Here is a 57,671-nt window from a genome sequence, read left to right as displayed (position 1 = left end):
AGCTTTATGGCACCATGCACCACACTTTGGGGATGTATAACTATCTCTATAAGGTCTGGATCTATGTTGAAAAGGACCTTTGCTTCCAAAAGTTCTATGCCTTTATTCATAAGCGTTGCAGAATCTACGGTGATCTTTTTTCCCATGTTCCACCTTGGATGGCGAAGGGCTTGCTCTGGCTTTACCTTTGATAGCTCTTCAACAGGTGTGTCCTTGAATGGTCCTCCAGAAGCGGTTAGATAGATCTTGGTTATATCTTCCCTTTTTACCATAGAAAGAAGTTGAAAGATTGCGTTATGTTCGCTATCTACCGGTATAACCTTTTCGGACTTTTCTTTTACCAAACTTTCTAAACAGACTATGGATTCTTTGTTACTTGCAAGAAGGATTTTGTCCTTAGAAAGTGTATAAAAAGTGGGTAAAAGTCCATCTATGCCAGCTACCGCATTTAAAACTCTCTCCGACTCCTCTATTACAGCCAAAAGACCCTCTTCTTGCTTTAGATACTTACATTCTTTGGGCAAACTTAAGAGCCAATCCTTTGAAGGTTCTTCATAGGAAACAACAAACTTTGGCTTAAATTCTTTTGCTTGTTCTAAAAGCTTTTCAGATGCCCTCTTTGCTACAATACCTACCAATTCAAACTCGTTCCTGTAAGCCCTAATTACATCAAGGGTTTGACTTCCCACTGACCCAGTAGAACCAATTATGCCCAGCTTTATCATTGGTCGTTGTAAATTATAACAAAGGCGCATGATTATAATAAAAACGGTATGAAAATAGGTGTTTTGGTTTCAGGTAGAGGTAGTAATCTTCAGGCGCTTATAGATGCATACCAGTTGGGAAAGATAAAAGGGAACATAGCCCTTGTCATTTCAGACAATCCCAACGCTTATGCCATAGAGAGGTGCAAAAAACACCAAATACCCTATGAGGTGGTTTTGAGAAAGAACTTCCCAACTAAAAGGGACTTTGAAAGGGAAATGGTAAGGCTTTTAAAGGAGAGGGAAGTGGAGCTGGTAGTCCTGGCGGGGTTTATGAGAATTCTTTCTGAGGAGTTTTTAAGCGCTTTTCCCATGAAGGTTATAAACATCCATCCTTCACTGATCCCAGCCTTTCAGGGGTTAAACGCCCAAAGGCAAGCCATAGAATATGGAGCAAAAATTACTGGCTGTACTGTTCATTTTGTTTCAGAGGAGCTTGACAATGGGCCAGTTATAATCCAAGCCTGTGTTCCAATATTGCCAGAGGACACAGAGGAAAGCCTTTCAGAGAAGATCCTCAAGTTTGAACACAGGATCCTCCCTCAGGCAGTAAAGTGGATCTCGGAAGGGCGAGTAAAGGTAGAAGGCAGGAAGGTAATAGTGGAAGGAGCGGTATATGGCACTCTTCCAGTAAATCCTATGTTGGAAGATTTTTTTTGGTAAATTAAATAGAGATTTTGAAAAGCGCTCTCACCCCAGAATCTTATAATATTTTCAATTATGGGAACATGGTTTAAGAACGCTACAGAAAAAGACCTGTTGATTATAAACACGGTAAGGTTTTTGAGTCTTGATCAAGTGGAAAGGGCAAAGTCTGGGCATCCGGGGATGCCACTGGGTGCGAGCCATATTCCATATTTGATCTACGATAGGTTTCTCAGGTTTAATCCCAAAAATCCAAGCTGGATAAACAGGGATAGGTTTGTGCTTTCTGCGGGTCATGCCAGCGCAATGCTATACTCCATTCTTTTTGTTATGGGATACGATTTGGAGCTTGAGGACCTAAAACAGTTCAGGCAACTAAACAGCAAAACACCCGGACACCCAGAAAGCTTTTTAACTCCCGGCGTGGAGGCAACTACTGGACCTTTGGGACAGGGCATAGGCAATGCGGTGGGAATGGCTCTTGCAGAGAAGTTTCTTTCGGACAAGTTTAACAGAGAGGGTTTCCCCATAATAGACCACTATACCTTTGCCTTAGTGAGCGATGGAGACCTTATGGAAGGAGTATCCTGTGAAGTTGCCCAGCTGGCAGGACATTGGAAACTAAACAAGCTCGTAGTCATCTGGGACAACAACGGGGTTTCCATAGACGGGCCCACCTCCTTAGCTTGGTCAGAGGACGTTCTAAAAAGATTTGATGCCTTTGGTTGGTTTGTGCAGGAGGTGGAAGATGGCTATGACTTGGAAAAACTGGAAAAAGCAATAAAGAATGCTTTGGAGCAAAAAGAAAAACCGTCCTTTATATCGGTAAAAACCCACTTGGCTTACGGTAGTCCCAAGCAAGATGATGCCAGCGCCCACGGTGCCCCCTTAGGCAAAGATCTTGCCTTACAAACAAAAAAGAACTTTGGATGGGCGCAAGAGGAGTTCTTTGTGCCGGAGGATGTTTGGGCTTACAGGTCTGAAAAAATAAAGAAGGGAGAGCTTTTAGAAAGACAATGGCAGGAGATGTTCCAAGAGTATGCCAAAAGGTATCCAGAAGAGGCAGAGCTTTTGCAAAGGATTTTCAGAAGGGACTGGGGACAGGATTACAAAAAGGTCCTTCCAGAATTTAAAGAGCCTATGGCTACAAGGCAAGCAAGTGGAAAGGTTTTAGCTCAAATCTGTAAAACCATTCCTACCCTCTTTGGAGGTTCTGCAGACCTTTCTGAGTCCAACAACACTTACATCCACGGAGAAGGAGATTTTCCCAACGGTAGAAATATACACTTTGGTGTTAGAGAACACGCTATGGGAACTATTCTGAACGGTATGGCTTATCATGGAGGCATTCTACCTTACGGCGGAACCTTTTTGGTATTTTCTGACTACATGAGACCTGCCATAAGGATGGCGTCCCTTTCTAAGCTACAGGTAATATACATTTTCACTCACGACTCCATAGGCTTAGGAGAGGATGGACCAACCCATCAGCCAATAGAACAGCTTTCCTCCCTTAGACTCATTCCCAACCTTTTTGTTCTCAGACCGGCAGATGCCAATGAAGTTTCCATAGCTTGGCATATAGCAATAGAGAGGAAAGAAGGACCTACAGCCATTGTTTTAACAAGACAAAAAGTCCCTCTCATAGATAGGCAAAAGTATGCTTCCCATTGGGAATGTCTAAAAGGTGCCTATCTGCTGGCGGACGAAGGAGAAGAAACTCAGGTGATAATTTTTGCCTCTGGTTCTGAGGTGCATCCCGCTCTAAGGGCTAAGGAGATCTTGGAAGAGGAAGGTATAAAGGTTAGCGTGGTGAATGTGTTTTCCTTTGAGCTCTTTGAAAACCAACCGCAGGAGTATAAAAGGAAAGTCCTTATGCGGGAGGTAAAAAAGAGGGTAGCAGTGGAAGCGGGAAGAGGACTACTTTGGCATAAATTTGTGGGAATGGATGGATTAATAATAAGTATGGAAGAGTTTGGCAAGTCTGCGCCAGGAGAAAAACTTATGGAGCACTTTGGCTTTACCGCAGAGCACATAGCAAGGAGGATAAAGGAATGGCTATAGATAAAGAAAAGATAGAAAGAGCCATAAGGCTGTTTTTGGAGGGCATAGGAGAAGATCCGGACAGAGAAGGCTTAAGGGAAACGCCCAGCAGAGTAGCACGCATGTGGGAAGAGTTTGACAGACAAAGAAACTTTGACTTTAAGCTTTTTGAGGAGTTTGGAGATTACAACGAGATGGTTTTGGTAAAAGACATAAACATATACAGCCTTTGTGAGCATCATCTTTTGCCTTTTTTCGGAAAAGCCCACATAGCCTATATACCTGATGGCATAGTTTGTGGATTGTCTAAGTTAGTAAGGAGCGTCAGAGCCTTTGCCCTCAGGCCACAGGTTCAAGAAAGGCTTACAAATCAAATTGCAGACTTTCTTATGGAACAGCTAAAACCTAAGGGTGTGGCGGTTGTCTTGGAGATGGAGCATCTTTGTATGTCCATGAGAGGGGTAATGTCTCCTGGTCATATAACAACGACTTCAGCCTTGAGGGGTGTTTTCCTATCGGATATACGGACAAGGGAGGAATTCTTAAAATTGATAGCAAAGGCTAGATCATGAAAGTAAAGCTTTTTTTGGAAAAGATGTATAGGCAAGGGCGCATACCTCAGGCCATTCTCTTTTATGGCAAAGAAGGTGTGGGCAAAAGGGAAATGGCCTTTGAACTTGCCAAAGCTATGCTGTGCTTAAAAAAACAATATCCAGCCTGCGATAACTGCCATTCCTGCAAACTGATCAAGGACTTTTTTTTAATACCTGAGGAAAAGCTGAAAGTTTTTGGAGAATCTTCCTCCGGTAAGGAGGTCTTTGTTTATCTTCAAGGAGACCATCCGGACTTTATATGCGTCAAACCCGAAAAAACCGAAATAAAGGTAGATCAAATAAGAGCAGTAAAGGATTTTGTCTATATTAGACCAGCCCTTTCTGATAGAAAGGTAATACTAATTCAGGATGCACAAACTATGAATCCTTACGCACAGAACGCCTTGCTTAAAGTGTTAGAAGAGCCACCGGAAGATACTTTCTTTATGTTAGTTAGCAATAACCTATACAAGATCCTACCAACTATAAAATCAAGGTGTTTTCTGCTGGAGGTTCCTCCTTTGACAACAGAAGAGTTAGCCAAAAAAACAGGAATAAATGATCCCACACTTTTAGAGCTTGCAGACGGAAGCCTAAAGCTCTTAAATCAGATAAAAGAAAAGAAAGATCTTATAGAAAATGCGTTAAGTTTTTTAAAGGGAGACGTGCTAACTGTGTACAATATAGCGAACAAACTGGAAGATCTAGACGAAGAAGATCAAAGGTTATTTCTCAGAATTTTGGCTCACTTTGTGCACAAAAAGTATTTAGCAGAAAAAAACGAAAGTTATAAACTAATATTGGATAGACTTTACTCTACTATGGAGTATTTGGGAAGAGGATTGAACCTTGCACTGCTGATGTTTTACATTTACTTAGAAGGAGGTGAAAACCTTGCTTTACATAAAGGCTCGCTTCAAGGATACGAGGAAGATTACGCAAGTTAATGGCGTTAGTGAAAGATTGAATAAGTCGGACCTTATAGTGGTTAATTCAGAAAAGGGTGAGGAAATTGTAGAAGTTTTGGGTTATTCAAAGGAAAGTTCGCCCTCAAGCGTGTATTTTATAAGGAAAGCCAACCAAGAGGACATAGCTAAATTAGAGGAAAACGAAAAAAAAGCGCAAGAATTGCATGAATTGTGCAAAAATAAAATCAAGCAATACAACCTCGGTATGAAGCTTTTGAAAACATACATACCACTTGATAGTTCTAAGGTTTTCTTTTATTACACCGCAGAACAGAGGGTTGATTTTAGGGCTTTGGTAAGGGATCTTGCAAGGGTAATAAAGAAGCGCATAGAGATGCGCCAAGTGGGAGTAAGGGATGCGGTTCAGATGATGGGTTGGATTGGGAACTGTGGTAATGAAGTTTGCTGTGCAAAATTTATAGAACAGTTTGAATCCGTCTATGTCTATGACATACATACCCAAAACCTCCCCCTCTCCCCTTCCAAGTTTACAGGTCCATGTGGAAGGCTTTTGTGCTGTTTGGTATACGAAAGGGAGAACTATTTAATAAAGGAGATCCTGCCGGAGATTGGAACACCTCTTTGTTATCAAGGTAAAGAGTTTAACCTTGTTTTTGTGGAACCTCTTCAAGGGTATGCAGTATTAGAGGCTGAGGGCAAAAAAGTTCATGTACCATTAGAGGAACTTTTGCCCTTTGGTTATAAAAAGGCTTTGGAACACTGCAAAAATTGTCCCACTTGTTGCAGAAAAATAAACGTAGAGCATGAGGCTTTTACAGGAAATCAGGAGTGAGTTAAACCGCCTTTACCTTTTTGAGTTGGAAGACCGCTTAAGAGTGGAGGCAGTCTTTTATAGAGGAGACACCCTTTGTGTTTCTTCTCAGGTAGGTTGTGCCATAGGTTGTCCCTTTTGTCTTTCTGGCTCAAAGGGACTTTTTAGAAACCTCAGCGATGAGGAGATTTATTCCCAATACAGACTGCTAAAGGATAAGCTTCCCATAAAAAGAATAGCGGTTGCAGGAATAGGTGAGCCTCTTATGAACTATCAAAACGTAGAAAGGGCCTTTTGGATGTTCAAAAGGGAAGGCCTGAAGGTTTCCTTTTACACTACAGGCTTTCCAACAGACAAGCTTTTAAGCCTTTTAGACCTTCCGCACAACGGCATAACTGTATCCATCCATACGTTGGACGAGAAAAAAAGAAAGCACTTACTGCCACACGCAGGAAGCCTCAAAGATCTTTTAGAAACCTTGGAAACCCATCTGAAAACTTTAAGCAAGCGTAAAAGAAAAAAGATTAGCCTGGCTTACTTGCTTTTAAAGGGTGTAAATGACTCCCAGGAAGAGCTTTTAGAATTTGCAAAACTCGTAAAGACCTTAGGAGTAAATGCGGTTTTGCTTTATTACAACTCTACCAATCCCCAATATGCCCAAATGTCATCGGAAGAATACGAAAGATGTTTTCTGATTTTAAAATCTCAGAACATAAGAGTTACGCTATCTACGAGGTACAGGAAGGATAAGCTGGGAGGGTGTGGAACTCTGATGGTCAATCGGTCTTCATGAGGTCTGCGATTATCTCCTCTGTGTCTTCCTTTGCAGCACAAGCAAGGGGTAAAACTTGGACCTTAACCACGCCCTTTGTGAGCATCCCAAGTTTTTCCGCCGCAGATTTTGAAAGGTCTATTATTCTCCCTTTTTTGTAAGGCCCTTTGTCGTTTATCCTGACCACCACTTCCTTGCCGTTTTCAAGATTTCTGACCAGCACGTAGGAATGCATTTTAAAGTGTTTTGATGCAGCGGTATACTTATATTTGTCAAATGCCTCACCGCTGGATGTTTTTCTTCCATGAAACTTACCTCCATACCAAGAAGCATACCCTCCCAGCACCTTACATTCATCAGCCATAACAAAGCCTATTGCCAGCAAAAAGCTCAATGCCCACATACACTTAATCAGTCTTCCAGCGTGGACACATCACCTACTGGCAAACCAAGCTCTTGCGCTTTTAGAACCCTTCTCATTATCTTCCCGCTTCTTGTTTTAGGGAGTTTTTCCACGAACTCTATTTCATCGGGCACCGCAATGGCACCAAGCACCTGTCTTACGTGTTGTTTTATGTCTTCCTTTAGTCTATCGGAGGGTTCTACACCTTTCTTTAGGATCACAAAAGCTTTTATAGATTCTCCCTTTATTTCGTGGGGTTTTCCTATGACTGCTGCCTCCGCAACCGCAGGGTGATCCACCAAAGCAGATTCAACCTCCATGGTCCCTATCCTGTGTCCTGCTACGTTTAGCACATCATCTGCCCTTCCGAGGATCATTATGTAACCTTCTTCGTCGTAAGTTGCCAAGTCTCCAGTGAAGTATACATTTCCGGGAATAGCAGTCCAGTATTTTTCATACCTTTCTGGCTCTCCCCAACAAGTTCTAAGCATAGAGGGCCAAGGGCTTTTTATCACCAAGTTTCCTACTGTGTTAGGTGGAAGAGGGTTTCCTTGATTATCTACCACCGCTGGTTCTATGGTAAAGAAGGGCTTTCCTGCCTTTCCAGGCTTTGCAGGATAGGATGGGATGGTGGTTATCATATGTGCGCCTGTTTCCGTTTGCCACCAAGTATCCACTATTACGCATTTCTCCCTTCCTATGTTTTTGTAATACCACTCCCAAGCTTCCGGATTTATGGGTTCTCCTACACTGCCCAAGATTCTTAAAGAAGAAAGGTCGTATTTGGCAGGCCACTCCTCTCCGTATCTCATAAACATCCTTATAGCGGTTGGTGCAGTGTAAAAGGTATTAACCCTATACCTTTCCACATAGCTCCACCATCTGCCTGGGTCTGGATAATCTGGTGCCCCTTCCACTACTAAGGAAGTTAGCCCGTTGGTAAGGGGTCCATAAACTATGTAGGAGTGTCCTGTGATCCATCCAATATCCGCGGTGCACCAGTAGATATCATCTTCATGAGCGTCAAAGTTTATCTTTGTGGTATAGTAAGTTCCCACCATATAACCACCGGTGGTATGAAGAACACCCTTTGGCTTTCCAGTAGTTCCGGAAGTGTAGAGGATGAAAAGAGGGTCCTCTGCGTCCATAACCTCGGGCTCGCAAACAGGAGAAGATTCCTTTATAAGCTTATCTAAGCTCACCAAAAGTGGATTCTCTCCGTTCAACACATCCCCATCTCTGTCCCAAACTACCACCTTATCCACAAAAGAAAGTCCATCTATGGCTCTTAAGGTGGTTGAAAGTAGGTCTATCTTTTTGCCCCTCCTTTTGGTATATGTAGCGGTTATAACTACCTTTGCCTTTGCATCTTCTATCCTTGTTCTTAGTGCCCCCTCACTAAAACCTGCAAACACTACACTGTGAATTGCACCGATCCTTGCACAAGCCAACATACACGCAATAGCTTCTATGGTATTTGGCATGTATATAGAAACTCTGTCTCCTTTCTTTACACCCAAAGATTTTAGACCGTTAGCTATTCTGCTAACCAGTTCTAAGAGTTCCCCATAGGTTATTTTCTTTTCGTTGTTTTCCTCGTCAAGCCATATGTAGGCTACTTTGTTCCTTCTGCCATTGTTTATGTGCCTGTCCAAACAGTTGTAGGTAATATTTGTCTGAGCTCCTACGAACCACTGGGCGTAAGGAAACTGCCAATCCAAAACCTTGTCCCATTTTTTAAACCAATGAAGCTCTTCTGCCACCTTGGCCCAAAAACCCTCTCTGTCCCTTATTGACTCTTGGTATAGGCTTTCATAGTCCTTGATCCAAGCCCTATCTACAATTTGCTTGGGTGGGTAGTATTTACCCTCCACCTTTAGGAGAACTTCATCTTTTGCCTCCATGTTAAACCTCCTGTTTTTTGTTTAAAAATTATAAAAGATTTTTTAGAAAAACTACCCCTTTGCTTGCAAAATTCAAAAGTGTATGATTAAAATCGTATATTTTTGAAATTAAAATTATGCAAATAACCTTATAAACTTGACTATATTCCAAAAATTGATAAACTAAATAAATCAAAAACTTATAAAAAGGAGGTGGTAGCATGCTATCAAAAGAGCAATTGCAAAGCTATTGGCGGGAAAACCGCAATCTTATGTATTTAGTTCTTGTTATTTGGGCTTTGGTCTCCTATGGAGCCGCTCTTATATCTGGTTGGCTTAACAAGATAGTTATTTTTGGTTTTCCCTTGGGTTATTATATGGGCGCTCAGGGTTCACTGATAGTATTTCTACTACTTATCATTTTTTACTCCAAGAAGATGAATGAAATTGATAAAAAATACGGTGTAGAGGAGGAGTGACATGACGCAGGAGGCTTTTGTAAGCAGATTAAAAAAGGTCTATTCTATTTACACAGGTGGCCTTATACTTCTTCTTATCCTATTGGGAATAGGAGAAAAGCTCTTTGGATTGTCTCCAGCCTTTATAGGTTATGTCTTTCTCTTTGGAACCATTGCGGTTTATGCAGCTATAGGAATTATTTCAAGGACTGGAAAAGTTGCTGAGTATTATGTAGCAGGAAGAAGAGTTCCAGCGGTCTTTAATGGAATGGCTACTGCGGCGGACTGGATGTCTGCAGCGTCCTTCATCGGAATGGCTGGTGCTTTGGCTTTGCAAGGTTACAATGGGCTTGCCTTTATCATGGGATGGACTGGTGGATATGTTCTGTTGGGTGTTTTAATAGCTCCCTATCTTAGAAAGTTTGGGGCATATACAGTTCCTGACTTTTTGGATGCAAGGTATGGAGGGAAATTTCCCCGTTTTATAGGTATAATAGCTACCATCATCGTTTCTTTTACTTACTTAGTCGGTCAGATAACAGGCGTAGGTATCATAGCCAGCAGGCTTTTGGGACTGCCCTTTGAAGTGGGAGTTTTCTTGGGTTTGATAGGCATACTCGTTTGCTCTTTCTTGGGAGGAATGAGGGCGGTCACTTGGACGCAGGTCGCACAGTATATAGTATTGATAATTGCTTACCTGATTCCGGTTACAGTTCTTTCTTTCAAATACACCGGTAATCCCATATCCCAGATCTCTTATGGCTTTGCCCTGCAGGGAATTGAGCAAAAGTTTGCTCAGCTGAGGGAAGACCCAAAGGAGAAGGAAGTTAGAGAAATTCACAAAAAGAAGGCAGAGGAACTAAAAGCCAAGATTGCCGCACTGCCCCAAAGCTGGGAAGAAGGAAAGAAAGAGCTTGAAGCAAAGCTTGCATCTTTGCCTCCGGATGATCCAAGTAGGGCAGAACTTGAGAAAAAGCTGAAAGAATATCCTAAGTCTCCACAGGAGGCAAAGGAAAAATGGACTAAGGCTATGAAGGAAGCAGAAGCTGCCTCAAAGCCTCCCAAGTCCTACGTTGCACCACCATCCGACGCAAAAGGCATGATAAACTTCCTTGCGTTAACCCTTATGTTGATGTTGGGAACCGCAGGATTGCCTCACGTCATAATGAGGTTCTACACCACACCCACCGTTAGAGAAGCCAGAAGCTCTGCGGCATGGGCTTTGTTCTTTATATTACTTCTTTACCTTACCGCCCCTGCTTATGCAGCCTTTGGAAGGTATGAGATGCTAAACTTGGTAGGAAAAGCCTTCTCTGAGATGCCCTCTTGGGTAGAAAAGTGGGCACAGGTGGGTCTTATCACCATAAATGACCTCAACGGCGATGGCATTATCCAATTTGCAGAGATAAAGATCCATCCCGACATGGTAGTCCTTGCTACACCTGAAATTGCAGGTCTTCCTTACGTTATAGCTGGCTTTGTAGCAGCTGGAGGTCTTGCTGCAGCGCTCTCTACCGCAGACGGGCTTTTGATTACCATATCCAACGCCATATCCCACGACCTGTATTACAAGATCATTAACCCAAATCTTTCTCCTTCCACAAGGGTTAAGATCGGAAAGGCTTTGCTTTTGGTGGTCGCCTTGATCGGTGCTTACGTAGCTTCCTTTAGGCTCGCTATAATCGTTGAGTTGGTCGCTTGGGCGTTTTCTTTAGCTGCTTCTTCTCTCTTCCCAGCCTTAGTGTTGGGAATATGGGACAAAAGAACTAACAAATACGGTGCCATGGCTGGTATGATTGTGGGACTTGGTGTCACCATAGCCTACCTAATAGCCAGCAGATTCTATGGATTTGAGCTCTTTGGTATAAAGACCATCGCCGCTGGTATTTTTGGTATGCCGCTTAACTTTATAGTTACCTTCGTAGTTTCTCGTTTAACACCTCCACCTCCCAAGGAAATTCAGGAATTTGTGGATAATATCAGGTATCCCAAAGGCGCTGTCAAAGCTGGTGCCGAAGAATGACCTTAGAGCAGTTTTTGAACTACACCCTTGCCTTCTTTATGTGGCTCGTCCTCGGGCGGGCCACTCTTGAATTCTTCACCCAAGACTTGAACAACTTCTTTTACAGGTTTTTTTATAAATTTACCGAGCCTCTATACAAACCATACAGAGTAGTCTTTCCTTGCTGTCATACCATTTTGTTGCTAACCACTTTACTTTTGCTTAGATTTTTAGTGATAAAGCTTCTTTGATGCGTTATGCTTGACGCACAGAGGTTCTTAAAAGAGCACGAACCTTTTAACTATCTTCCCTCGGAAGTGCTTAAAAGTGTAGTTTATAACCTGCAGGTTCTACATTACAAGAAGGATGAGGTTATATTTCAAGAAGAAAGTGCACCTTTAAGTAACCTTTACATAGTCAGGAAAGGGGTAGTCCTTCTCAAAAAAGGATCAGAGATTTTGGATTATCTCCAAGAGGGAGAAAGCTTTGGTTTTGTTTCCCTTCTAACAGGGAAAGGTCCCTACTCTACCGCTGTAGCTTACGACGACTGCATTTTGTTTTTGCTTCCTGAAAAAGTTTTTAAGAAACTCTGCAAAGAGCACGAAGCCTTTAACCAATACTTTCTGAGAAAGTTGGCAGGCAGATTTGAAAGAAAAAAAGAGGAAGGGAACACCATTTTAGAAAGGTTAGCCAGGGTCCAAGTAAGGGACCTAAGTCCTAAAAAGATACCTGAGGTGGAAGCCAATACCAGCTTAGATATGGTTATCAGTTTAATGGCAAAGGAGGATCACAGGGCGGTTTTAGTTAAACTCCCGAAAGGATACGGCATAATCACAGAGAGGGATATCATAAAACGGCTTTTGGCAGAAGGAAAAGACCCAAAGCAAACCTTAGCCTCCGAAATAGCATCCTTTCCTGTATATGGTGTGAAAGAGGATGATTACTTAATAGATGTTCTAACTCTTATGTCCAAACATGCTATAAGGAGAGTTGTGGTTTTTTCCGATCAAAAACCTGTGGGAGTTTTAGAGGATAGGGACATAATTTTATACGAAAATAGAAACTTTGTTTTTCTTTTTAAAGAAATAGAAAAAGCAAAAGAAGAGGAGGATTTAGCCTTTTTATTCAAGCAGACAACAAAGGCGGTTGTGGAGTTGATTTTGGAAGGGGCAGACCCAGAGAGGGTGGGTAAATATGTATCCGAGCTGAACGACCGTTTTATGAAAAGGGCAGTATTTTTGGCGATGAAAAACCTCGGAGAAGAGCCGTTGGTTCCCTTCTCTTTACTTGTCCTTGGAAGTGAAGGAAGACAAGAGCAAAGCCTAAAAACAGATCAAGATAATGCCCTGATTTACAAAGAAGTTCCCATTATAGACTTTGATTCTAAGGACTATTTTAGAAGGTTTTCCGAAGAATACATAAAGGTTTTGCTAAAGGTAGGCTTTCCTCCATGTCCTGGTAATGTGATGATATCAAACCCAGAATGGAGAGGTTCAGAAAGGGAGTGGCAGAAAAAAATAAGCTCGTGGATAGATACACCAAAACCGGAGAATGTTCTAAATTCTGCCATATTCTTTGATTTCAGAAATGTTTTTGGAGACAAAACCTTGGCAGATAACCTTCAAGAATTTGTGGAGAGAAAAATAAAGGGGCAAAGTCTTTTCATGAGTTATCTTGTGGGGGAGGGCCTAAAGTTCAGACCACCCATAACTTTCCTCAGAGGTTTTGTGGTTGAGAGGACTGGAGAGCACAAAGGGGAGCTTGATATAAAAAAAGGTGGAATATTTCCCATAACCCACGGTATCAGGTGCATTAGTATTGCTAACGGGGTGCAAGAGAGAAACACCTACGACCGAATAAGAAAGCTGATAGAGAAGGGCATTATAGAAAAGAACTTTGGGAAGGACCTTTTGGAAACTTATAAATTCCTAAATATGCTACGATTTAGATCCCAGGCAGAAAGTATAATGAACGGAAAAGAGCCGGATAATTACATAAACCCAGAAAAACTCTCAAGACAGGAAAGGGGACTGTTAAAGGATGCCTTCAGGGTCGTTGAAAACTTTCAAGAACTGCTAAGGGACCTCTTCCACACGAGATTTTTGGAGTAACTTTAAGCTTTAGGAGCGGAAAAGATGGAGAAAACCCCTGAACAAAGGCTTTGGATAAAAGCAAATATCCCAGAGAAACTCTGGAGAGATTATCACTGGCAAATTCAGAACAGGATAAGGACCAAAGAACAGCTTGAAAAATACATAAAACTTTTGCCCGAAGAGATAGAAGGAATAGAGAGAACAAAAGGCTTATACCCTATGGCTATAACGCCCTACTACCTTTCGTTGATGGATCCAGAAGATCCCATGGATCCTATAAGACTGCAGGCAATTCCAAGGGTGGTAGAAGTGGATGAGTCTGTGCAAAGGTATGGAGAGCCGGACGCTCTAAAGGAAGATGGACCTATTCCAGGACTTACCCACAGATACCCAGACAGGGTTTTGGTGCAAACTACCACCTTTTGTGCAGTTTATTGCAGACACTGTATGAGAAAGAGAATATTCTCTCAGGGCGAAAGAGCTATAGGTGAGCAACAGCTAAAACTCATAGTTGAATATGTGAAGAAACACTCAGAAATCAGAGAAGTTTTACTTTCGGGAGGAGATCCGTTGACGCTAAACCCTGAAAAGCTTGACATTATACTTTCGGAGTTCAGGAAAATTCCCCACATAGAAGTTATACGCATAGGGACAAGACTTCCTGTGTTAGCACCTCAAAGGTTCTTTGACGAAGATGTGCTGAAAATACTTGAAAAGCATTCTCCCATTTGGATAAGCACTCACTTTAACCATCCAAAGGAAATAACTCCAGAGGCTCAAGAAGCGGTGGAAAATCTTCTAAGAAGGGGCATACCGGTCCTTAATCAGACGGTCCTGCTAAAGGGCGTTAATGATAACCCAGAGATTATGCTTGAGCTTATGAGAAAGCTAATAAAAATAAAGGTCAAACCACAGTATCTTTTTCACTGTGATCCCATTAAGGGTGTTATCCACTTTAGAACAACCTTGGAGAAGGGTTTGGAAATTATGAAATACCTGAGGGGAAGAATATCTGGCTATGCTATACCCACCTATGCAGTGGATCTACCAGGTGGGAAAGGTAAGGTGCCTTTACTACCCAGATACCTGATAGACAGCGATGGAACAAAGCACACCTTTTTAAGCTGGGATGGACAGAAGGTGGAATACGACATTTGCGAGTTTTAATAGAAGAATTCTTGCATTATATCTTTCCGATAAAAAGATCATCACTATAAACTTCTTGTTTTCGCTGTTTTGTATGCCAAGCGATTAAATTAAAATAACTAATGATGAGTGGGCATGAGATCAGAGAACTTTTTCTTAGCTTCTTTGAAGGTAAGGGACACACGAGGGTAAAGAGTGCTTCGCTAATACCAGAGTCGGACCCAACCTTACTTTTTACCAACGCAGGCATGGTTCCCTTCAAAAATGTGTTCCTTGGCTTGGAAAAAAGACCTTATTCAAGGGCTGTGTCCTGTCAGAAGTGCCTTAGGGTTTCTGGAAAACACAACGATTTGGAAAGTGTGGGATACACCTCAAGGCATCACACCTTTTTTGAAATGCTTGGCAATTTTTCCTTTGGCGATTACTTCAAAAGGGAAGCCATACTCTATGCTTGGGAGTTTGTGACCGAGTGGCTAAAAATTCCAAAAGAGAGAATATACGTAAGCGTGTATAGAGAAGACGAAGAGGCTTACAGAATATGGAACGAAGAGGTAGGGCTACCTACGGATAGGATTTGGAGGCTTGGAGAGGAGGACAACTTCTGGCAGATGGGAGATACAGGACCTTGTGGTCCTTCTTCGGAAATATACGTGGATAGAGGGGAAGAGGCAGGAGAAGAAAGGTTTTTGGAGGTTTGGAACCTTGTTTTTATGCAATACAACAGAGACCAAAAGGGTAGTTTAACTCCACTTCCTAATCCAAGCATAGACACGGGTATGGGTCTTGAGAGGATCGCAAGCATCCTTCAAAACACAAAAACGAACTTTGAAATAGACCTTATAAGACCCATAATAAGCTTTGGAGAGGAGATAAGTGGAAAAGCTTACGGAGAGAATTATGAGCATACAGTAGCCCTAAGGGTAATAGCGGACCACCTTAGAGCCTTAACCTTTGCCATATCTGATGGAGTTTTTCCGTCCAACACCGGAAGAGGATACGTCCTAAGGAGGATCCTAAGGAGAGCCTTAAGGTTTGGATACAAGCTGGGCATAGTAGAGCCTTTTCTACACAAGGGAGTGGATGTGGTAGTGGATATTATGAAATCAGCCTATCCTGAGCTTGTTCAAACAAAGAGCTTTGTTAAAGGAGTAATAAAGGCAGAAGAGGAGAGATTCATAAACACCTTCAAAAACGCCATACCTTTGGTAGAAGAGTTTGTAAGCAGAGCTTTGGAAGAGGGCAGAAGCTTTTTGAAGGGCGAAGAGGTGTTTAAACTCTACGACACTTACGGCTTTCCTTTGGACCTTTTGGAGGAAATAGCAAAAGAAAACAACCTAAGCCTTGATATGGAAGGCTTTGAACAAGAGATGGCAGTCCAAAGAGAAAGGGCAAGACAAAGCTTTAAGATAGAAACCAAAGAGGTAAAGCCCATATACCAACATCTTAAGAACATAGGAAAGATTTCAACTTTTGTAGGTTACGAAACAACCACGAGTCAGTCTAAGGTAATAGCTATATTAAAGGATGGAGAGCTTGTATCTGAACTAAGGGAAGGGGAGAGTGGAGAGATATTTATAGACATCACACCTTTTTATGCGGAAAGAGGAGGGCAGATAGGGGATACGGGGACCATAGAGAGTGCAGAAGGTGTTTTTGTGGTGGAAGATACCCAATCTCCTGTGGAGGGTGTGATAAGTCATATAGGTAAGTTGGTAAAGGGGCGATTGGCAGTAGGAGATTCGGTGCTTGCAATTGTAGAAAGTGAAAGAAGGGAGGATATAAAGAGAAATCATACCGCAACCCATCTATTGCACTCAGCCCTTAGGTTGGTTTTGGGAGATCATGTCAGACAGGCAGGTTCTTTGGTAGCAGACAAGTATTTGCGCTTTGACTTTACTCACTTTCAACCACTTACTTTAGAAGAGATAAAAAAGATAGAAGAGTTGGTTAATGAGCAGATAAGAAAGGACGAGCCTGTGATAACGGAAGAGAAGGACTACAGAGAAGCTATAAAAGAAGGTGCTATAGCTATTTTTGAAGAAAAATACGGTGATAGGGTTAGGGTGCTGAGCGTGGGAGACTTTTCCAAAGAGCTGTGCGGTGGAACTCACGTTTCAAGAACCGGAGAAATAGGATACTTCAAGATAGTTTCGGAGTCTTCCATAGGCGCTGGTTTGAGGCGTATTCTGGCAAAAACTGGCAGATGGGCTGTGGAAGAGTCCTTCAGAGATTCTCAAATGCTTGGACAGATTGCTATGAGTTTAGGTGTAGCAAAAGAAGACGTGGGAGATGCAGTAGAGAGAATGAAGGAGAAGATAAAGGACTTGGAAAGAGAAATTCAGAGGTTAAAGTCCGAATTGGCAAGGATGCAGGCAAGGGACAGAGTAAAAGAGGAAAAAGTAGGTCCATATACCTTCTTCTACGGTCTATTGGATGATGTGGATGGGGAATTTTTGAGAGAACTTTCGGACCAGCTAAGACAAAACAAGCAAGGAGTTCTGGTCTTTTTGGCAAGCAAAAAAGAAGAGAAGGTTTCCACCATCATTGCCCTATCCAAAGACATGGTTGGTAAGTTTTCTGCAAAGGAGCTTGTAAAGGAAGTGGGAACCGTACTTGGTGGTGGAGGTGGCGGAAGGGAAGACATAGCTCAGGGCGGTGGCACAAAGCCAGAGAACTTTGAAAAGGCGGTAAAACTTCTGAGGGAAAAGCTGGGCTAATAGCTGTTCTTTGATTTTTTGCTTAAACCGTATCTCTTTCTCAAAATTTCTCAAAACACCAAAAGCAATAGAAGAAATCCTAAACAGAGTTGTTTTTAAGTCGCATAAGTATGCCTACTTATCCTCAGTGTTTTATAATTTCTATATGCTTTTTGTGTTTTCAGCTCCTTCTGGAACTGGAAAAACAACGGTTGTAAATATGATCCTAAAAGAGGTTGAAAGAGTAAGGCGAGTGGTAACTGCTACCACCAGGCAAAAGAGGGAAGGAGAGGTAGAAGGAGTGGATTATATATTTCTCAGCGTGGAGGAGTTTGAAAGAGGTATAAGGGAAGGAAAATTTTTGGAATACGCAAAGGTCTATGGAAACTACTACGGAACACCAAAGGATCAAGTTTTAAAGAACGAAGAAGAGGGATTTGACTCCATACTGGTTATAGACGTGCAGGGAGCAAAGACTGTAAAGAAGAACTATCCAGAGAGCATACTTATTTTTCTTCTTCCGCCGTCTATGGAGGAGCTAAATAGAAGGCTTTTAACGAGGGGCTTTAGGGACGAAAATCTGGAAGAACGTATAAAAACTGCCCAGTGGGAAATTTCTTGTGCCAAATATTTTGATTACATAGTGGTTAATGAGTTTCTGGATGAAACATTGCAAGCGCTTAAGAATATAATACTTTCAGCCAGACATACGACCAAAAACTTTTTTAGGGACTTGGAAAAACGCGTAAGCGATGATAAAATTATAACCTATCTTAGGCAAGAGTGCCATTGGAGGTAAAGCTATGAGCAAAAGACCTAACATAGAAAAGGCTTTAAAGCAAGTGAGTAGTAGGTATGAATTGGTGCATGCTGCTGTCAAGCGTGTGGAACAGCTTTTGCAAGAGGGAGAGGATATATTCGTTAGGGACAAAGTGAAGAAGGAGTTAATTAAGAAAACCTTTTATGCCATAGAAGAATTGGCAGAAGGAAAGGTCAAGGTTAAAAAGCTAAACGTAGAGCTATGATAAAAAGCCTGCTTTTTCTGCACCTTTTCTTTGTTACCCTTTGGGTTGGCGGAATGGCCTATACCTTACTCTTTCTTAGACCTTCCTTAAGTGATATACCTGACAATCATAGGCTTGGCTTTATAAAGGGTGTTTACGGTAGGTTCTTCTTGGCGGTGTGGTTGTCCATACTTGTCATTTTTCTGACAGGTATGGCTCTTTGGCACGGCTACAGGAAGGATTTTTCCACAAACTTTTTATTTCACCTAAAACTATTCCTCTTTGCCATAATGGTCTTAAACTTTGCCTACATCTACTTTTTCCTATACAGAAAAAATAAACTATCTGCCATCCCAAGCTTAGTCGCAATAAACTTTTTAATATCTATCCTCATTTACATCATCATTTCGTGGATCGCCTAATTTTCGTATTGTTGTTTCTCCTTGTTAATTCTTCTTTTGCCCAACTACCTGAAGAGTATGCCCTATTGATCAGGTTCAAAAGTCAGGATGACATACATGCAGGAGAGCAGATTTTAAAAGACTATCCTAACGCAGTGTTCATAGAGGACCTGAAACTTTTGATGGCGGAAAAATACTATCAGGTGGGAAAAAGGGAAAGGTCTGCGGAGTTGATAAAAAGCATAAATCCGAGGGCTTTAAAACCAGATTATCTAAGCAGATACGCAAAGCTTTGGAGAGAGCTAAATCTTGACAAAAAAACAGCGTTGATAAACCTCCCACACCTTTTTACGGATTATCTAAGGGAGGTGGATCTTACGGAGGAGGAAAGGATCAAGGTAGGTGAGGAGTTGATAAAGAGAAGACAATACAGACACGCAGTGTCTGTTTTATCTGATATACCACAAGCCTGCCATCTGTTGGGCAGAGCCTACGAAAGGTTGGAGATGCAAAAAGAAGCTTTTTTAGTGCTAAAGGATTGCAACACAGAGGACGCTCTCTTAATCCGGGCAAGGATTGCTTTTAATCTTTCTAAGGACCAGTTTATAAAAGCTTTGGAACTTTTGAAGGGAAAACCAGCATACAATCAAGCCCTCTTTTACGCAGGTAGAGTGTCCCTCTACGCAGGAAACTTTCAAGAAGCTCTACGATGGTTTGTTATGATGGAGGACTCATACCAAAAGTTTTTTCAATTGGGTTTAACTCACTATATACTTGGTGATTACAAAAAGGCTTTAGATGCTTTTCAGAAAGCTCTAAGATTTGCATCAAACCAAATAGAAATTTCGGAAAGCCATTTTTGGCTTTACAAAAGTCACAAAGAGCTAAAAGATTTTTCAAGGGCAAGCTATCATCTTCTGCAAGCATCCAAGGGTTTTGGCTTTTACTCCATTGCGTCAAAGGTCCTATTAGGAGAGCCTGTGGTAAGTAAGTTTATGAAGGTCTTTTTGGTAGATGCAGAAGATACATCAACAGCAAGAACTATAAGGAGTATATTTCAAGCAGGCTTTCCATACTATGCTCGCTTAGAGGCTTTTAAAAACATAAACAAAATAACCTCATCGGATATTCTGATCATTCAAAAGTTTGACAATTTTTTAGCCATCAGGTTAGCTGTCAGAAAGTTTGGCATAAACTCTGAAATATACAACTTGGTCGCTTATCCAAAGCCATACGCAGAATTCGTTGAAGAAGCCTCCCAAAGGTTCAATGTTGATAAAAACCTTATATGGGCTGTGATGCGACAGGAAAGTCTCTTTGACCCAGAAGCGGTCTCTCCAAGCAGTGCAAAAGGTCTCATGCAGTTAATGGACTTTACCGCAAGGGAAGTCTCTTCAAAGTATAGAATACCCAACCAGGTGTTCAGTCCAAGGGAAAACATACTGATGGGCACAGCCTATTTGCGGGAAATGCTTGAACTTTGGAACGGGGATCTTATAAGGGCTATAGCCAGCTACAATGCAGGACCAAACAGAGTAAAAAGTTTTATTCAGCATAAAGATCCCTACGTATTCATAGAAACTATTCCCATAGCAGAAACTAGGAATTACGTAAAGCAGGTGTTAAATAACTACTATATCTACCAAGCCTTAGATTGATCTAACCGCCCTGTCAATTCTGTTTAGTGCTTCGTCTATGTCTTCTTTGGTGTGGGCTGTGCTCAAAAACCAAGCTTCAAACTGAGAGGGTGGTATAAGCACTCCTTCTTTCAACAGGGCTCTGAAGAACTTGCCAAAAAGCTCAAGGTTTGAAGTTTTTGCTGTAGAATAATCAAAGACTTCTTTTTCTGTGAAGAACACAGTAAACATTGAACCCACCCTGTTTATCCTATGGGTTATTCCCTTGTCTGAAAGGATCTGACTTATTCCATCGCACAACTGCTGGCTAATCTGTTCTAAGTAAGGGTAGGGGTTTGTTTCAAAGAGTTCAGAAAGGGTAGCGATGCCAGAGATCATAGCCATAGGATTTCCAGAAAGGGTGCCAGCTTGGTAGATCGGTCCCTCAGGGGCAACTTTTTTCATTATCTCTTTCTTTCCACCGTAAGCGCCAAGTGGCATGCCACCGCCTATTACTTTCCCCATACAAGTAAGGTCTGGATCTACAGAATACATTTCCTGAGCTCCGCCCTTTGAAACCCTGAAGTTGGTTATAACTTCGTCAAATATTAGCAAAGCTGAGTATTCTTTAGTTAGCTTCCTTAAGGCTTGAAGAAAGCCATCCTTTGGCAAAACAGTGCCCATATTGCCCGCTATGGGTTCTACTATCACACAGGCTATACTTTCTCCATACTTTTTAAAGGTTTCTTCTAAGGCTTGCACATCGTTGTATGGCAAAACAATGGTAAGGTTGGCTATTTCTTCTGGCACTCCCGGTGTTCCCGGAATTCCTAAGGTTGCCACACCGGAACCTGCGCTAACTAAAAGCCCATCGTAGTGTCCATGATAGCAACCTTCAAACTTAACCACGTATTTTCTTCCTGTATAACCTCTGGCTAACCTTATGGCGGACATGGTGGCTTCTGTGCCAGAAGAGACAAACCTTACCATCTCTACCGAAGGCATGGCGGATACTATCATCTGTGCTAAGGTTATCTCGTGGGCGTTGGTAAGCCCGTAGGAAAGACCCTTCCTAAGTTGTTCCTCAAGTGCTTTTACTACCCTTGGGTGAGAGTGTCCTAAAATCAGCGGTCCCCAAGACATCAAAAAGTCTATGTATTCTTTACCTTCCACGTCCCATAACCTACAGCCTTGAGCATGGCTCACTATTATGGGCTCTCCACCAACCGCTTTAAAAGCTCTAACTGGAGAACTTACACCTCCGGGCATCAGCTCTTTTGCCTTTTCAAAAAGATCCCTGTTTGTCATCGCAGAACTCCTCCAAAAGGGATCTAAAGGTATTTGTTAATCTATGATCGTCCTCCACTTCTTTGTAGGCCGAAACCTTCACTTTACTTACAAACTTCCTTGAGTGTTCTACTGGAACTACTTCGTCCTTTGTTCCATGGGCAATGTAGATATCCACTGGCGGAGTTTCTGGAAAGTTTATCCTGTCTTCTTCTAATATTTCATATCCCTTTTGCAGTATATCCACCGCAAAGTCTTTGTGAATGGTTATCTCAAGCCCCGTATTACACTCCTTAAAGGTTAATTCGCTTTCTCCCTTTAGCCAGCTTTCCACACCCTTATACCCAACTTCCTCCAAAGTTAGTCTCAAAGAACTGTAAGAGGGAGCAAATAGAAAAACTCTATCTATGCACTCTGGGCTGTAGAATCTCAGATAATTTAGGCTCACGTATCCACCGTGGGAACTTCCCGAAAGTATAAGTTTTCTAAATTTTTTGCAAAAACCTTTAACTAAAGCATCCAACACTTCCAAAACTTTGCTGGTGGTAGTGCTCTGATAGTCCATGTCCATAGCAAAGAAGGAGAATTTGCCAGTGCTTAAAGACACATCCCTTATGGCTAAAACCTTTGAACTTCCAACATTGGAAGCAAAACCGTGAAGGTGAATAAGCAGTACCTCTTCGTTTATTTTTTCGTAAATAAACATTGGTCCTTTCCCAATTGAGCTACTCATATTATAATTTAACACAAGGGTTGCCCTTGCCTTGCCTTTGTCAGGGGCAGGCAAGAAGGTTAGTCTCTCTTTGGTTTGAGAGACTACGGATGAACAATTGGACACGGTGCTGTGCTAAAGCTTAAGGAAAGGAACCGATTACAGAGCTTGTTTTTGGAGGTATTGGAAGATCAAAACAAAAGGGAACTTCTTTTGTATTTACTATGCTATGTGCAATTAGTTAAAAAGGAAGGAAGTTTTTCCGTTAGTCTGGATGAATTCCTAAGGTGCGCTTACAGAAGTTTTAGGTCCAACAGGCATCAGTGGAAGGATGTGCTTGTGGAGTTGAACCTGCTGAAAATAACAGACATATACGGTTCGGTTTATTCTGGAAAGGATATATACAAGATCCAAGAGGACTCCCTTTTGTTTATAAGCTTAGATCCTGCTTACGCAGAAGATTTTTATCTGATTTCCAACAAGCTTGTTAAATACTGGGGAATAGTCCATAAATTGGAATACGGTAAGCTTTGGAACGTGCAAGATGCTATTAACTTAGGTGTTTATATTTTTAATGAAGAACTATACGAAGAGTACATGGATTATGCTGAAATTCAAAAAGAAAGATTCAGAAAGGAAGCTGTGTTTTTTGAAGCGCTTGAGGAGATCATCAAAGGCCTAACTGCTAAGAGCGAAAAAAACCTTCTTCATTGGTTGAAAGCTATGGAATTGTTAAAAAAACTACCGGATATATACTATGGCATTAACGTAGGAAAGCTTAAAAAGGATGTTGAGAACAACTGGAAAAGGGCGCAGAAGGGAAAAAAGGTGGAGAAGATAAAGGTGGATTTTATAAAACCATCAAAGAAGAGTAGTTTTTGGCAACGTTTAAAAGAAAGTTTTTTGAGAATATACAGACGTTTTGTGTATGAAAGACCCTGGAACATTCACGTAAAGAATGTAAGATCCAAACCTGAAGAAGAGTGCGTGAATGTTTAAAGAAATATCGGACCCAATCCATCAATTCATAAGGGTCTATCCTGATGAGTTAGAAATTCTGGATACCTTTACTTTTCAAAGGTTGAGGTATGTAAAACAACTGGGTGTTACATACATGGTTTTCCCTTCCGCACAGCACACAAGGTTTGAGCATTCCTTGGGTGTGATGAATTTAGCGGAGAGCATATACGTGGGACTTGGTTATAAGGATAAAAAACTTATGAAAGTTATAAGATTGGCTGGTTTGTTGCACGATGTGGGCCATCCACCCTTTTCCCATACTACAGAAGTACTTCTGGGGGATAAAAGCCATGAAAAAGTAGGAAAGGAGCTTGTACTGTCGGGTGAGCTAAACGAAAGATTGAAAAAAGTTGGTTTTTCTCAGGAAGATATAGAACTTCTCGTTAGGCTTGCATTTAAGGAACCAAAGGACGAAGAAGAAAGGGTCCTATCCCACATTATAACAGGAGAGTTAGGAGCGGATAGGATGGATTATCTCAGAAGGGATGCTTATTTTTGTGGTACCTCTTACGGTTTTTTTGATTACGGTAGAATACTTGGTCATTTGGAAAGAATAAATGGTAAAGAATGCGTAAATAAAAGCGCCATAAGAGCTTTGGAGAGTTTTTTCTTAGGGAGATTTTTCATGTATACGCAGGTTTATTTTCATAAGGTTGTTCGCATTCTAAGCATACATTTGCTGGAGCTTATAAAGGATTACATGGAAAAGGGGCTTTTTTCCAAAGAAAAGTTTCATCAGCTAACGGATGCGGACCTAATAGGATTGGCTTTGAAGGAAAAGAATAACCCTTTGGTAAGAAGGCTCTTTTTAAGGGAACACTTTAGGGAGGTTTTTAGCACGAATAATTGGGATGAATACAGGCAAGTTAAAGAATTCCTGAAAGAGAAGTTGGACGAAAGGGAGCTAAGATTTGATGAAGCAGAAAAGAACGTGATGGACGAAGAGTTTTACCTTAACTACGATGGTGTTTTGAAAGGGCTAAAAGAAGTATCCCCGCTTATGAAAAACTTGCAAAAAATAAGGATATACAGAATATACGTAGAGCCCCGGTTAAAAAGCCATGCATTACAGTATCTTAAAAAAGCTTCTTGAAAGTCCAAAGGGTGCCACTCTAATTTGGATATACCTTTCCACAGGTGTAGGCGTGTTTTCCTTAGCGGAAATAGCGGACACTCTTTATCTTTCCCTGTGTATCCTCTTCATTCTCCTTGGTGCCATTATGGATTACAAAAACTCTTATCCTATAAAGCGCATACTTTTGAACCTTTTGGGAATAGCACTTACTTTTTACTTTGCCTTCCAAATTAGCCTTGACAATCTTGTTGAACCCCTTTCTAATCTGCTTCTTACGCTCCTTGGGATTAAGTTTCTTGAAGAAAAAAAGCCAAGGGACATGTATCAGATCCTGCTCCTTAGCTTGCTATGCCTTTCCTTAGCTACCCTTTACAACCTATCCATCAGCTTTTTGATAATGCTTACGTTCTTTAGCCTTTTGGGTATCACCTCCCTTGTGTTTATAAATGCCTACAAGCAAAATCCCAAAAACTTTCAACCTTTAGAAGTTTTTAAATATTACTCAGTAATTTCTTTATCTCTTTTTGTAGCGGTTTTGTTTCTATCCGTTCCCTTCTTTGTTTTCCTCCCAAGGAGCCATTTTCCTCTCTTCGATGTCTTCGGCAGAAGTGATGGGCTAAAGACTGGTATAGCAAGCGAGGTATCTCTTGGAAAGGTAGGTGAGATACAACAGGACAACACAGTAGCCTTTAGGGTTTTTGGTCTGTCGCAGGACATAAAGGAACCTTACTGGAGGGTGCAGGTGTTTGACACTTACGAAGGAAACAGGTGGATTAGCACGCTTAAAGAAAGCTTTTCTCCTCTAAAAGGTATGGGAGATATCAGTTATACGATTATTTTGGAGCCACATTACGAGGACCACTTACCAATGCTAGATTATCCTTACAGTATAGGATCCTTAGAAGGCATAAAGGGACAGGTTTTTGTCCGTCCCGGCGGGGCTTTTAGGTTATCCACTAACATAAACAGGACTATAAGGTATACCGCAACCTCTATTTCTGAACCTGTTTTGAGTTATGAAACTCTTTACGATGCATATACTGAAGTGCCGGAGGATGTGCCAGAAAGCATAAAGAGGCTGGCAATGGAGTTAAGTAAAGGGGTGATGGATGAAGAGGAAAAAGTCCAAAGGGTGATAAAACACTTCAGGGAAGGAGGATACAGCTATAGCTTAAAGTTAGAAAGCTACGAAGGGGATCCTCTTGAATACTTTATTTTTGTGTCTAAGAAGGGTAACTGCGAGTATTACGCAAGCGCCACCGCCCTTATACTTAGGATCATGGGCATACCTTCAAGGGTGGTGGGAGGTTTTAAAGGAGCTATGTGGAACAACTATGGAAACTATCACATTGTAACCAATTCAATGGCACATGTTTGGGTAGAAGCATACATAGATGGCAGATGGGTCAGAATAGACACTACCCCAAGTTATCAATCTCCAGCAATTAAACGTATATCAAGTCTTGCATTGCTAAAGGATGCTATTGTTTCTTTTTGGTATACCAACGTAGTGGGTTTTTCCGTAGAAAAGCAGATAAGTGTTTTTAGAACCTTTGGAAAGGGGCTTAAGTGGAGTGTAAAGAAGGAAAATCTAAAAGTGGTATTTAAGTATATCCTTTTAGTTCTTTTGATGACCACATTCTTTTACTTGGTTTTCTTGTACTATACAGAGCTTAGAAAGACGCCGGATAACCTGTATAAAAGGCTTGTGCAAGTCTTAGAGTCGAAGGAAGAGCCAGAAAGACTGCTGGAAAAGTTCAAAGGAAGGGACTTTTACCATTACGTAGAATACATAGTTAGACTTTACCAAAGGCACAAGTATTCTAATTATAGGGTTTATCCCGATGAAGTAGAAAGGGGCTACAGGGCTTTAAAGGAGATAAAGAATAAACTCAGTAACGCTGATCACTCCTAACCTTGATTACAGTATGCACATTTCCCCTTGGATTGAAGTCCCCGATAACCTCCAAGAACTTAGGTTTTAGTTTTTCTTCTAAAGCTTGGTATATTTCGTTTGTAGCCTGCTCGTGGGATATGTATCTGTTTCTGAACTTGTTTAGCCAAAGCTTTAAGGATCTTAGCTCTATTATGTATTGATCGGGTATGTATCTGATTTTTATGGTAGCATAATCTGGATAGCCAGACCTTGGACACAGACAGGAAAACTCAGGAAAGGTTATCTCTATAAGATAGTCCCTCTCCTTTGAGGGGTTTTCCCACGTTTCCAACTCAGCTTGTTCTATGGCTATTTCTCCATACTTTTTTTCCATAAAAGAAATTATATACGCTTTTCTCCAAAGTTCTGAATCGCTTATAATTTATATATTGAGGAGAGGTGACCGAGTGGCCGAAGGTGCAGCACTGGAAATGCTGTGTACGGGTAACCCCCGTACCGCGGGTTCGAATCCCGCCCTCTCCGCCAAAGCACTATGAAAAGAGCAATTTTAGCACTTGAAGATGGAACCTACTTTGTAGGATACTCCTTTGGAGCTGAAGGAGAAAGCTTGGGGGAGGTGGTATTTAATACCTCCATGACTGGCTATCAAGAAATAATTACAGACCCATCCTACAAGGGTCAGATTGTTGTCTTAACTTACACCCAAATAGGGAACTACGGCGTAAACCCAGAGGACGTAGAATCTGATAGGATTCAGGTAAACGGCTTAGTAATAAAAGAACTTTCGGGTATTTACAGCAACTGGAGGGCTACAAAAGGATTGGATGAATATCTTAAGGAATACGGAGTGGTTGGTATATGGGGCATAGATACAAGAGCTTTAGTAAAGAGGATAAGAGAAAAGGGAGCAATAAAGGGGATAATATCTACGGTGGACCTAAACCCAAAAAGCTTAGTTGAAAAAGCCAAGAACTATGCAGACATCTCTGAGTTGGACTTGGTAAAAGAAGTATCAACAAGGGAGATATATCACTGGAGAGATGGAGACTGGGATTTATACAAAGGATACCTTAGATTTGAGAGGGAAAAACCCGTCATAGCTGTAATAGATTTTGGCGTTAAAAGAAACATACTAAGAAGGCTTGTGCAAGAAGGAGCGCGTGTGGTAGTAATACCACCAGAAGATGCTCACAAAAATATAGAAAAACTTCAGCCAGATGCGATCTTTTTATCCAATGGTCCGGGAGATCCACAAAGGGTGGTGGAAGGTATAAGGCTTGTGAGGGCTTATATGGAAAAGTTGCCTATAATGGGTATATGCCTTGGGCTTCAAATAATAGGGTTGGCGCTGGGAGGGAAAACTTTCAAGCTCAAGTTTGGCCATCACGGCGGGAATCATCCTGTGAAGGACCTACGAACAGGCAGAATACATATAACCGCTCAAAATCACAATTTTGCGGTAGATCCAGACACATTAAAGGAAGTGCAAATTACCCATATAAACCTTCTTGATCAAACCTTAGAAGGTTTTAAGCACGAAAGCTTGCCAATCTATTGTGTTCAGTTTCATCCTGAGGCTTCCCCGGGACCACATGACGCCTTTGATGTTTTCAAAGAGTTCATCCAACTTTCATGCGCTTACAAAAATTAAGCAACACGAAGATATACCTTATGGTTTTCCTCGTCTCCGTAGGATTCTTGGTAATAATTCTCAGGCTGATTTACATCCAACTCTATGGGAGAACTGAATACATAGAAAGGGTCGTGGAGAAGTTTCCAAAGGCAACTGTAGAAAGGGTGCCGGTATACAGAGGAGCTATAAAAGACAGAAAGGGCGTAGAGTTGGCTATTAGCTTACCAACTTTTTCGGTATTTGCTTTTCCACAAGCCGTTAAAAATAAAGAGGAATTGGCAAGAAGGCTTTCTGCAGTGCTAAATCAAAAGGAAGAGGAAATATTAAAAAAGCTTAACTCTGATAGGAAGTTTGTGTGGCTGGCAAGACAGGTTGATAGGGAGTTTTTAAACTACATAAAGGGAGTCATAAAAGACACTGGAAATCAAAGTGCGGTTGGCTTGCAAGAAGATTACAAAAGGGTTTATCCTCATGGTTATTTAGCCAGTAATCTTATAGGTTTTGTTGGGGCAGAAGGAAAAGGTTTGGAGGGCATAGAGTATATGCTAAATGATAGGCTTTACTCAAGGGAGGTAAAGAAGGTTTTCCTCTACTCACCAAGGGTGGGAAGGATGGCTTTGAACCTTGAAGAGGAAGAAAAGGATTTCACAACAAGGGATGTTCAGCTGACTATAGATTTTGGTATTCAGGTTATCCTTGAGGACATTAAACAGAAGATAGTAAAGGATTGGAAACCTAAAAGGGTTGCTTTAATCGTAATAGACCTAAACACTGGAGATATTCTCGGCATAGCCAACTATCCCCATTATGACCCAAATAACTTTAAAAAATATCCTATTCAGAATAGGCGAAACTATGCGGTTACGGACCTTTTTGAACCTGGTTCGGTAATGAAACCCTTTTTTGTAGGACTTGCCTTAGATAAAGGATATGTAAGCTTTAACTACGTTGTGGATACAGAAAACGGAAAAGCGGAATTCTTCGGTAGAACAATAAGAGACGTTCGTCCTTACGACCGTCTTTCAATTGATCAAGTAATTATAAAATCTTCCAACATAGGAACTGCAAAGATAGCAAGGTTTTTGTCAAAGAAAGACGTGGAAGAACTCTTTAAAAGTATCCACTTTAATTCCTCCTTTGGTATTTTGCCAGGAGAAGCAAAGCCAAGGCTTCCTGACTTTAACTATCCTGCCAACATAATATACGCCAGCATTGGACAGGGTTTGGCTGTCAACCTTCTTAATTTATGCGTAGCCTTTGGAGGACTTGCCACCAACCAGATCGTAAAGCCACGCATAATATACGAACCAGATAAACCAAAAACTGTCCTCACCGATAAACTTTTTTCCGAGAAAGTGTTAAGTTGGTTACAAAAAAATATGATTAGAGTTGTGGAGGAAGGAACCGCAGTAAATGCTAAATCGGACTACTTTACCATAGCGGGCAAAACAGGTACTGCTCAGAAGTTTGATACAAAAACAGGGAAATACTCCATGGAGAAGGTTGTTGCCTACTTCGTGGGATACTTTCCTGCTACCAATCCAAAGTTTGTGGCTGGCATAATGGTAGATGAACCAAAGGGAAGAGCATTTGGTGGAACTGCAGCTGCACCGTATTTTAAAGAACTGGTTGAAAGGGTAGCCTTTTACGAGAGGTTAGAACCCGATAAGTTCCACCACAAACAGTAGCAAATTAAGGAGACTGTAGAAGCTTTTTCCGATGAGTCCTGCACTTACATTAATTTTTGAAAATTTTTCAGTTTGCTATTTAATACGCTGTGTGAGAAATTACCTAAGCACATACTTTTGCAGATAAGACAGTTTGGCAGTAAATAGATATAGTCTGATAAAAAAAGATTTTATTGTATAGCTATTTTTTGTATCAAATTTCTATACTGCATACACATACTTTCAATGGAAAATTCCTTTGCTGTTTCATAAGCATTTTTTGACAGAAAACTTCTTAACTCTTCACTGGATAGAAGCTTATCTATATAATTTGCAAGAGAAATGTAATCTTTTGGCTTAAAAACAAAACTGTTAAAATTATGTTTTGCAAACGGAACAACATCTGTGCTGATGATAGGCTTTTTTAAAGCCATGGCTTCCAAACTTGACATTGGAAATGCTTCTCTTATAGAAGATGTTATATACAAATCACAATTTTTAATATACGGGAATGGATTCTTTACAAAACCTACCAAAAAAACTTTATCTTCTATTTTTAGATTTCTGATTAGATTTTCTAACTCGCTTTTTTTACTGCCTTCTCCAAGTATGTAAAGATATGGTTTTGTTTTAGAATAATAGACACCTTTTATCAACGTTTCAAAATCTTTATCATCACTTAATCTTCCCGCTGATACTATACAAGGCTTTTTTAACTCAGGTTGATATTCTTCAGACAGTTTATTGATTGTTTTTATATCAATACCATTATAAATTACCTTTATTTTGCTAGGATCTAATTCAAAAAATTTTACCAAACCATCTTTAACTTTATCTGAAACCGCTATTATTAAATCAGCATACTTGTAAAAATTTTTTATAATTCTTCTCTCCTTTTTTGAATAGCATTCAATAGTAACATGTTCAACAAGGATTAAGTTAGATTTTATCAAATTCTTTGATTTTAAATAAGAAAGCCTTGTATTCATATCTCTTAGGTGAGATATTATAATGTCGTAATCTTTTAAGGTTTCTTTAAGCCTGTATAGCAGCAGTTTTTCGTATAAAAATGATGGAAGAGGTGGTTTTTTGTTAAAAATTACCTTTGGTATAAAATCAATGCTTAGTTTTATAATATTTTTTGCTATTATAAAATCATTTTCATATTTATCCTTAAGACAGTTGTATATGTTTATTGCTACTCTTTCTGCTCCACCGCAAGATAAAGTATTAACTACGTGTGCTACTTTTAGCATTATATAATCAAATCATCCTAATCTTCGAACACTATAAACAGTTTTATCCAATAATTTTACCATATTTCCTTGCTAAGAATACTATGGAGGATTTGTGAAATAATAAAATAGCCTTTTTCTTAATGAACTTTATATTTTTAATGATATGACACCCTCCGACAAACTTGGAAGAGAGCTTAGGGATCTGAGAATATCCCTAACCGACAGGTGTAATCTTAGGTGCTTTTTTTGTATGCCCGAAGGGCAAGAATACGAGTTTCTTAAAAGGGAAGAAATACTGAGCTTTGAAGAGATAGCAAGGGTTGTGCGTATAGTGAAGAACCTTGGAGTAAAAAAGGTAAGACTCACTGGAGGTGAGCCTTTACTTAGAAGACACTTAGAAAAACTCGTAGGTATGATAAGGGAAGAGGTGGAGGATATAGCCCTTACAACCAATGGTCTTCTTTTGAAAGAAAAAATAAAAGATCTTTTCTTTGCTGGTTTGAAAAGGGTTACGGTAAGTCTTCCTTCACTCAGGGATGAAAGACTGTCTCGCATAGTGAGTAGGAATGTAAAGGTAGGTCAGATACTAGAAGGTATATACAAGTCTATTGAGATTGGGGTTTTAGTAAAGGTAAATATGTGTGTGGTGAAGGGTGTTAATGAGGATGAGATCTTGGACTTTGTGGAGTTTTTCAGACCGTTGAGAGTGGAGGTGAGGTTTATTGAGTTTATGGATGTGGGAAATCTTAACGGTTGGTCTTTGGAGAGGGTTTTTTCCGCAAAAGATATACTGCAAACTATATCAAGCCATTACAAAGTTCAGCCTTTGGGAAGGTCAAAAAAGGGTGAGACAGCGAATAGGTTCTCTTTGGAAGATGGCTACACCTTTGGCATAATAGCGTCTGTAACTGAGCCCTTTTGTGGCGAGTGCAATCGCCTTAGACTGACTGCAGATGGAAAGCTTCTGACCTGTCTGTTTGCTTCCAAAGGATACGATCTCAAAAGCCTTCTCAGAGCTGGAGTGGAAGACAGTCAAATAGAGAATTTTATAAGGACAGTTTGGGAAAATAGGAGCGATAAATATTCAGAGGAGAGACTTGAGCTGTTAAAGAAAGGTATAAAGCCTAAGAAGATTGAGATGTTCAAGATTGGGGGATAAGATGAAAAACAAAACGGTGTTTGTTTGTCAGGAATGTGGATATGTTTCTCAAAAGTGGTTTGGAAAGTGTCCATCCTGTGGTGCTTGGAACAGTATGGTGGAAGAAAGAGAAAGAATTAACTTGAAACACACAAATTACGTGGAGTCCTGCAAACCCTTACCTTTGTGGGATACGGAGGAGGGTGAGAGGCTTTTTACAGGCTTTAGCCAGCTTAACAGAGCCCTCGGTGGGGGTATAGTAAAAGGTCAAGTAGTGCTCATAGCAGGTGAGCCAGGCATAGGAAAGTCCACTTTACTTTTGCAGTTGGCGGAAAGATACTCAAGGAACTACGGGAAGGTGCTTTATGTTTCTGGCGAAGAGTCTGGTTCTCAGATAGCAACAAGGGCAAAAAGGTTAAACCTAACGGGAGATGGGCTATATGTGCTTGCGGAAACCAATTTAGAAAACATACTGGAAGCTTTAGATTATGTGAAACCCAGTTTGTTGATAGTAGATTCCATCCAAACGATTTACTCCACCGAATTAGAATCTGCCCCCGGTTCTGTCTCCCAAGTTAGGGAATGTGCTTACAAGCTTACGCAGGTGTGCAAGAAAAAAGACATACCAATATTCATAGTAGGTCAGATTACAAAGGAAGGGGCTATTGCGGGTCCTAAGGTTTTGGAACATTTGGTGGATACTGTGCTTTACTTTGAGGGGGAAAGATTTAGTTTTTATAGGGTATTGAAAGTTATAAAAAACCGCTTTGGTGCCAGTGGAGAGGTAGCGGTATTTAAAATGACGGACAAGGGTTTGGAAGAGGTGCCAGAGCCTTCGGCTCTTTTTCTTCAGGAAAGAACGGGAAGTCCCGGAAGTGTAGTCTTTCCACACGCAGAAGGAAGCAGGCCAGTTCTTTTGGAAGTTCAAGCCCTAACCATAGATGCCATTTACACTACACCCCAAAGAAGGTCTCAGGGCTTTGACCTAAACAGACTTGCCCTAATATTGGCGGTTCTTGAGAAGGAAGCTAAAATATTTACCAGAGACAAGGACGTGTTTGTAAATGTGGTGGGGGGTATGCAAATAGTGGAGCCGGCGGGGGATTTGGCGGTAGCCTTGGCGGTTTGCTCCTCCATAAAGGGTAAGTCTCTTGGAGACGTGATGGTTTTTGGAGAGCTGGGACTTGGGGGAGAGGTCAGGGCGGTTCATTTTCCAGAGCTAAGACTACAGGAAGGCAAAAGGTTTGGCTTCAGAAAAGTAGTTTTGCCAAAAAGCTGTGTGTTTGAAGCGGATGGTATGGAGATATACGGGGTATCCCATATAAGGGAAGCCATAGACCTTCTACTATGAAGGTTTTACTCGTAGAGGACGACAAATTGCTTGGAAAAAGTTTAAAGGAATTTTTAGAGTCAGAAGGTTTTATTACAGATTGGGTGTGGGACCCAAGGGAGGTTTTGGACCTATTGGAGGTGAAAGCTTACGATGTTATCGTGCTTGACCTTATGATGCCACACGTAAGGGGAGAGGACCTGATAAAGAGGATCAGAGAAAGAGACAAAGAAACACCCATACTGGTTTTAACCGCAAAACGCAGAATTGAAGACAAGCGCACCTGCTTTGAACTCGGAGCAGACGATTATCTGAGCAAGCCCTTTGAGATGGAGGAGCTGATCCTTAGAATAAAAGCACTCTACAGAAGGAGAAATCCTTACGATGTGGTGGTAATAGGAAATGTGGAGGTTTGCTTGAGCAAGGAAGTGGTAAAGGTGGATGGAAAGATTGTCCCACTGAGTAAAAAAGACTGGCTTATCGTTAAGCTTTTGGTAGAAAACAGGGGCACTTATGTGTCCCAAGAAAAAATACTCAACTATGTTTGGGGCGACGAGCCTGTGGGAGAAGATGTAGTCAGGGCTCACATAAAAAGTCTCAGAAAGCTTTTTCCCAAGGGATTCATACAAACCATGAGGGGAAGAGGATACAAAGTTGGCTGAAAAAACAAAACTCACACTTGCCTTTGCTCTGCTTTTAACTGTAGGTTTTTTAGCACTGAATACGCTCCTTTTCTTTGAATTAAAAAAGCATGTGGAGGAAATCATATACTACAAAGCTTATGCCCATTACTTGCTGTATTCAATCAATCCAAACCACAGAGGGGATGAAAATTTTGCACTGTCGGAACAGATGCCTACAGGTTTTGCATATACCTTCAGGGATCCAAAAGATCAGCTTAAAAACGTTTACGTGGTGGTTAGAGAGGGGTATTTTACGGAAAACATAAAACCCAGTATAAAAAGGATCCTTGCTATGCAGTTTTTGTTGATTTTTTCATTGGTAGCGCTCTACCAGATGGTTTTGGAGGTTTTGTGGAAGAGGGTGGAAGAGGGTAGAGATTTTAGCAAAGCTTTAATTCAGTCTTTGACCCACAAGCTTGGAAACTTCATATCAGTTCAAAAGACAAACTTAAGCCTTCTAAGAAAGAAATACTCAGCGCAAGCCTTAGATAGAATGCAAAGGAGCGTAGAACTACTTGAAAAGGACATAGGTTTAATTTTGAGACTTTCACAGGAAGAGGTAAATCCCCACAGAGTTTGGACCAACCTAAGGCGAAGTTTGGAAAATACCGTAAGTTTTCTTAAAGAGGACCTTGAAGGTAAAAAGCTTTTGTTAAGGTGTGAAGAAAACATATACGTCTTTGTTGATGAGAGGGAGCTGGATGACATTCTTTACAATCTTCTGAGCAATGCCATAAAGTATTCAATCAGTTTTATCTACGTAAAAGCTATGATTTACAAAAATAGACTAATTCTAACCATCCGCAACGATTTTTTAAACACCGGTGGAAAGGGCATAGGCCTTGGCCTTAGGCTCCTTGAAAAACACATCAAAAGATTGGATGGAGAGCTAACAATTAGGGTAAAGGAAAAATACAACTTGCACGTTTGCTTTAGAGAGTTTAAGGTATAATTTGATTATGAACTTCATCAGGGTACAATTGATCTATCCGGAAGATAAGGTAAAGGAACCTTTGCTCTGTGCCCTTTGTAAAAACTTTGACGTTGTGGTAAACATAAGGACCGCTAAGGTGTCCAAGGACGCTGGTATTTTGACTGTTGAGATTGACGGGGAGGCAGAGGAGATAGACAGGGCTATAAGGTTCTTAGAAGAGAAAGGAATAATAGTTCAGCCTATAGAAGGACAGATATTTACGGAATGACGGTCTCAGACCTCGGAGAGTTTGGACTGATAGAACATCTTAAAGACAAGTTTTCTTTGGCGGAAGTGGGGGACGATACCGCTTGCATAGAGCTTGGAGGAGAAAAAATCCTTCTTACCTGTGATAGTCTTTTGGAAGGAAGGCATTTTTTGCCCTTTTATCCGATGTCTGCGGTAGGTTGGAAGAGTGTTAGTGCTACAATCAGCGACATAATAGCCAATGGTGGAAGGCCCCTTTATTTGCTTGTAACCCTTCTTCTTCCAGATTTAGAGCTAAAGAAAGTGGAAGAGCTTTACGAAGGTATGACAAGGGCATGTGAGTTTTACGGAACTAAGATAGTGGGGGGCAATATAGTAAAGTCAGAAAAACTTGGGTTAGACCTTTTTGCTATAGGGCAGACAAGGAGGTTTGTGGGTAGGGGTTCCGCAAAGGTGGGAGATGGGGTCTTTGTTAGTGGAACTTTGGGCGATTCTTTGGCAGGGTTGGAACTTTTGCTTATGGAAAAAAAGAGCTATGAGGACTTTGAACTTAGCCTGATAGAAAGACACCTAAGGCCTACCGCAAGGATAGATTATGTGGGACACATATCAAAGTATGCCAACGCCAGTATGGACATAAGCGACGGGCTTGCTTCAGACATCAGACACATGGCAAAAAGAAGCGGTCTAAGATTTAACATCATCAAAGAGAAACTGCCCCTTTCAAGGGAGCTTTACGAGTTTGCAAAAAAACACGGAAAGGACCCATACCAATATGCGCTGAAGGGTGGCGAGGATTACCAGCTTCTTTTTACCCATCCACCGGAGAAAATAAACCCCTTTTTGGACATGACTCAAATAGGTTATGTGCAGGATGGGGAAGGGGTTTTTGTAGATAACAAACCCTTGGAGGAGTACGGCTTTGATCACTTCAGAAGTTAAAACAAAGGTGCTTATAGTGGAGGACGACAAAGGGGTAGGTACAACCCTAAGGACTATACTGGAAGAAGAGGGCTATGATGTGGAGTTAGTAGATTGTATGAGTAAGGCAAGAGAGATAGCCCAAAGGGAATACTTTCACGCAGTTCTTTTGGACCTTTGGCTTCCCGACGGCAACGGCCTTGACTTTATAAAGGAGCTAAAAGAATACCTTCCCATGTCTCCCATAATCGTAATAACCGGACACGGAAAGACAGAGCATGCGGTAAGGTCTATAAAAGAGGGAGCCTTTGACTTTTTGGAAAAGCCCTTTTCTATGGAAAAGCTATTGCTAACGCTGAAAAAAGCCCTTGAGCTTTCCTATGTGCCTCAGAAGGACGAAGAGGACATAGTGGGGATAAGCAAGTCCATAATGGCACTCAAAGAGTTGATAAACAAGGTAGCCAAAAGTAATGCAAGCGTTCTGATTCTTGGAGAAAGTGGCGTGGGTAAAGAGTTGGTTGCAAGGCGTATTCACAAGCTTTCTCAAAGAAAAAATTTTGTAGATCTAAACTGTGCTAACATTTCTGACGATCTGTTTGAGTCAGAGCTTTTTGGTTACGAAAAAGGCGCTTTTACCTCTGCAGTTTCAAGGAAACAGGGAAAGTTGGAGCTTGCCCACGATGGGACACTGTTTTTGGACGAAATAGGGGACCTCAGTCCCAAAGCTCAGGCAAAGCTTTTAAGGGTTTTGGAAACAAAGCAGTTTAGCAGACTTGGTGGTAATCAGATAATAACTTCAAACTTTAGGTTGATAAGCGCATCCAACAAGGACATAAGGAACATGGTGGAGAAAGGCACGTTTAGGGAGGACCTGTATCACAGAATAGCAACCATAGTCATACACGTGCCACCTCTTAGGGAAAGGACGGAAGATATACCCATCTTGATTGAACACTTCCTCAAAAGGTATGCTTGCAGAAAAACATTCACCGAGGGAGCTTTAAACATGTTAAAAAGTTATCGGTGGAAGGGGAACGTAAGGGAACTGAAAAACTTCGTAGAAAAGCTCTGTATTCTTCACGAGGGGGAACAGGTTTCCAAAACCGATGTGGAAAAGTTTCTCGGTGTTCCTTATGAAGAAGACATCAGTTTTTTGTTTGCGGAAAAGGACCTGCGCACCGCCAAGCAAGCCTTTGAAAAGCTATTCATCCAAAGAAAGCTTAAAGAATACAACAACGACGTGAAAAAAGTAGCCCAGGTTATAGGCATAGACCTGTCCAACCTTTACAGAAAAATAAAACTCTACGGAATAGAAGTTTAAAATTTACTTCATGGACTACCGAACCTTAGAAAGCTGGGACAAAGAATACTTTTGGCATCCCTTTACCCAGATGAAGGTTTATAGAGAAGAAGAGAACCTAATATTTGAAAGGGGAGAAGGGGTCTATCTGTATGATGTAAAGGGAAGAAAGTTCATAGATGCCATATCTTCCCTTTGGTGCAATGTCCATGGACACAACCATCCAAAGCTAAATCAAGCCATTATAGACCAACTTAAAAAAGTTGCTCATACAACAACCCTTGGAAGTTCAAACGTGCCGGCCATAGTCCTTGCTAAAAGGTTGGTGGATATAACACCACCCTGTTTGACAAAGGTCTTTTACTCAGAGGATGGAGCGGAAGCGGTAGAAATAGCCATAAAGCTTGCTTATCAGTATTGGAGAAACAAAGGGCAAAAAAGAAGGATATTCATAACCCTTTCTCAGGCTTATCACGGAGACACATTAGGAGCGGTCAGCCTTGGAGGAATAGACCTATTTCACGGAGCATACAAGGATATAATCTTTGAAACCATAAAGCTTCCTTCTCCTTATCTTTTTTGTAAAGAAAGATACGGAAAGCTTACGGAGGAATGCAAGGAAGAGCTTTTGTCACTTTTGGAGGATATACTGAAAAAAAGGGATGACATAGTCGCTGTGAGCTTGGAGGCAGGGATACAAGCTGCGGCGGGTATGCTTCCCTTTCCAAAGGGCTTTTTGAAAGGAGTTAGAGAACTTACAAAAAAATACGATGTTTTGATGATCGTGGACGAGGTTGCCACCGGTTTTGGAAGGACGGGGACTATGTTTTACTGTGAGCAAGAGCAAGTTTGTCCAGACTTTATGTGTTTGGGTAAAGGTATAACCGGAGGATATCTTCCCTTGGCAGTCACCTTGACCACAGAGGAGGTTTTTAACGCCTTTTTGGGAGAGTTTGGGGAGATGAAGCACTTTTACCACGGACACACCTACACAGGAAACAACTTAGCCTGTGCGGTAGCGTTGGCAAACCTTGAAGTTTTTGAGGAGGAAAAGACCTTAGAAAAACTAAAACCTAAGATAGAATACCTTTCAGAAAGACTGAAGGAGTTTTGGCATCTTGACTTTGTGGGAGATGTGCGTCAGCTTGGGTTTATGGCAGGCATAGAGTTAGTTAAAGACAAGGAAAAGGGCATTCCTTTCCCATATGGTGAAAGAATGGGCTTTAAGGTTGCTTACAAGTGCAGAGAAAAGGGGGTATTTTTAAGGCCCTTGGGGGATGTGATGGTTCTAATGATGCCTTTGGTGGTAGAAAAAGAACACATAGACCAGGTGGTTGATGCCTTAAAGTGGGCTATTGAAAGCTTGAAAGGATGAGAATTCTTATAAAGGGTGGTAGAATACTGGATCCGTCCCAAAACTTGGACCTTGTGGGGGACTTGCTCATAGAAGACGGAAAAATAGCGGGTATAGACAAGAGAATAGAGGTTTCTTATGCAAAGGTTTTTGACGCTAATGGTTTGCTGATCTGTCCTTCCTTTGTGGATATGCACGTGCATCTTAGGGATCCTGGACAGACATACAAAGAGGACATAGAAAGCGGTAGCAAATGCGCAGTGGCGGGAGGTTTTACCACAATTCTTTGCATGCCCAACACAAAACCACCTATAGATTCTCCGGAAGTAGCGGAGTATGTTATAAGAAAGTCCAAAGAGGTAGGACTCTGTCAGGTGCTCCCTGCGGGTGCTATCACAAAGGGCAGACGGGGAAAGGAGCTGACGGATTTTTATGCGCTCAAAAAGGCTGGCTGTCCCGCTCTAACGGACGATGGCTCTCCCCTTATGGACTCAGGGCTTATGGAAAGGGCTTTAAGGCTTGCAAAACAGTTGGACCTTCTTGTGATGAACCACTGCGAAGATGACAATCTATCAAAGGGACACATAAACGAGGGATATGTTAGTTCCCTTTTGGGTATAGCCTACAGAAGTCCTTCTGCGGAAGATATCTTGGTAGCAAGAGATTGCATACTGTCTTACTACACGAAAGGAAGAATACACATCCAGCATCTGTCTTCCAAACTTTCTGTGGATATCATCAGGTTTTTTAAAGAAAAGGGTGCACCCGTTTCTTGCGAAGTCAATCCTTATCATCTTCTCTTTGACGAATTAGAGCTTTTAGAATCTGGTGCTAACGCAAAAGTTAATCCGCCCCTTAGAAAGGAGGAAGACAAACAAGCTTTGCTGGAAGGCATAAAGGACGGAACAATAGATTGCATAGCGACGGACCATGCACCTCACACAAAAAGAGAAAAAGCAAGCTTAGAAAGTGCCATGCCGGGTATGATAGGACTGCAAACCGCACTTCCCATGTGTTTAGAGCTGGTAAGAAGGGGTATAATAAGCCTTGAAAAGCTGGTTTATCTTCTTTCTTTGAATTCTGCAAGGCTCTTGGGAGTAGAAAGAGGTATAAAGGTAGGAAAACCTGCCAATTTGGTGGTTTTTGACCCCGAAAGGGAATGGATATTGGACGAAAAAACCAACCTTTCAAAGTCTCAGAATACTCCACTTTGGGGAAAGGTTTTGAAGGGAATGGTGGTGATGACCTTTTGGGAAGGGAAGATGGTTTATAATGCGGTATCTTGAGAGAGCTAAAGGTGTTGGAGTGCTCTCTATGGATTGTTTGTCTATGCAGAGGAGAACTCTTTTGTTAGAAACTTCTTTCACTTAAATTTAAATAATTGGAGAAAGCGGTATGGAATTAGAAGTATTGGTAAAAAATCAAAAGAATAGGAAGCTAAGAGAAATAGGACAGAAGGTTTTGGAAGACCGAAGGTTAAGCCCAGAAGATGCTATAGAGCTTTTTTATTCAAACCAGTTGGCTTACATAGGTGCCCTTGCAGAATGGGTAAACAGAAAGAAAAACGGAATGTTTGCCTACTTTATAGTTAATCGTCAGATAAACCCTACTAACATATGCGTCTATCAGTGTGATTTTTGCGCTTTTGGAGTGGTAAAGTCTGACCCTAAGGCTTACGAAATGAGCGTGGAAGAGATCCTTGAAAAAGTTAAGCAAACCTACTTGCAGGGAGGAAGGGAAGTGCACATAGTGGGTGGTGTGCCACCCCATTGGAGGGTGGAGGACTACGTCTCTTTAGTGAGAAAAATAAAAGAGAGGTTTCCAGAGGTTGTAGTGAAGGCTTGGACCGCTGTAGAAATACATCACATGGCAAAGATCTCAAAAAGAAGCTATGAGGATATTCTCCTTGAGCTTAAGGAAGCGGGCCTTTCTGCCATTCCCGGAGGTGGTGCGGAGATCTTCTCCGAAAGAGTGAGAAAAATAATAGCTCCATATAAAGCCAATGCGGAGGAATACTTAGAAATCCACAGAACAGCACACAAGCTTGGCATACCATCAAACGCCACCATGCTTTACGGTCATGTAGAAACTTACGAAGAAAGGGTGGAACACATGCTAAGGCTTCGGGAACTTCAGGACGAAACGGGAGGCTTTCAAGTTTTCATTCCCTTAGCCTATTGGCCCGAAGGCACGAGACTTGGAGGAAAGCGCACTTCTTCGGTGGATGACCTAAAAACCATAGCCATATCAAGGCTTTTCTTAGACAACTTTGCTCACATAAAGGCTTATTGGATAACGTTGGGAGAAAGAGTCGCACAGATAGCCCTCAACATGGGAGCAGATGACTTAGACGGGACCATAGAGGAGGAAAGGATAGTCCACGCCGCAGGCACCAAAAGTCCTTACAAACAAACCAAAGAAAAACTTATAAAACTTATCAAAGAGGCAGGAAAAATACCGGTAGAGAGGGATACCTTTTACAATTCGGTAGCGATCTATTCTTAATGGGAAGGATCAGGCTCTTTATCCTCTTTCTTGTTTTTCTTGCTTTTTTCATCGGCATAAACATAGCCTTTTTGGATAACTTACGCAAGATATGGACGGTAGGCTTTCCTCTAATACTCCTGGTAATAAACTTGGATCTGTTAGTTTTGATCTTAGCCTTTTTTCTGTTCCTTAGAAAGTTTATAAAAACCTACCTCCAGGCTCAAAAAGGAAAACTAAGAAAGAGACTTTCCAGTATGCTTTTCCTTTACATGTTCTTGCCTGTCCTTTTTCTGAACTTAGCATCCTCTGTGGTGCTATTGCAATCAACAAAAACCTTTGTAAGCTCCCAGCTAAAGGACGTGGTAAAGAAAACGGAAAACTTAAAAGAAAGCATTGAAAATCAGGAAAGGGAAAGAGTAGAAATTTACAGAGCTTTTTTTAGCTCGGTTCTTAAAAGGGGAGAGAGTTTGGAGGATTATTTGAGAAATTTAAAACAGGTAAAAAGTGTCTCAAAGGTAGAAGGGTGCGTAGAGCAGGAAACTGCAGATTTTTTTGTGCTTTGCGTTGCTGAATACAGAATAGAGGTTTTTAAAGATAGAGCCTTAAGAGAAAGCATAAATTCCCTTTATGAGGTTTCAAGGGATTTGAGAAGCCTTGTTAAGTCAAGGGACATAATAGGGGGTATATATCTATACTTCCTTGTGCTTTTGTCCTTTGTTGCCCTGATTGCCTCTTTTTGGTTTGGCAACTTAGTAGCAAGATACATAAGCATACCTTTGGAGGAGCTTTCTTCAAAGGCAAAAGAAATTGCAAAAGGTAATTTTGACGTAAGCTTGAAGGTCTATAGCACGGGGGACGAAATATCTCAGTTAGCCCAATCCTTTTCTTCTATGAAGGATGAACTAAAAGCCTTTTATCAGCGTTTGGAAAAGGAAAAGGAATTTTTTAAAGCCCTGGTGGAGAACTTGCCGGTGGGTATAAAGTTTATAAGCAAAGAGGGGGAGGTTTTGGAAAACAGGGCTTACCACCAGATAGATACAGAGGACCCTCAGATTAAACACACTAAGCTTGAAACTTCTTACGGAATCATACACATATACGAAGACCTAAGGCCAGTTGTTATGGCTGAAAGGTTTAAAACCTGGCAAGATGCGGTAAAAAGATTGGCACACGAGATAAAAAACCCACTAACTCCCATAAAGCTAAACTTAGAAAGGTTGCAGTCCCTTGCCCAAAAAGGCAAGCTAACCCAAGAGGAGGTTATAAGGGTATGTCAAATGCTACTTGAGGAGATAGAAAGAATAAAGTCTGCGGTAAATTACTTTAGAGACATATCTTACAGCAGGGAAATAAAGATAGAGAGCTTTGACCTGGGAGATCTGATAAGGGAGATGGGAAAACTTTATCCTACCTTAAATTTGGAAGTTGTAGGAAATAGCGTTGTCAGAGCAGACAAAAGCATGATAAAGGAGTGTTTCTTTAATCTTTTTAACAACAGTTTGGAGTGGGGCGCAAAGAGTGTAAGGATATTTTTAACAGAGAAGGGATTTACTTACGAAGATGACGGAAAGGGACTAAAAAAAGGGGAAGAGGAGAGCATATTTTTACCTTATCGTTCCTCTAACCCACAAGGTATGGGATTAGGCCTTTCGGTAGTCAAGCACATCTTTCAAATGCACGGTTGGGAAATAAAGGTAATTCCAAGGGAAAAAGGTTTTTATGCGCAGGTTCTATTCAAACAAGGAGGGTAGTATTTGCAAAATTCTTATAAAGTGGTTTTCCCAAACCGTTTCCAATACGTCTGAAACCGCCCTTTCTTGTTCTTCCCGGCTGAGAGCTTTAAAACTTTCGGACTTAACCCCTTTTTCGTGTAGTAGAAGTGGAACAAAGAGCTTACCCATAGAGTAAAACAAAAAGCAAAGTTCCTTTTCAGAAAGCTGTCGCAAACCACCAAAGGTTTTATAAGTTTTCACAAAAGCCCAATTAGCCCAAAAGCGCACATCTTCGTCCTCCAACCTCTTTTCGTAGCCCCCTACATACATACACACCAAGGCCCTTAAAGACCTTTCCTCTGCCTCCGGATAGAGCTTTTTTATTTCACTTTCGTATATGGAATAATCCTTAGATCGTATAGCTTCGTATTCTTTTAGAAAACGCTCTTTCCACTCTGCATACCTAAAAAACTCCCGAAAAGGAGTTTTCAACCGGGCTCCTCCGAGTATTCGTAGTCAGGACAGTTTAGAGTTGTTAAATCCACCTCGGGTATGTGTTCCTCCACTATGTTGTGATATCCACACACAAAACATTCAACCACAACCGCATATCCAGAGTGCAGGTGTCCTATATCCCATCCGCACAGGGGACATTCTCCTTCGCCAGCCTTTAAAACGCTCAGCAGTCTGTTGCCGTTTTTTATGGCATTTTGGGCATCCTTTACCCTCTGTATTGCTTTCCTTAGCTCATCGGTATTCCATTCCGCACCGCAATCCAAGCATCTAAACTCAGCATAATTGCCTTCACTCAAAAGCTTTATAACTCTCTTTGAACCGCACCTATCATCTATGCAGATGTTTCCTACCATCTTATTCCCAAGCTTATCCAAGATAGCTTTGAAGTCCTCCTTTCCTAAGGTCATAGGTCTATCCTTAACTTTATAGCCACAGCATTGGCATTCGGCCTCTACCCTTGGATAAGGCTCGTCATACTCGCAAACCTTTAAGGCTATTCTCCTACAGTAGGGACAAAGTTCTAAGTGGGTCAAGCATATCATAATCAAAAATTATATTCCCATCCGCCGGGATGTAGAAAATTGTTTTGAAAGTATGCTCCATATTTCATTTATCAAAAGCCAACCCCTTTTTGAAAGTCTTAGGTTTTCCCCTTCTTCTATGAAAAACTCCTCCAAGCCCTCCGGAATAGAGCCAAGCATATGCTTTGGAACACCATATATCGTCCTTAAAGCTACAAAGAGGTAGTCTTTTATAAGTTCTTTTCCTTCCAGTATTTCTTCTTTTTCCACGGGTTTTTTGCCATTCAGGATTGCGCTTCTGTAGGCTTGCAGGTTTTTGTAGTTGCCAAACCTTCTTTTATTCACAAAGCTCCATGCGGACACTCCAAGTCCCAAAAACTCCTTGTGGGTCCAATAAAGTAGGTTGTGCTTGCACTCATAACCTTCCTTTGCAAAGTTGCTTATTTCGTAATGAACAAAGCCCAAAGAACTTAGCTCTTCAGAAAGGAAAAGAAACATTTCCTCTATTTCCTCTTCGCAAGGAAGCTTTAGGCTTCCCTTCTTCCAAAGCTCACCAAAAAGGGTGTCCTCGTAAGGAGTTAGAAGGTAAGCAGAAAGGTGCGTGATGGGAAGGTCCCTTAGTATGCTTATCTCCTCCTTAAGCTCTTTCAGAGTTTGTCCGGGAAGTCCGTATATTAGGTCTATGCTTATATTTTTAAAGCCTACAGCGTGGGCTTGTTGAATGGCTTTAAGACTTGTTTCCCGTGAGTGCTTCCTTCCCAAAAACCTTAGGTTCTTCTCCAAAAAGCTTTGGACTCCGAAGCTCAGACGATTTATCCCCAAACTCAGAAGCTCTTCAAAGTCCTCCGTTCTGTAATTCTCCGGATTGCATTCCAATGTAATTTCTTCAACTCCTCTTAAATCCAAAGACTTAAAAAACTTCTTCCAAAGCTTTGTAGGCACAAGGGAAGGTGTTCCACCGCCAAAGTAGATAGTCCTTAGGTTAAACTCTAAGTCCTCATAAAGTTTTAACTCCATTTCTAAAAGTTTTAGATATTCTTCTGATGGCTCACCAACAAAAGAAACAAAATCGCAATACGGACACTTTTGATTGCAAAAAGGAATGTGAAAGTATAGCCCCTCAACCATGGGAAAAGTTTATAGGTTTGCTTTTGATCTCCCTAACTATTGATAAACCTACACCAAAAAGGAGACTAAAGGTTAAAATTGCACTACCGCCGTAGCTAACAAAGGGTAAGGGCATTCCCACCACCGGCACAAGCCCCATAGCCATACCAAAATTTACGAAAACTTGGAAGGTAAGCAAAGAGCAGAAAGTTCCCAAAAACAAAACCTCTTCCTTTATATCTGCCTTCTGAGTATAACTGAACAATCTCCAGATGATAAAGAAAAAAGCGCTTATGAATAGAAAGCTAAGCCAAAATCCCATCTCTTCCGCTATGACTGAAAATATAAAGTCTGTGTGTTTTTCTGGCAGAAAAAGCAGATGGGCTTGGGTGCCTTGCATAAAGCCCTTTCCCCATAATCCACCTGAACCGACCGCTATGACTGACTGAATGAGCTGATAACCACTGCCCGCATAGTCTTGGTATGGGTCCAAAACTGCTAAAATTCTACTCTTTTGGTAATCCTTCAAAAGGGTCCAAAGAAGTGGAGAGGAGATAACCAAAACGACGAAGGCTATTATAAAGTATCTCAGTTTTAGACCCAAGAAGAATAGTGAGGATGCATAAATGACAAGGTAGGTCGTAGCAGTCCCTAAATCGGGTTGTTTTAGAACCAAGACAGAAGGAACCGCAAAGGCTAAGGAAAACGTAATAAATTCTTTGCTACGCAGTTTTTCTATTCTGGGCAAAATATAAACGCTCAGAAGAAGAAGGGAAAACTTCATAAGCTCGGAAGGTTGTATGTTTATGGGACCTAAGTCTATCCACCTTTTGGCACCATAAACCGTTTTCCCTACAAAGGGGACAAGAACAAGAAGCAAAAGGTTTATTCCGTAAAATATGGGTGCATACTCTAATAAAACTCTAAACTTCAGCATTGAAAGGGAAAAAATCAAAAGCCAGCCAAATAGTAAGTATAGAGCTTGTTTGAAAAACAGTGGGGACACACCCTCTGAATAGGTCGCACTATAAACCCCCAAAAGTCCAATGCAGGAAATGAAAAAAAGAGAAAATACAAGCACAAAGTCAAGGGACTTTATTAAGCTATTGATATAGGACTTTACCACAGGTTGGACACCTTACTTTTTCACCTCTTGTTAGCTTAGAGTAAAGTAAAGTGGGCAGTTTTGTCCCGCAATTACTGCATGCGCCCATGTCTGCTTTTACAAAAGGTGGAAAGCCCACCTCCCTTTTTAGTCTTTCGTACTCCTCAAACACCTGTTCGCCCAAGTTTCTTTTCAAAGACTCAAGGTCAGCCTTGTGCCTATCAAGGTCTTGTTCTACTTCCCGCTTTTCTTTCAAAAGTTCTGCCTTTTCTTCTTCTAATCTTCTTAGTTTCTGTCTTCTTGAGCTATTATGCAATTGGCTTTCCAGCTTGCGCCTTAAATCCTTTAACTCCTTCAACCTTTTCTCTCCTTTGATTATACAATCTTCGTTTTTAGCTTTTTCCCTCAAAAGGGCTTTGTATTCTTCTGCTTTTTTTACCACTTTAGCCCTTTCCTCAAACTTTCTTAAGTTCTCTTTGCAAGATCTTATCTTTAACTCCTCTTCTCTTATTTGGTCTATCACATTGTTTAGCTCGCATATTATTGTTGCTTGCTCTTCTAACATTTGATTTATGCTTGCTTCTAATTCCTTTAGCCTTTGGCTGACCCTTTCTATGAACCTTTCCCTTTTTATGATTTCTTCCTCTTGTTCCTGAAACAACAGCATTTTTGAGAAAAAATCATCCTTCATACTCCTATTTCTACCAACACCGCACTACAGCGCCTGCAAACTTCTCCCTCAAACTCCTCTTCTGTGTAATACATCCAACACCTTGGACACTTTTTACCCTCCGCTTTCCCTGCACCAACCCAAAGGCCCGGGAAGTTCTCGGAAGGGATTTTATGCTTTCCACCTTCTCCAAAAGAAACCCTACTAACGGTAAAGATATACTTTAAATCTTCCTTATACTCTTCAAGAACCTTCATAACTTCATGATTACCCCAAAGGAATACTTGGGCTTCGTAAGGATGATTGACCTCCTTTTCTTTTCTGCACAATTCTACCGCAGACATGATTTCGTCTCTTAAGCTTAGTATCAGTTGGTAATCCCTCAAAAGCTTTTCGTCCTTTAACTTTTCTTTTGGTGTGGGGAAAAGGCTCAAGAAAACGCTTTCCGGAAGGGAATTATCTATCCTTCTTAGATGCTCCCAAACCTCTTCTGCGGTAAAGCTAAGGAAAGGAGAGATGATAATGGTTAAGGCTTTAGCAAGTTCAAAGAGGACGGTTTGGGCAGACTTTCTTTCCCAAGAGTTTGGAGCATAGATGTATAGCCTGTCCTTTAGCACGTCCAAATAAAAAGAGGAAAGCTCCACAGTGCAGAAGTTCTTTATCAGATGGAAAACCCTGTGGAAGGCATAGTTTTCGTAATGCTCTAAGCTCTGCTCTATCACACCTTGAAGGTAAGAAAGCATCCATCTGTCAAGGTGATGAAGGTCTTGGTAAGGAACTGCGTTTGAAGGTTCAAAGTCATAAAGGTTCCCCAAAAGGAACCTAAGAGTGTTTCTGATTTTTTTGTAATCTTCTGCAAGCCTTTGGATTATACCCTTGCTGAGTCTTAGATCCTCTGAGTAGTCTTCTGACACAACCCAAAGCCTTAATATATCTGCTCCGTAATCTTTTATAACTTCCTGAGGAGAGACTACGTTTCCAAGGGACTTGGACATCTTTCTTCCCTGCTCATCCACCGTAAAGCCGTGGGTTAATACCCCCTTGTATGGAGCTTGCCCATAAGATGCGCAGGATTCAAGCAAAGATGCCTGAAACCATCCTCTGTGTTGGTCTGAGCCTTCTAAATACAGGTCTGCTTTTTCTATGCCTCTGCTTCTTAAAACAGAGGCGTGGGATGAGCCAGAGTCAAACCAAACGTCAAGGATGTCCTCTTCTTTTCTAAACTCTTTGGAACCACAGTTGGGACACGTGTAGCCCTCCGGTAATAGCTCTTTTTCGCTTAGCTCAAACCAAATGTCCGCGCCCTCTGGGCTTTCTTCTATAATCTTGGCTATTCTTTCAAATATTTCTTTTTCTGCTACTACATGCCCACAGTTTTTGCAATAAAAGACAGTTATGGGAACTCCCCAGTATCTTTGGCGGGATATACACCAATCTGGCCTGTTTTCCACCATAGACCTTATCCTGTTGTATCCTGAGGAAGGTATCCACTTTACTTTGTCTATTTCCTTTAGAGCAATCTCCCTTAGTCCTTTCATGGATATAAACCACTGTGGAGTTGCTCTAAAGATGACGGGATTTTTACACCTCCAGCAGTGAGGGTAAGAGTGCCTGTAGGTTTCTTGATGAAGGAGCAAACCCCTTGACCTTAGATCTTCCACTATCAGTGGATTTGCTTCAAAAACTCTTAGACCTCTTAAAAACTCCTCTACCTCTTCTGTAAATCTACCTTCGTCATCCACTGGAGCATAGGGCTCAAGTCCGTATCTAAGACCTACTATGTAGTCCTCTCTACCGTGTCCCGGTGCCATATGCACAATTCCGGTGCCTGTGGAAAGTTCTACAAACTCAGACGGATAAACCTTTCCTACCCTTCCCCCATAAGGCGTGTAATACTCCAAACCTACCAATTCTTTACCTAAAACTTGCTTTACAACTTCTCCTTCTAACTTTATCTTTTTCTTTATTTCCTCAAGCAGTGCTTTTGCAAGTATGTAAGTTTCATCTCCACTTTTGAAAAACACATACTCAAACTCTTCACCTACCATAACGCCTAAGTTTGCGGGTAGGGTCCAAGGGGTGGTGGTCCATATAAGAAGGTATGTTTTTTCCAAATCCTTCAATGGAAACTTTACGTATATACTTGGACTTTCCTTTTCGTGGTATTCCACTTCTGCCTCCGCTTCCGCAGTCTTATCGTAAATACACCAATAAACCGGCTTTTTACTCCTTACAACTAAGCCCTTTTCAAAGATCCTTCCAAGCTCTCTTACTTCTTGCGCCTGATACTTTGGGTCCATAGTAAGGTAAGGATTGTCCCAGTCTCCTAACACTCCAAGCCTTATAAACTCCTCCCTTTGCACCTGAACAAACCTTTGGGCATAATCCCTACAAAGCCTTCTGAACTCTACCTTTGACATATCCTCCTTTCTTAGCTTTTTGCTCTTTAGCTCTTTCTCTACCTGTTGCTCTATAGGAAGGCCGTGGCAGTCCCACCCTGGCACATAATCCACTCTGTAGCCTCTTAAAAGCTTGTATTTGACGATAACGTCCTTTAGGATTTTGTTCAGGGCGTGTCCTATGTGTATGTGTCCGTTGGCATAGGGTGGTCCATCGTGAAGGACAAAAAGCTCTGCATTCTTTCTTAGCTCCTGCACTTTTTTGTAAAGCCCTTCCCACTTTCTTAGGATCTCTGGCTCCCTTTTGGGAAGGTCCGCTTTCATAGGAAAGTCGGTTTTTGGAAGGTTCAAGGTATTTTTGTAGTCCATAAGAAAGATATTATAAGGAGTGTTCCCAAGGCTTTCCACTTAGCACTTCTTCAAAGGTGTATGGGCATTCTGAAGGGAAGTCCTCTTTTGACGGCAATCTTCCAAAGAACTTCTCCGCCAACTCTTCGTTGTCCCTGAACCACCTTACTAAGTTCTTTATCGCTATTTTCCAAGCTCGATCTATTTGCTCTTGTGCCTTCTTTTTTACTGAAGGCATATCTTCAAACAAAAGCTCCAGCTCGTCCCTTGCGTTTAGGATGCTTTTTATCCAACCTTTCCCCATACTCTCTTCAACTTTAAAGTGTTCAAGCTTATAAAGGTGTTCCATTATTATAGCCATGTAGCTTATTGCACTGTCTAAATGTCTTCTTCCCATATCTTCTATTTCTTCAAGCAGGTTTTCCCAATCTACCTCCTCGTAGTTTTTTTCTTTGATAAGCCTTAAGTTCTCTTCAACCCAAAGAAGAAAATCTCTCTCGTAAAGCTGTTTTATGTCTTGCCTAACCATAGATTTTATCCCAAGGCTTTCCACTTAGCACTTCTTCAAAGTTATATGGGCATTCCGAAGGGAAGTCTTCTTTTGATGGCAATCTTCCAAAGAACTTCTCCGCCAACTCTTCGTTGTCCCTGAACCAGCTTATCAGGTTCAGCACAGCTCCCTCCCAAGCCCAGCTAAGATTTTCCTCTAACTTCCTTCTGAGTGAAGGTTCTCTCTTTAACATAAGCTCCAATCTATCTCTTGCATTAAGCACGCTTTTTATCCAACTTTTTCCCATTTTTTCGTCAATTTTGAAGTGTTCAAGCTTATAAAGGTGTTCCATTATTATAGCCATATAGCTTATTGCACTGTCTAAATGCCTTCTTCCCATATCTTCTATTTCTTCAAGCAAATTTTCCCAATCCACTTCCTCGTAGTTTTTTTCTTTGATAAGCCTTAAGTTCTCTTCAACCCACAGGATAAAGTCTTTTTCGTAAAGCTGTTTTAGGTCCTGCTTAAGCTTTGGCATAGAAGTTAAATATATGCCCCCAGGTGGGGGCAGACATGGTTTAGAACTTCCAGTTCAAACCGATGGATATAGCGTTTTGGGAGTTTTGGGCTTCAACCTCAAACCCCATACCCATGTTATCAGTTGCCCTTACCTTCTTGTTGAACGCATGCTTGTAAGCGATGTCTATACCAAAGTTCTTGGTAAATTCATAGCCAAGACCAAGGGTAATGTGGTGTTCTGTAATAGCTGGAAAGCCTACAAGATTGAAGAGGGCTATTTGAAAATCACTAAATGGTGCGGTAAGATTAGGTATGTTGTTAGCGTTCATTAGATTTTTAGCCCCACCTCTTATAGGGGACTTTCCGTAGTTATAGCCAGCCCTGAGGGCAAGCTTTTGGGTTGGTTTGAACTCACCACCTACGGCTATGACCCACTGATCCTTCCACTGAAAGTGTTTGTATCCCTTTGCATCTCCCCAGTTTATCCATCTTATGTCCATACCCACTTTGAAGTTTTCCATAGGCTTTATACCCAAACCAAAGGCAAGCTCCAGCGGTTGAGTGAGTTTGAAGTCTTCAAAGGCGCCATCCCCGTTACTATCAAAAACCCTTTTATAGGTCATATTCACTGGGCTTTGGTAAGTCAAACCTGCGTAAAGGAAGTCTCCCATGTTGTAAGCTAAGCCTATCTGAACACCTACGCCGTATGTTTGAGATTGGCCACCTCCAGCGTTCCAGCATTCCCCAGGATTCGGAGCATTATTACCATTAACGTCAAAACACAAATTAGCCCCCATGTCTAAAGAACCGTAAGCCAGATGAACAGCACCAGACACGTATATAGCGGAGTTTATTTTGTAAGAAAGGGCTGGGATCACTCTCATGAACTGAAACGTGGTGTGCATGTTAGCAAGGAGTGGGTCTTTGTTTCTGTAATCCACACCCATACCAGAGACACCAAAGGCACCTATTCCAAAACTTAACTTGTCATTTATTTGATGGACTATTCCAACCTCTGGGACTACGAAAAAGTCCGCTTCGCTGGTAGCTGATGCTGGTGGGGGTACAGGTGGTGCATAAGGTGTGACATTAGATTTTGCCTTTACCTTTGGCATAAATAAAATTCCACCAAAGCTTAGGTTAAAGCCTTTGTAGTAGCTCATCCAAGCTGGGTTTCTAAAGATGGTATCGGTGGGACCTACGGGCATACCTACACCTATACCACCCATACCCCTTGAGGCGGGAGAGACACCTATTAGGTTGTCCCCGTTGGTAGCAAGGGATGAGCCAGAAAGTCCTAAAAGTGCCACCACTAAAAGGGCTTTTTTCTTCATAATGACACCTCCCTTTGGTATTAGTGGTAGATTTTAATCAAGGAAACTTAAGAAAGCAATTAAGAAGTGATTATGAATTGATAAACTTCACTTATAAAGCATTGGCTATTGCAAAATCTCGCGCTTATAAGTTTTAAAGAACCCACTAAGTATCAAAAATAATTTAAAATCTTTTTTTCATAATGAAGCCCCCGTCTGTAGCGCTAACTGTAAAGTCCTTTGACGAACAAGTGGTAAGCGCTTGTACAGGTTGTGGCTGTGCTTGTGCTTATGTGCTTTACAAAGAAAAAGGCCAGCTTGTGGATCTTTATGGACACCCTGCGGACCCAAAGGGTATGGGAAGTTTGTGTAGTAAGGGTATAACCTACATACAAGAGATTACCAACAATCCTTTAAGACTTATAGGTTTTTATTTGAACGAAAGAGAACCTGTCGCCCTTTCCGAATCTGAAGCCTTTGACATGGCAAAGCGGAAACTAAAGGGAAAGATAGCCATAATTTTGGATAGACATTTGTCTAGTCTTGAGGAATACTTGTTGGCAAGGTCTGTGGGTGATGTTTTTGTGGATGCGCCCGTTGTGGATTTTAAGCCCTCCACTGTTTTCTTTAACAGATGGCAGGATTTTAAGCTAATACTTAGTTGGGAGGCAGAACCAGTATTTTCTGAAGTTATGTCCATGAGATACTTGGTGGATGCGGTGGAGAAAGGCTCAAACCTTGTGTGTGTGAGCTCAAGGTATTCTACAGTTTGCTCAAAGGCAAAAACAAAACTTTTGATGAACCCTTTTCAGCAAATAAGTTTTATGAAAAAAATAACACAACCAGAGCACGAAGACCCCACCGCAACCGCACTTAAGAAAAAGCTCTACCTCCTTGGAGGATTACTGCTCATAAGCACAAACCTTCTATCCTCTCCTTTCAGAAACAGCGTTTTAAACATACTAAAAGACCTTATCAAACACTACAGCGTAGAATATAGCTTTGTGGGTGACCTTATGCCTTTCCCCGCTATGGAACTTGAAAAATTCGTAGAAAATTTTGAAGAATACGATAGCTTCATATTCTTTGGCAATCCCCTTATTTACATACCAGAGCAAATAAGACAGGAAATTAAAAACCGATTTTCCATACACTTTACGCTCTTTCCCAACCTCACTTCTCACTACTCCACTCTAATCATAGGCGCTTCCAACTTTACAGAGAGGGACTTTATAGCATACAGAAACTCCTTTGGAAGAGTCTATTTCTGTCCCCAAAGCGTATCAAAACCCAAAGGTGCGGTGGTCCCCTACGAGTTTCTTTCAAGGCTTTTTGACATAAAGGTAAGGTTAGAAGAGTTCATTACGTTGGATACTTCCTTGGAAGGCACAAGCTTAGAACTTCCTTCAATTGAAGGCAAGAGTTTTGAGGAAAAACAACTGCCCCAAGGAGTTGTTTTACACACTGCTAACTCCCTTGTGGAAGAGCTTGGGCATTGGAACCCATGGACCCACAGCATGGAAAAGTATCAGAAGGCTTACATATCAAAAAAAACCGCAGATAGGCTCAGAGTTAGGGACAAAATAACGCTAAATGGTAAAGTTTTTGAGGTTGTTATCAGTCCAAACATAGCAGACGAGATGGTTTTTATTCCTTCCTCTTTTGAAGAGTTTCAACCCTTTGACCCTGGACACAGCGTGGGTAGTTTTTGTAAATATCCATTCTACAGATACGAGGTGCTGGAGTGATAGTTGGGTTGTGTAAGAATGAATTTGCGGAAGGATACATACTCAGAACCTTTGGCTTAGATGCGAAGTCTTTAACTTATTCTCAAGTGGTAAATTGGATTGGAGGGGTGGATATATACTTTAAGGACGAAGAGTCTTGGCAAAGGGCTAAGGAAAGTCTTGGTTTTTACGTGTATGCGGACAGAAGGGTGGAAATGGAAGAGGTGGTGGGAGAGCTGTTGAGGGAAAGGGGGCTTAAACTTGCTGTGGCAGAAAGCTGTACAGCGGGTTTGCTTTCCGCTCGTCTCGTAAATGTTCCAGGAAGCAGTAATTACTTTGTAGGTGGTTTTGTGGTGTATTCTAACGAGTTAAAAACCAAGCTTTTGAGCGTAAAAAAGGAACTGCTGGAAAAATACGGAGCGGTTTCCGAAGAAGTTTGTAGGGCTATGTGCATATCCGCTTTGGAAGAGACTGATGCGGATATAGCAGTTGCCATAACTGGCATAGCTGGTCCATCAACAAGCGAAAGAAAGCCCGTAGGACTTACATACATAAGTTTATGCACGGACAAAGAGGTTTATGTTGAAAGGCACATCCTGCGTTTTAGCAGAAACGAAAATCGCTTTTTGGCAACCCAACTTGCCCTAAACCTAATAAGAAAATTTCTTTTGGGAGTTTTAAAATGAAACGCATTCATCCTACTGCCATCATAAGCGGAGAGGTTGAGCTTGAAGAGGATGTAGAGATTGGACCCTACAGCGTGCTTGAGGGAAAAATAACCATAGCCAAAGGAACTAAGATAGGAGCGAGGGTGAGCATAAAGGGAGAGGTTAGCATAGGAAGGGATTGCAAGATATACGACGGTGCGGTCATAGGAGAAGAGCCTCAACACCTTAAGTATGCAGGAGAGGAAACAAAGGTAATTGTAGGAGACAGGGTAATAATAAGGGAATACGTCACCATTCACAGGGGCACGCCCTTTGGAACAGGAGTGACTGTTATAGAAAGCGATGTTATGCTTATGGCTTATGCTCACGTTGCCCACGACTGTGTGGTAAAAAGAGGGGCTATATTGGCAAACTGTGCTACGCTTGGAGGTCATGTAGAGGTGGGAGAGTATGCATTTATTGGTGGCCTTTCTGCAGTCCATCAGTGGGCAAGGGTTGGAGACTACGCTATGGTGGGCGGTGTTTCGGGAGTTTCCTTAGACATTCCACCTTTTACAAGGGCTTCTGGCCAACACGCCCACCTATACGGTATAAACACCGTAGGGCTGGAAAGAAGGGGATTTTCAAAAGAAAAGATAAACATTCTAAAAAAGGCCTACCGTATCCTTTTTAGGAGCAATCTTTTGAGAAGAGAAGCCATAGAGCTTTTGCTCAAAGATTACGGAGAACATCAGGAAGTTCTAAGACTTGTAGAATTTATCCAAAGCAGTAAAAGGGGAGTAGCAAGAGATGCAGGTAAAATCCTTTAGTCAAAAACTTCTAAGAAGATCTCCCGCATTCTCCTTAGACTTTCAAAAAGCTTTTCCTCAAAGTCTTCTGGATTCATGCCAATAGAAGAAGCTACCCTCTGTCTGTCCTTACTGTTTAAGACAGATCCTGCATTTTCCTTAGATAGCCTGTGTCTTGTTTCCACAAGCCGGAGAAAAAGGTATATGTCATAAACTTCTTTAAGAAGCTCGTGCTTTGACATCAGCAACCTGCAGGCTTTTAACATTGAAGGTTCCCTTATACCTTCCAAAAGCATATAAAACTGGATCAAAAACTCCCCGTCTATAAGACCGCCTTTTCCAAACTTTATATCAACCACATCTTTATCTTTTTTTGCGTTGCCTTCTAAGGCAAAGCGCATATCCCTTATTTCTCTCCTCTCCTTTTCTGTGATGGGTTTGCCAAAAAGGAAGTCTTTAAGAATAGATTCAAACTCTTCCTTTAAAGCGGTATCTCCCACGATGAACCTTGCCCTGGTCCAGGCGATCCTCTCCCAAGTTCTGGCGGTTCTTTCGTAGTAATCCCTGTAAAAGCTTATGGACGGCAAAAGTTCTCCTTTGCTACCCATAGGTCTTAGCCTAAAGTCAAGCTTGTAGAGATATCCTTCTGAGGTGTGCAGGGTTATGAACTTTATCATCTGCTGGGCTAACTTTATTTCTTCTAAGCTCGGGGACTTTCCAACAAACACCAAATCTAAATCTGAACCAATGGTAAGCTCCATGCTTCCATATTTGCCCAAGGCATACAGCACTAAGCTGTGATCTTTTATTTTCAGGTGTTCCCAAAGTTTTTTCATTAAAAAGTCCGCAAGAAGGGTAAGGCGGTTAAAAAACTTTTCAAGTTTTGTGTATCTATCTTCTTGCTTCAAAAGATAGACCAAAGCTATGCGCACTTCCCAAACAGTTTTAAACCTTCTAAACAGATTTTCCGCACTCAAACTAAGGATTTCCTTATATTTTTCAAACTCCTCTTCAAGTTCTTCTTCTTCCGGATAATCCTGATACAGCGTTAGCACATCCTCCACCAAATCCGGATTCCTGCTTATCAAAGTGGAAAGATAGGAAGACAAAGAGAAGACTTTGCAGAGCTTTAACCTAAAGTCTTCCTTTGATTTGCTTAGAATCACCCTCCTTCCCGTAGGATTAGAAAAGAACTTATCCAAGTTGTTCAAAGTTTCGTCTGGGTCTGGCGTTTTTGCTATGTGATTGACCATTTGAGGTAAGATCTTTATAAGCTGTTTCCTCTCTTCTGAAGAGAGCCCTATGCCCACCGTTCCTTGTGTGTAGTTTAAAAGTATGTTAAATGCCCTTGTTGGATTTTTAAATCCTAAGGAAGATAAAATCTCTTTTCCCGCATCCGCATCGCCGTTTAAGAGCACAGCCATAATAGGGTCAATCTCTTGCTCTTCTTGTGCAGGCAGGATACCATAAAACATACTGCTTACCTTTTGGGTGTAAGTCCTAAACATTGAAAGAAACTCTTTTTCTTCTAAACCCATAAGCTTGGCTATTTGAGTGGCTTCAGACTCGCTAAAGCTCTGGGTTTGCAGACAATTTCTTAGCTGTATAGTGTGCTCCAGCTTTCTTAAAAAGGTGTATGCTTTCTCCAAGAACTTTACCTCTTCGTCAGAAAACACACCTTTCTGATTTAGTTTCCAAAGTGCCCTAAAGGTATTGCTCTCCCTAAGAAAAGGATACTTTCCACCAAGAAGGATAACCATTGCCTGAACCATAAACTCCAATTCTCTTATTCCCCCCTCGCCAGTTTTTACGTTTGTGCGGTTCATGAGCTTGCTTTTTGCCTGCGCATTTATCTGAGCTTTTATTAGTCTTATTTCCTCAAGGACTCTGTAATCCACGTATTTTCTGAACACAAAGGGTTGTCTTACTTCCCTATCAAAGGTCTTAAAAAGCTCTTCGTCTCCTGCGCTGTAGCGAGCCCTAAGAAGGGCAAACCTCTCCCACATCCTACCGTAGGATTCGTAGTAAAGCTCTGCACTTCTCAAAGACATGCTTATAGGTCCAGATTTTCCAAAGGGCCTGAGGTCCAAATCTACCTCGTAGGGTTTGCCCTCTTCTGTTTGGGTAGTCATAAGGCTTACCAACTTTTGGAAAACTTTGTGAAAGAACTCCACAAGGGTTAGCTTCCCCGCACTGCCTTTGTCAGAAGAGTGTATAAACATTAGGTCTATGTCTGAGTAATAGTTGAGTTCATAGCTACCGAGCTTGCCAAGGGCTATTATACATGCGCTGGCGGTTTTTCCATTTTCCTCCTTTGGCTCTCCGTATCTTTCCACCGCTTCCCGAAAGGCTCTTGAATAAGCCAACTCTAACATAGCATCCGGAAGCTCGGAGTATTCCCTTAGAATGTCCTCTAAGTTTGCGGTGCCAAGTATTTCCTTTGATAAAAGTCTCATAAGCTCTCTGTGGCGATAATAAGCTAAACTCTTGGAAAACTTTTCATCGTCCAACGAATCACTTACGATATTTTTAAGCTCCCTCAGGTAATCTTCTTTTCTTTTGGACACATACCAAAGACCCGGGATCACCCTTTGGAAATCTTCGGGA

52 protein-coding genes and 1 tRNA gene (2 of these 53 running past the window's edge) are annotated in these 57,671 nt (G+C 41.4%); 36 read left to right on the top strand and 17 right to left on the bottom strand.

Annotation, left to right across the window (positions count from 1 at the left end; genetic code table 11):
* Nucleotides 1-725, bottom strand: the 5' portion of a protein-coding gene (dxr, locus tag K217_RS0102480; protein ID WP_029551552.1) for a 1-deoxy-D-xylulose-5-phosphate reductoisomerase. The gene continues 412 nt to the left of window position 1, outside the view; the window shows 725 of its 1,137 coding nt (coding positions 1-725); its start codon is at nucleotides 723-725; the stop codon falls past the left edge of the window.
* Nucleotides 726-773: 48 nt separating this feature from the next.
* Between dxr and purN the strand changes: the two genes are divergently transcribed.
* The 6 genes from purN to K217_RS0102450 are packed head-to-tail and all read left to right on the top strand — an operon-like array spanning nucleotide 774 to nucleotide 6,578.
* Nucleotides 774-1,427, top strand: a complete 654-nt coding sequence (gene purN / locus K217_RS0102475; RefSeq protein ID WP_029551551.1) for a phosphoribosylglycinamide formyltransferase — start codon at nucleotides 774-776, stop codon at nucleotides 1,425-1,427.
* A gap of 57 nt (nucleotides 1,428-1,484) precedes the next feature.
* On the top strand, nucleotides 1,485-3,473 hold the full coding sequence (gene tkt / locus K217_RS0102470; protein ID WP_029551550.1) for a transketolase: 1,989 nt from the start codon (nucleotides 1,485-1,487) through the stop codon (nucleotides 3,471-3,473).
* Nucleotides 3,464-4,024 carry a GTP cyclohydrolase I FolE gene (gene folE, locus K217_RS0102465; protein ID WP_029551549.1) on the top strand — a complete coding sequence of 187 codons (561 nt, stop codon included), beginning with the start codon at nucleotides 3,464-3,466 and terminating at the stop codon, nucleotides 4,022-4,024. Before tkt ends, folE begins: the two co-directional genes overlap by 10 nt.
* On the top strand, nucleotides 4,021-4,992 hold the full coding sequence (locus K217_RS0102460) for a DNA polymerase III subunit delta' (protein ID WP_081820017.1): 972 nt from the start codon (nucleotides 4,021-4,023) through the stop codon (nucleotides 4,990-4,992). Before folE ends, K217_RS0102460 begins: the two co-directional genes overlap by 4 nt.
* The gene (locus tag K217_RS0102455) at nucleotides 4,940-5,806 is read left to right on the top strand and encodes a PSP1 domain-containing protein (RefSeq protein ID WP_029551547.1); all 867 of its coding nucleotides are present in this window, start codon (nucleotides 4,940-4,942) and stop codon (nucleotides 5,804-5,806) included. The genes K217_RS0102460 and K217_RS0102455 overlap by 53 nt, the downstream gene beginning before the upstream one ends.
* Entirely contained in the window at nucleotides 5,778-6,578 is an 801-nt protein-coding gene (locus K217_RS0102450; protein WP_029551546.1) for a radical SAM protein, read from the top strand. The genes K217_RS0102455 and K217_RS0102450 overlap by 29 nt, the downstream gene beginning before the upstream one ends.
* Here K217_RS0102450 and K217_RS0102445 read toward each other — a convergent pair.
* On the bottom strand, nucleotides 6,562-6,960 hold the full coding sequence (locus tag K217_RS0102445; RefSeq protein ID WP_038028063.1) for a septal ring lytic transglycosylase RlpA family protein: 399 nt from the start codon (nucleotides 6,958-6,960) through the stop codon (nucleotides 6,562-6,564). The genes K217_RS0102450 and K217_RS0102445 overlap by 17 nt on opposite strands.
* Before the next feature lie 8 nt (nucleotides 6,961-6,968).
* A complete protein-coding gene (acs, locus tag K217_RS0102440) occupies nucleotides 6,969-8,864 on the bottom strand; it encodes an acetate--CoA ligase (RefSeq protein WP_029551544.1) in 1,896 nt (631 codons plus the stop codon).
* Nucleotides 8,865-9,064: 200 nt separating this feature from the next.
* Here acs and K217_RS0102430 point away from each other — a divergent pair, with 200 nt between their 5' ends.
* The 10 genes from K217_RS0102430 (at nucleotide 9,065) to K217_RS0102385 (ending at nucleotide 20,301) form a co-directional block, all read left to right on the top strand.
* On the top strand, nucleotides 9,065-9,322 hold the full coding sequence (locus K217_RS0102430) for a DUF4212 domain-containing protein (protein ID WP_029551543.1): 258 nt from the start codon (nucleotides 9,065-9,067) through the stop codon (nucleotides 9,320-9,322).
* A 1-nt stretch (nucleotide 9,323) separates the two neighbouring features.
* Nucleotides 9,324-11,324, top strand: a complete 2,001-nt coding sequence (locus K217_RS0102425) for a sodium:solute symporter family protein (RefSeq protein WP_029551542.1) — start codon at nucleotides 9,324-9,326, stop codon at nucleotides 11,322-11,324.
* The gene (locus tag K217_RS07885) at nucleotides 11,321-11,554 is read left to right on the top strand and encodes a YggT family protein (protein WP_029551541.1); all 234 of its coding nucleotides are present in this window, start codon (nucleotides 11,321-11,323) and stop codon (nucleotides 11,552-11,554) included. Before K217_RS0102425 ends, K217_RS07885 begins: the two co-directional genes overlap by 4 nt.
* A 6-nt stretch (nucleotides 11,555-11,560) precedes the next feature.
* Entirely contained in the window at nucleotides 11,561-13,414 is a 1,854-nt protein-coding gene (locus tag K217_RS0102415; protein WP_029551540.1) for a putative nucleotidyltransferase substrate binding domain-containing protein, read from the top strand.
* Between the two features lie 24 nt (nucleotides 13,415-13,438).
* Nucleotides 13,439-14,563, top strand: coding sequence for a KamA family radical SAM protein (locus K217_RS0102410; RefSeq protein ID WP_029551539.1), 1,125 nt, complete (start codon nucleotides 13,439-13,441; stop codon nucleotides 14,561-14,563).
* A 104-nt stretch (nucleotides 14,564-14,667) separates the two neighbouring features.
* Nucleotides 14,668-17,259, top strand: a complete 2,592-nt coding sequence (gene alaS / locus K217_RS0102405) for an alanine--tRNA ligase (RefSeq protein WP_029551538.1) — start codon at nucleotides 14,668-14,670, stop codon at nucleotides 17,257-17,259.
* A 199-nt stretch (nucleotides 17,260-17,458) separates the two neighbouring features.
* Nucleotides 17,459-18,037, top strand: coding sequence for a guanylate kinase (gene gmk / locus K217_RS0102400; protein ID WP_231476976.1), 579 nt, complete (start codon nucleotides 17,459-17,461; stop codon nucleotides 18,035-18,037).
* Between the two features lie 4 nt (nucleotides 18,038-18,041).
* Nucleotides 18,042-18,263: a DNA-directed RNA polymerase subunit omega gene (gene rpoZ, locus K217_RS0102395; protein ID WP_029551536.1), complete on the top strand. Its 222-nt coding sequence runs from the start codon at nucleotides 18,042-18,044 to the stop codon at nucleotides 18,261-18,263.
* Nucleotides 18,260-18,664, top strand: coding sequence for a hypothetical protein (locus K217_RS0102390; protein ID WP_029551535.1), 405 nt, complete (start codon nucleotides 18,260-18,262; stop codon nucleotides 18,662-18,664). The genes rpoZ and K217_RS0102390 overlap by 4 nt, the downstream gene beginning before the upstream one ends.
* Nucleotides 18,665-18,672: 8 nt before the next feature.
* On the top strand, nucleotides 18,673-20,301 hold the full coding sequence (locus K217_RS0102385) for a transglycosylase SLT domain-containing protein (protein ID WP_052178041.1): 1,629 nt from the start codon (nucleotides 18,673-18,675) through the stop codon (nucleotides 20,299-20,301).
* Here the strand turns inward: K217_RS0102385 and hemL are convergent.
* Nucleotides 20,293-21,567: a glutamate-1-semialdehyde 2,1-aminomutase gene (gene hemL, locus K217_RS0102380; protein WP_029551533.1), complete on the bottom strand. Its 1,275-nt coding sequence runs from the start codon at nucleotides 21,565-21,567 to the stop codon at nucleotides 20,293-20,295. The genes K217_RS0102385 and hemL overlap by 9 nt on opposite strands.
* On the bottom strand, nucleotides 21,545-22,252 hold the full coding sequence (locus tag K217_RS0102375; RefSeq protein ID WP_029551532.1) for a YqiA/YcfP family alpha/beta fold hydrolase: 708 nt from the start codon (nucleotides 22,250-22,252) through the stop codon (nucleotides 21,545-21,547). The genes hemL and K217_RS0102375 overlap by 23 nt, the downstream gene beginning before the upstream one ends.
* Before the next feature lie 138 nt (nucleotides 22,253-22,390).
* On the opposite strand from K217_RS0102375, the gene K217_RS0102370 reads away from it, so the two are divergent.
* From K217_RS0102370 to K217_RS0102360, 3 genes are read left to right on the top strand one after another with little or no spacing between them, the layout of a single operon-like run.
* Nucleotides 22,391-23,257 (top strand): hypothetical protein, encoded by an 867-nt coding sequence (locus K217_RS0102370; RefSeq protein WP_155991100.1) that lies wholly within the window; start codon nucleotides 22,391-22,393, stop codon nucleotides 23,255-23,257.
* Nucleotides 23,250-24,371, top strand: a complete 1,122-nt coding sequence (locus K217_RS0102365; RefSeq protein WP_029551530.1) for an HD domain-containing protein — start codon at nucleotides 23,250-23,252, stop codon at nucleotides 24,369-24,371. Before K217_RS0102370 ends, K217_RS0102365 begins: the two co-directional genes overlap by 8 nt.
* Complete coding sequence (locus K217_RS0102360) at nucleotides 24,340-26,268, top strand: transglutaminase TgpA family protein (protein WP_029551529.1); 1,929 nt, start codon at nucleotides 24,340-24,342, stop codon at nucleotides 26,266-26,268. Before K217_RS0102365 ends, K217_RS0102360 begins: the two co-directional genes overlap by 32 nt.
* On the opposite strand, the gene queF is transcribed toward K217_RS0102360, so the two are convergent.
* Nucleotides 26,246-26,623 (bottom strand): preQ(1) synthase, encoded by a 378-nt coding sequence (gene queF / locus K217_RS0102355; protein WP_029551528.1) that lies wholly within the window; start codon nucleotides 26,621-26,623, stop codon nucleotides 26,246-26,248. The two genes, K217_RS0102360 and queF, sit on opposite strands and share 23 nt — an antisense overlap.
* A gap of 59 nt (nucleotides 26,624-26,682) precedes the next feature.
* Between queF and K217_RS0102350 the strand changes: the two genes are divergently transcribed.
* The 3 genes from K217_RS0102350 (at nucleotide 26,683) to K217_RS0102340 (ending at nucleotide 29,571) form a co-directional block, all read left to right on the top strand.
* Nucleotides 26,683-26,775 (top strand) — tRNA-Ser (locus tag K217_RS0102350).
* Between the two features lie 7 nt (nucleotides 26,776-26,782).
* On the top strand, nucleotides 26,783-27,901 hold the full coding sequence (gene carA / locus K217_RS0102345; protein ID WP_029551527.1) for a glutamine-hydrolyzing carbamoyl-phosphate synthase small subunit: 1,119 nt from the start codon (nucleotides 26,783-26,785) through the stop codon (nucleotides 27,899-27,901).
* Nucleotides 27,883-29,571, top strand: a complete 1,689-nt coding sequence (locus K217_RS0102340) for a peptidoglycan D,D-transpeptidase FtsI family protein (RefSeq protein ID WP_029551526.1) — start codon at nucleotides 27,883-27,885, stop codon at nucleotides 29,569-29,571. The genes carA and K217_RS0102340 overlap by 19 nt, the downstream gene beginning before the upstream one ends.
* Before the next feature lie 170 nt (nucleotides 29,572-29,741).
* Here K217_RS0102340 and K217_RS0102335 read toward each other — a convergent pair whose 3' ends face one another.
* Nucleotides 29,742-30,806 (bottom strand): glycosyltransferase, encoded by a 1,065-nt coding sequence (locus tag K217_RS0102335; protein WP_029551525.1) that lies wholly within the window; start codon nucleotides 30,804-30,806, stop codon nucleotides 29,742-29,744.
* A gap of 145 nt (nucleotides 30,807-30,951) precedes the next feature.
* Between K217_RS0102335 and moaA the strand changes: the two genes are divergently transcribed.
* From moaA to K217_RS0102280, 11 genes are all read left to right on the top strand, one after another.
* Nucleotides 30,952-31,947 carry a GTP 3',8-cyclase MoaA gene (moaA, locus tag K217_RS0102330; protein WP_029551524.1) on the top strand — a complete coding sequence of 332 codons (996 nt, stop codon included), beginning with the start codon at nucleotides 30,952-30,954 and terminating at the stop codon, nucleotides 31,945-31,947.
* A gap of 1 nt (nucleotide 31,948) precedes the next feature.
* Entirely contained in the window at nucleotides 31,949-33,277 is a 1,329-nt protein-coding gene (gene radA, locus K217_RS0102325; RefSeq protein ID WP_029551523.1) for a DNA repair protein RadA, read from the top strand.
* Nucleotides 33,274-33,918 (top strand): response regulator transcription factor, encoded by a 645-nt coding sequence (locus K217_RS0102320; RefSeq protein WP_029551522.1) that lies wholly within the window; start codon nucleotides 33,274-33,276, stop codon nucleotides 33,916-33,918. Before radA ends, K217_RS0102320 begins: the two co-directional genes overlap by 4 nt.
* Nucleotides 33,911-34,891, top strand: coding sequence for a sensor histidine kinase (locus K217_RS0102315; protein WP_029551521.1), 981 nt, complete (start codon nucleotides 33,911-33,913; stop codon nucleotides 34,889-34,891). Before K217_RS0102320 ends, K217_RS0102315 begins: the two co-directional genes overlap by 8 nt.
* A gap of 7 nt (nucleotides 34,892-34,898) precedes the next feature.
* Complete coding sequence (locus K217_RS0102310; protein WP_029551520.1) at nucleotides 34,899-35,141, top strand: NIL domain-containing protein; 243 nt, start codon at nucleotides 34,899-34,901, stop codon at nucleotides 35,139-35,141.
* Nucleotides 35,138-36,061: a thiamine-phosphate kinase gene (gene thiL, locus K217_RS0102305; protein ID WP_029551519.1), complete on the top strand. Its 924-nt coding sequence runs from the start codon at nucleotides 35,138-35,140 to the stop codon at nucleotides 36,059-36,061. The genes K217_RS0102310 and thiL overlap by 4 nt, the downstream gene beginning before the upstream one ends.
* Complete coding sequence (locus tag K217_RS0102300) at nucleotides 36,042-37,361, top strand: sigma-54-dependent transcriptional regulator (RefSeq protein ID WP_231476975.1); 1,320 nt, start codon at nucleotides 36,042-36,044, stop codon at nucleotides 37,359-37,361. The genes thiL and K217_RS0102300 overlap by 20 nt, the downstream gene beginning before the upstream one ends.
* Nucleotides 37,362-37,371: 10 nt before the next feature.
* Entirely contained in the window at nucleotides 37,372-38,715 is a 1,344-nt protein-coding gene (gene bioA, locus K217_RS0102295; RefSeq protein WP_029551517.1) for an adenosylmethionine--8-amino-7-oxononanoate transaminase, read from the top strand.
* Nucleotides 38,712-39,980, top strand: coding sequence for a dihydroorotase (locus K217_RS0102290; protein WP_029551516.1), 1,269 nt, complete (start codon nucleotides 38,712-38,714; stop codon nucleotides 39,978-39,980). Before bioA ends, K217_RS0102290 begins: the two co-directional genes overlap by 4 nt.
* A gap of 109 nt (nucleotides 39,981-40,089) precedes the next feature.
* On the top strand, nucleotides 40,090-41,199 hold the full coding sequence (mqnE, locus tag K217_RS0102285; protein WP_029551515.1) for an aminofutalosine synthase MqnE: 1,110 nt from the start codon (nucleotides 40,090-40,092) through the stop codon (nucleotides 41,197-41,199).
* The gene (locus K217_RS0102280) at nucleotides 41,199-42,932 is read left to right on the top strand and encodes a sensor histidine kinase (RefSeq protein WP_231476974.1); all 1,734 of its coding nucleotides are present in this window, start codon (nucleotides 41,199-41,201) and stop codon (nucleotides 42,930-42,932) included. Before mqnE ends, K217_RS0102280 begins: the two co-directional genes overlap by 1 nt.
* Here K217_RS0102280 and K217_RS0102275 read toward each other — a convergent pair.
* The 9 genes from K217_RS0102275 to K217_RS0102235 are packed head-to-tail and all read right to left on the bottom strand — an operon-like array spanning nucleotide 42,912 to nucleotide 51,902.
* Complete coding sequence (locus K217_RS0102275) at nucleotides 42,912-43,385, bottom strand: hypothetical protein (protein ID WP_029551513.1); 474 nt, start codon at nucleotides 43,383-43,385, stop codon at nucleotides 42,912-42,914. The genes K217_RS0102280 and K217_RS0102275 overlap by 21 nt on opposite strands.
* Nucleotides 43,382-43,951 carry a hypothetical protein gene (locus tag K217_RS0102270; RefSeq protein WP_029551512.1) on the bottom strand — a complete coding sequence of 190 codons (570 nt, stop codon included), beginning with the start codon at nucleotides 43,949-43,951 and terminating at the stop codon, nucleotides 43,382-43,384. Before K217_RS0102270 ends, K217_RS0102275 begins: the two co-directional genes overlap by 4 nt.
* Before the next feature lie 9 nt (nucleotides 43,952-43,960).
* Nucleotides 43,961-45,058: a radical SAM family heme chaperone HemW gene (hemW, locus tag K217_RS0102265; protein WP_038028062.1), complete on the bottom strand. Its 1,098-nt coding sequence runs from the start codon at nucleotides 45,056-45,058 to the stop codon at nucleotides 43,961-43,963.
* Entirely contained in the window at nucleotides 45,051-46,118 is a 1,068-nt protein-coding gene (rodA, locus tag K217_RS0102260; RefSeq protein ID WP_231476983.1) for a rod shape-determining protein RodA, read from the bottom strand. Before rodA ends, hemW begins: the two co-directional genes overlap by 8 nt.
* Nucleotides 46,119-46,140: 22 nt before the next feature.
* The gene (locus tag K217_RS0102255) at nucleotides 46,141-46,809 is read right to left on the bottom strand and encodes a zinc ribbon domain-containing protein (RefSeq protein ID WP_155991097.1); all 669 of its coding nucleotides are present in this window, start codon (nucleotides 46,807-46,809) and stop codon (nucleotides 46,141-46,143) included.
* 20 nt (nucleotides 46,810-46,829) lie between these two features.
* Nucleotides 46,830-49,580, bottom strand: a complete 2,751-nt coding sequence (gene ileS / locus K217_RS0102250; protein WP_029551508.1) for an isoleucine--tRNA ligase — start codon at nucleotides 49,578-49,580, stop codon at nucleotides 46,830-46,832.
* A gap of 10 nt (nucleotides 49,581-49,590) precedes the next feature.
* The gene (locus K217_RS0102245) at nucleotides 49,591-50,088 is read right to left on the bottom strand and encodes a DUF29 domain-containing protein (protein WP_029551507.1); all 498 of its coding nucleotides are present in this window, start codon (nucleotides 50,086-50,088) and stop codon (nucleotides 49,591-49,593) included.
* On the bottom strand, nucleotides 50,081-50,587 hold the full coding sequence (locus tag K217_RS0102240) for a DUF29 domain-containing protein (protein ID WP_029551506.1): 507 nt from the start codon (nucleotides 50,585-50,587) through the stop codon (nucleotides 50,081-50,083). Before K217_RS0102240 ends, K217_RS0102245 begins: the two co-directional genes overlap by 8 nt.
* 40 nt (nucleotides 50,588-50,627) lie before the next feature.
* Nucleotides 50,628-51,902, bottom strand: a complete 1,275-nt coding sequence (locus tag K217_RS0102235) for an OmpP1/FadL family transporter (protein WP_029551505.1) — start codon at nucleotides 51,900-51,902, stop codon at nucleotides 50,628-50,630.
* 182 nt (nucleotides 51,903-52,084) lie between these two features.
* Between K217_RS0102235 and K217_RS0102230 the strand changes: the two genes are divergently transcribed.
* The 3 genes from K217_RS0102230 to lpxA are packed head-to-tail and all read left to right on the top strand — an operon-like array spanning nucleotide 52,085 to nucleotide 55,085.
* The gene (locus K217_RS0102230; RefSeq protein ID WP_029551504.1) at nucleotides 52,085-53,629 is read left to right on the top strand and encodes a molybdopterin-binding domain-containing protein; all 1,545 of its coding nucleotides are present in this window, start codon (nucleotides 52,085-52,087) and stop codon (nucleotides 53,627-53,629) included.
* Nucleotides 53,626-54,294 carry a CinA family protein gene (locus K217_RS0102225; RefSeq protein WP_029551503.1) on the top strand — a complete coding sequence of 223 codons (669 nt, stop codon included), beginning with the start codon at nucleotides 53,626-53,628 and terminating at the stop codon, nucleotides 54,292-54,294. The genes K217_RS0102230 and K217_RS0102225 overlap by 4 nt, the downstream gene beginning before the upstream one ends.
* Nucleotides 54,291-55,085 (top strand): acyl-ACP--UDP-N-acetylglucosamine O-acyltransferase, encoded by a 795-nt coding sequence (gene lpxA, locus K217_RS0102220; protein WP_029551502.1) that lies wholly within the window; start codon nucleotides 54,291-54,293, stop codon nucleotides 55,083-55,085. Before K217_RS0102225 ends, lpxA begins: the two co-directional genes overlap by 4 nt.
* On the opposite strand, the gene glnE is transcribed toward lpxA, so the two are convergent.
* A protein-coding gene (glnE, locus tag K217_RS0102215) for a bifunctional [glutamate--ammonia ligase]-adenylyl-L-tyrosine phosphorylase/[glutamate--ammonia-ligase] adenylyltransferase (RefSeq protein WP_029551501.1) crosses the window boundary here: on the bottom strand, nucleotides 55,082-57,671 show its 3' portion. The gene runs 197 nt beyond the window's last position; 2,590 of the gene's 2,787 nt are visible here — the last part of the coding sequence; its start codon lies off the right edge, out of view; its stop codon occupies nucleotides 55,082-55,084. The two genes, lpxA and glnE, sit on opposite strands and share 4 nt — an antisense overlap.

The sequence above is a fragment of the Thermocrinis jamiesonii genome (genome assembly GCF_000702425.1).
Lineage (GTDB): Bacteria > Aquificota > Aquificia > Aquificales > Aquificaceae > Thermocrinis > Thermocrinis jamiesonii.
This window is presented reverse-complemented; position numbering and strand designations above follow the sequence as displayed.

Coding starts and splice junctions, on each gene's coding strand:
- purN (WP_029551551.1), top strand. CDS start 774: ATGAAAATAGGTGTTTTGGTTTCAGGTAGAGGTAGTAATCTTCAGGCG.
- tkt (WP_029551550.1), top strand. CDS start 1,485: ATGGGAACATGGTTTAAGAACGCTACAGAAAAAGACCTGTTGATTATA.
- folE (WP_029551549.1), top strand. CDS start 3,464: ATGGCTATAGATAAAGAAAAGATAGAAAGAGCCATAAGGCTGTTTTTG.
- K217_RS0102460 (WP_081820017.1), top strand. CDS start 4,021: ATGAAAGTAAAGCTTTTTTTGGAAAAGATGTATAGGCAAGGGCGCATA.
- K217_RS0102450 (WP_029551546.1), top strand. CDS start 5,778: ATGAGGCTTTTACAGGAAATCAGGAGTGAGTTAAACCGCCTTTACCTT.
- K217_RS0102445 (WP_038028063.1), bottom strand. CDS start 6,960: ATGTGGGCATTGAGCTTTTTGCTGGCAATAGGCTTTGTTATGGCTGAT.
- acs (WP_029551544.1), bottom strand. CDS start 8,864: ATGGAGGCAAAAGATGAAGTTCTCCTAAAGGTGGAGGGTAAATACTAC.
- K217_RS0102430 (WP_029551543.1), top strand. CDS start 9,065: ATGCTATCAAAAGAGCAATTGCAAAGCTATTGGCGGGAAAACCGCAAT.
- K217_RS0102425 (WP_029551542.1), top strand. CDS start 9,324: ATGACGCAGGAGGCTTTTGTAAGCAGATTAAAAAAGGTCTATTCTATT.
- K217_RS07885 (WP_029551541.1), top strand. CDS start 11,321: ATGACCTTAGAGCAGTTTTTGAACTACACCCTTGCCTTCTTTATGTGG.
- K217_RS0102415 (WP_029551540.1), top strand. CDS start 11,561: ATGCTTGACGCACAGAGGTTCTTAAAAGAGCACGAACCTTTTAACTAT.
- K217_RS0102410 (WP_029551539.1), top strand. CDS start 13,439: ATGGAGAAAACCCCTGAACAAAGGCTTTGGATAAAAGCAAATATCCCA.
- alaS (WP_029551538.1), top strand. CDS start 14,668: ATGAGTGGGCATGAGATCAGAGAACTTTTTCTTAGCTTCTTTGAAGGT.
- gmk (WP_231476976.1), top strand. CDS start 17,459: ATGATCCTAAAAGAGGTTGAAAGAGTAAGGCGAGTGGTAACTGCTACC.
- rpoZ (WP_029551536.1), top strand. CDS start 18,042: ATGAGCAAAAGACCTAACATAGAAAAGGCTTTAAAGCAAGTGAGTAGT.
- K217_RS0102390 (WP_029551535.1), top strand. CDS start 18,260: ATGATAAAAAGCCTGCTTTTTCTGCACCTTTTCTTTGTTACCCTTTGG.
- hemL (WP_029551533.1), bottom strand. CDS start 21,567: ATGACAAACAGGGATCTTTTTGAAAAGGCAAAAGAGCTGATGCCCGGA.
- K217_RS0102375 (WP_029551532.1), bottom strand. CDS start 22,252: ATGTTTATTTACGAAAAAATAAACGAAGAGGTACTGCTTATTCACCTT.
- K217_RS0102365 (WP_029551530.1), top strand. CDS start 23,250: ATGTTTAAAGAAATATCGGACCCAATCCATCAATTCATAAGGGTCTAT.
- K217_RS0102360 (WP_029551529.1), top strand. CDS start 24,340: ATGCATTACAGTATCTTAAAAAAGCTTCTTGAAAGTCCAAAGGGTGCC.
- queF (WP_029551528.1), bottom strand. CDS start 26,623: ATGGAAAAAAAGTATGGAGAAATAGCCATAGAACAAGCTGAGTTGGAA.
- carA (WP_029551527.1), top strand. CDS start 26,783: ATGAAAAGAGCAATTTTAGCACTTGAAGATGGAACCTACTTTGTAGGA.
- K217_RS0102340 (WP_029551526.1), top strand. CDS start 27,883: ATGCGCTTACAAAAATTAAGCAACACGAAGATATACCTTATGGTTTTC.
- K217_RS0102335 (WP_029551525.1), bottom strand. CDS start 30,806: ATGCTAAAAGTAGCACACGTAGTTAATACTTTATCTTGCGGTGGAGCA.
- moaA (WP_029551524.1), top strand. CDS start 30,952: ATGACACCCTCCGACAAACTTGGAAGAGAGCTTAGGGATCTGAGAATA.
- radA (WP_029551523.1), top strand. CDS start 31,949: ATGAAAAACAAAACGGTGTTTGTTTGTCAGGAATGTGGATATGTTTCT.
- K217_RS0102320 (WP_029551522.1), top strand. CDS start 33,274: ATGAAGGTTTTACTCGTAGAGGACGACAAATTGCTTGGAAAAAGTTTA.
- K217_RS0102310 (WP_029551520.1), top strand. CDS start 34,899: ATGAACTTCATCAGGGTACAATTGATCTATCCGGAAGATAAGGTAAAG.
- thiL (WP_029551519.1), top strand. CDS start 35,138: ATGACGGTCTCAGACCTCGGAGAGTTTGGACTGATAGAACATCTTAAA.
- bioA (WP_029551517.1), top strand. CDS start 37,372: ATGGACTACCGAACCTTAGAAAGCTGGGACAAAGAATACTTTTGGCAT.
- K217_RS0102290 (WP_029551516.1), top strand. CDS start 38,712: ATGAGAATTCTTATAAAGGGTGGTAGAATACTGGATCCGTCCCAAAAC.
- mqnE (WP_029551515.1), top strand. CDS start 40,090: ATGGAATTAGAAGTATTGGTAAAAAATCAAAAGAATAGGAAGCTAAGA.
- K217_RS0102280 (WP_231476974.1), top strand. CDS start 41,199: ATGGGAAGGATCAGGCTCTTTATCCTCTTTCTTGTTTTTCTTGCTTTT.
- K217_RS0102270 (WP_029551512.1), bottom strand. CDS start 43,951: ATGATATGCTTGACCCACTTAGAACTTTGTCCCTACTGTAGGAGAATA.
- hemW (WP_038028062.1), bottom strand. CDS start 45,058: ATGGTTGAGGGGCTATACTTTCACATTCCTTTTTGCAATCAAAAGTGT.
- K217_RS0102255 (WP_155991097.1), bottom strand. CDS start 46,809: ATGCTGTTGTTTCAGGAACAAGAGGAAGAAATCATAAAAAGGGAAAGG.
- ileS (WP_029551508.1), bottom strand. CDS start 49,580: ATGGACTACAAAAATACCTTGAACCTTCCAAAAACCGACTTTCCTATG.
- K217_RS0102245 (WP_029551507.1), bottom strand. CDS start 50,088: ATGGTTAGGCAAGACATAAAACAGCTTTACGAGAGAGATTTTCTTCTT.
- K217_RS0102240 (WP_029551506.1), bottom strand. CDS start 50,587: ATGCCAAAGCTTAAGCAGGACCTAAAACAGCTTTACGAAAAAGACTTT.
- K217_RS0102235 (WP_029551505.1), bottom strand. CDS start 51,902: ATGAAGAAAAAAGCCCTTTTAGTGGTGGCACTTTTAGGACTTTCTGGC.
- K217_RS0102230 (WP_029551504.1), top strand. CDS start 52,085: ATGAAGCCCCCGTCTGTAGCGCTAACTGTAAAGTCCTTTGACGAACAA.
- lpxA (WP_029551502.1), top strand. CDS start 54,291: ATGAAACGCATTCATCCTACTGCCATCATAAGCGGAGAGGTTGAGCTT.